At 66.8% G+C, this 55,117-nt stretch carries 55 protein-coding genes and 1 pseudogene; 31 read left to right on the top strand and 25 right to left on the bottom strand.

From position 1 onward, the window contains the following. Positions 1-383 precede the first annotated feature (383 nt). On the bottom strand, positions 384-1,538 hold the full coding sequence (locus ACXJLU_RS14485; protein WP_457332003.1) for a Tle-like phospholipase domain-containing protein: 1,155 nt from the start codon (positions 1,536-1,538) through the stop codon (positions 384-386). Positions 1,539-2,241: 703 nt separating this feature from the next. Further along, a complete protein-coding gene (locus tag ACXJLU_RS14480) occupies positions 2,242-2,763 on the bottom strand; it encodes an AlpA family phage regulatory protein (protein ID WP_457332001.1) in 522 nt (173 codons plus the stop codon). 171 nt (positions 2,764-2,934) lie between these two features. On the opposite strand from ACXJLU_RS14480, the gene ACXJLU_RS14475 reads away from it, so the two are divergent. Genes ACXJLU_RS14475 through ACXJLU_RS14455 form a run of 5 tightly spaced genes read left to right on the top strand, consistent with a single transcriptional unit; the run spans position 2,935 to position 7,068 of the window. Further along, on the top strand, positions 2,935-3,093 hold the full coding sequence (locus ACXJLU_RS14475) for a periplasmic nitrate reductase, NapE protein (RefSeq protein WP_457331999.1): 159 nt from the start codon (positions 2,935-2,937) through the stop codon (positions 3,091-3,093). Positions 3,094-3,095: 2 nt separating this feature from the next. Next, complete coding sequence (locus tag ACXJLU_RS14470; protein WP_457331997.1) at positions 3,096-3,434, top strand: chaperone NapD; 339 nt, start codon at positions 3,096-3,098, stop codon at positions 3,432-3,434. Then, entirely contained in the window at positions 3,406-5,892 is a 2,487-nt protein-coding gene (gene napA / locus ACXJLU_RS14465) for a periplasmic nitrate reductase subunit alpha (RefSeq protein ID WP_457331995.1), read from the top strand. The genes ACXJLU_RS14470 and napA overlap by 29 nt, the downstream gene beginning before the upstream one ends. Before the next feature lie 17 nt (positions 5,893-5,909). Beyond that, on the top strand, positions 5,910-6,377 hold the full coding sequence (locus ACXJLU_RS14460; protein ID WP_457331993.1) for a nitrate reductase cytochrome c-type subunit: 468 nt from the start codon (positions 5,910-5,912) through the stop codon (positions 6,375-6,377). A 13-nt stretch (positions 6,378-6,390) separates the two neighbouring features. Continuing rightward, entirely contained in the window at positions 6,391-7,068 is a 678-nt protein-coding gene (locus ACXJLU_RS14455) for a cytochrome c3 family protein (protein ID WP_457331991.1), read from the top strand. Between the two features lie 17 nt (positions 7,069-7,085). On the opposite strand, the gene ACXJLU_RS14450 is transcribed toward ACXJLU_RS14455, so the two are convergent. From ACXJLU_RS14450 to nirK, 3 genes are read right to left on the bottom strand one after another with little or no spacing between them, the layout of a single operon-like run. After that, positions 7,086-7,658, bottom strand: coding sequence for an SCO family protein (locus tag ACXJLU_RS14450; RefSeq protein ID WP_457331989.1), 573 nt, complete (start codon positions 7,656-7,658; stop codon positions 7,086-7,088). Continuing rightward, positions 7,658-8,470 (bottom strand): formylglycine-generating enzyme family protein, encoded by an 813-nt coding sequence (locus ACXJLU_RS14445; protein WP_457331987.1) that lies wholly within the window; start codon positions 8,468-8,470, stop codon positions 7,658-7,660. The genes ACXJLU_RS14450 and ACXJLU_RS14445 overlap by 1 nt, the downstream gene beginning before the upstream one ends. Before the next feature lies 1 nt (position 8,471). Then, positions 8,472-9,974 (bottom strand): copper-containing nitrite reductase, encoded by a 1,503-nt coding sequence (gene nirK, locus ACXJLU_RS14440; RefSeq protein ID WP_457331985.1) that lies wholly within the window; start codon positions 9,972-9,974, stop codon positions 8,472-8,474. A 260-nt stretch (positions 9,975-10,234) separates the two neighbouring features. Here nirK and ACXJLU_RS14435 point away from each other — a divergent pair, with 260 nt between their 5' ends. From ACXJLU_RS14435 to ACXJLU_RS14400, 8 genes are all read left to right on the top strand, one after another. Then, positions 10,235-10,531 (top strand): DUF2249 domain-containing protein, encoded by a 297-nt coding sequence (locus tag ACXJLU_RS14435; RefSeq protein WP_457331983.1) that lies wholly within the window; start codon positions 10,235-10,237, stop codon positions 10,529-10,531. Between the two features lie 30 nt (positions 10,532-10,561). Continuing rightward, a complete protein-coding gene (locus tag ACXJLU_RS14430; RefSeq protein ID WP_457331981.1) occupies positions 10,562-12,835 on the top strand; it encodes a nitric-oxide reductase large subunit in 2,274 nt (757 codons plus the stop codon). Then, positions 12,832-13,164: a metal-sulfur cluster assembly factor gene (locus ACXJLU_RS14425; protein WP_457331979.1), complete on the top strand. Its 333-nt coding sequence runs from the start codon at positions 12,832-12,834 to the stop codon at positions 13,162-13,164. Before ACXJLU_RS14430 ends, ACXJLU_RS14425 begins: the two co-directional genes overlap by 4 nt. Before the next feature lie 5 nt (positions 13,165-13,169). Beyond that, a complete protein-coding gene (locus ACXJLU_RS14420) occupies positions 13,170-14,255 on the top strand; it encodes a DUF8744 domain-containing protein (protein WP_457331977.1) in 1,086 nt (361 codons plus the stop codon). Positions 14,256-14,260: 5 nt separating this feature from the next. Next, complete coding sequence (locus ACXJLU_RS14415) at positions 14,261-14,653, top strand: SirB2 family protein (protein WP_457331975.1); 393 nt, start codon at positions 14,261-14,263, stop codon at positions 14,651-14,653. Next, positions 14,654-15,154: an NnrS family protein gene (locus ACXJLU_RS14410; RefSeq protein ID WP_457331973.1), complete on the top strand. Its 501-nt coding sequence runs from the start codon at positions 14,654-14,656 to the stop codon at positions 15,152-15,154. Then, entirely contained in the window at positions 15,040-15,429 is a 390-nt protein-coding gene (locus ACXJLU_RS14405) for an NnrS family protein (protein ID WP_457331971.1), read from the top strand. The genes ACXJLU_RS14410 and ACXJLU_RS14405 overlap by 115 nt, the downstream gene beginning before the upstream one ends. Positions 15,430-15,536: 107 nt before the next feature. Then, entirely contained in the window at positions 15,537-18,434 is a 2,898-nt protein-coding gene (locus ACXJLU_RS14400; RefSeq protein ID WP_457332025.1) for an adenosylcobalamin-dependent ribonucleoside-diphosphate reductase, read from the top strand. A gap of 31 nt (positions 18,435-18,465) precedes the next feature. Here ACXJLU_RS14400 and ACXJLU_RS14395 read toward each other — a convergent pair whose 3' ends face one another. Then, on the bottom strand, positions 18,466-18,762 hold the full coding sequence (locus ACXJLU_RS14395) for a hypothetical protein (protein WP_457331969.1): 297 nt from the start codon (positions 18,760-18,762) through the stop codon (positions 18,466-18,468). A gap of 452 nt (positions 18,763-19,214) precedes the next feature. On the opposite strand from ACXJLU_RS14395, the gene ACXJLU_RS14390 reads away from it, so the two are divergent. From ACXJLU_RS14390 to ACXJLU_RS14375, 4 genes are all read left to right on the top strand, one after another. Beyond that, positions 19,215-20,075, top strand: coding sequence for a c-type cytochrome (locus tag ACXJLU_RS14390; RefSeq protein WP_457331967.1), 861 nt, complete (start codon positions 19,215-19,217; stop codon positions 20,073-20,075). A 65-nt stretch (positions 20,076-20,140) separates the two neighbouring features. Then, entirely contained in the window at positions 20,141-21,511 is a 1,371-nt protein-coding gene (locus ACXJLU_RS14385; RefSeq protein ID WP_457331965.1) for a cbb3-type cytochrome c oxidase subunit I, read from the top strand. Between the two features lie 12 nt (positions 21,512-21,523). Then, a complete protein-coding gene (locus tag ACXJLU_RS14380; RefSeq protein WP_457331963.1) occupies positions 21,524-22,312 on the top strand; it encodes a CbbQ/NirQ/NorQ/GpvN family protein in 789 nt (262 codons plus the stop codon). Positions 22,313-22,539: 227 nt separating this feature from the next. Continuing rightward, positions 22,540-24,366 (top strand): nitric oxide reductase activation protein NorD, encoded by a 1,827-nt coding sequence (locus tag ACXJLU_RS14375; RefSeq protein WP_457331961.1) that lies wholly within the window; start codon positions 22,540-22,542, stop codon positions 24,364-24,366. A gap of 102 nt (positions 24,367-24,468) precedes the next feature. Here ACXJLU_RS14375 and ACXJLU_RS14370 read toward each other — a convergent pair whose 3' ends face one another. Beyond that, the gene (locus ACXJLU_RS14370) at positions 24,469-24,675 is read right to left on the bottom strand and encodes a DUF3079 domain-containing protein (protein ID WP_457331959.1); all 207 of its coding nucleotides are present in this window, start codon (positions 24,673-24,675) and stop codon (positions 24,469-24,471) included. 962 nt (positions 24,676-25,637) lie between these two features. Between ACXJLU_RS14370 and ACXJLU_RS14365 the strand changes: the two genes are divergently transcribed. Both ACXJLU_RS14365 and ACXJLU_RS14360 read left to right on the top strand, forming a co-directional pair. Continuing rightward, positions 25,638-26,927 (top strand): ATP-binding protein, encoded by a 1,290-nt coding sequence (locus tag ACXJLU_RS14365; RefSeq protein WP_457331957.1) that lies wholly within the window; start codon positions 25,638-25,640, stop codon positions 26,925-26,927. Further along, positions 26,924-28,354, top strand: a complete 1,431-nt coding sequence (locus ACXJLU_RS14360; RefSeq protein ID WP_457331955.1) for an ATP-binding protein — start codon at positions 26,924-26,926, stop codon at positions 28,352-28,354. Before ACXJLU_RS14365 ends, ACXJLU_RS14360 begins: the two co-directional genes overlap by 4 nt. Before the next feature lie 37 nt (positions 28,355-28,391). Here the strand turns inward: ACXJLU_RS14360 and ACXJLU_RS14355 are convergent, their stop codons facing one another. Together ACXJLU_RS14355 and ACXJLU_RS14350 are read right to left on the bottom strand one after the other, a co-directional pair. Next, on the bottom strand, positions 28,392-29,519 hold the full coding sequence (locus tag ACXJLU_RS14355) for an Ig-like domain-containing protein (protein ID WP_457331953.1): 1,128 nt from the start codon (positions 29,517-29,519) through the stop codon (positions 28,392-28,394). 20 nt (positions 29,520-29,539) lie between these two features. Next, positions 29,540-29,941, bottom strand: a complete 402-nt coding sequence (locus tag ACXJLU_RS14350) for a hypothetical protein (RefSeq protein WP_457331951.1) — start codon at positions 29,939-29,941, stop codon at positions 29,540-29,542. 265 nt (positions 29,942-30,206) lie between these two features. On the opposite strand from ACXJLU_RS14350, the gene ACXJLU_RS14345 reads away from it, so the two are divergent. The 3 genes from ACXJLU_RS14345 to ACXJLU_RS14335 all read left to right on the top strand — a co-directional run bounded on the left by ACXJLU_RS14345 (position 30,207) and on the right by ACXJLU_RS14335 (position 32,400). Then, positions 30,207-31,133, top strand: coding sequence for a LysR family transcriptional regulator (locus ACXJLU_RS14345; protein ID WP_457331949.1), 927 nt, complete (start codon positions 30,207-30,209; stop codon positions 31,131-31,133). A 33-nt stretch (positions 31,134-31,166) separates the two neighbouring features. Then, positions 31,167-31,694, top strand: a complete 528-nt coding sequence (locus ACXJLU_RS14340) for an alpha/beta hydrolase family protein (RefSeq protein WP_457331947.1) — start codon at positions 31,167-31,169, stop codon at positions 31,692-31,694. Between the two features lie 76 nt (positions 31,695-31,770). Beyond that, positions 31,771-32,400, top strand: a complete 630-nt coding sequence (locus ACXJLU_RS14335; RefSeq protein ID WP_457331945.1) for an NAD(P)-dependent oxidoreductase — start codon at positions 31,771-31,773, stop codon at positions 32,398-32,400. A 114-nt stretch (positions 32,401-32,514) separates the two neighbouring features. On the opposite strand, the gene ACXJLU_RS14330 is transcribed toward ACXJLU_RS14335, so the two are convergent. Then, a complete protein-coding gene (locus ACXJLU_RS14330) occupies positions 32,515-33,471 on the bottom strand; it encodes a LysR family transcriptional regulator (RefSeq protein WP_457331943.1) in 957 nt (318 codons plus the stop codon). Between the two features lie 55 nt (positions 33,472-33,526). Between ACXJLU_RS14330 and ACXJLU_RS14325 the strand changes: the two genes are divergently transcribed. The 6 genes from ACXJLU_RS14325 (at position 33,527) to ACXJLU_RS14300 (ending at position 38,797) form a co-directional block, all read left to right on the top strand. Further along, positions 33,527-34,753 (top strand): MFS transporter, encoded by a 1,227-nt coding sequence (locus tag ACXJLU_RS14325; protein ID WP_457331941.1) that lies wholly within the window; start codon positions 33,527-33,529, stop codon positions 34,751-34,753. A 262-nt stretch (positions 34,754-35,015) separates the two neighbouring features. Then, positions 35,016-35,354, top strand: coding sequence for a hypothetical protein (locus ACXJLU_RS14320; RefSeq protein WP_457331939.1), 339 nt, complete (start codon positions 35,016-35,018; stop codon positions 35,352-35,354). A gap of 5 nt (positions 35,355-35,359) precedes the next feature. Further along, positions 35,360-35,980 (top strand): hypothetical protein, encoded by a 621-nt coding sequence (locus ACXJLU_RS14315; protein WP_457331937.1) that lies wholly within the window; start codon positions 35,360-35,362, stop codon positions 35,978-35,980. Positions 35,981-36,327: 347 nt separating this feature from the next. Further along, positions 36,328-36,816 carry a hypothetical protein gene (locus ACXJLU_RS14310; protein WP_457331935.1) on the top strand — a complete coding sequence of 163 codons (489 nt, stop codon included), beginning with the start codon at positions 36,328-36,330 and terminating at the stop codon, positions 36,814-36,816. 144 nt (positions 36,817-36,960) lie between these two features. After that, positions 36,961-37,479 (top strand): DUF4304 domain-containing protein, encoded by a 519-nt coding sequence (locus ACXJLU_RS14305; protein ID WP_457331933.1) that lies wholly within the window; start codon positions 36,961-36,963, stop codon positions 37,477-37,479. A 319-nt stretch (positions 37,480-37,798) separates the two neighbouring features. Next, entirely contained in the window at positions 37,799-38,797 is a 999-nt protein-coding gene (locus ACXJLU_RS14300) for a PIN-like domain-containing protein (protein WP_457331931.1), read from the top strand. 923 nt (positions 38,798-39,720) lie between these two features. Here the strand turns inward: ACXJLU_RS14300 and ACXJLU_RS14295 are convergent. The 5 genes from ACXJLU_RS14295 to ACXJLU_RS14275 are packed head-to-tail and all read right to left on the bottom strand — an operon-like array spanning position 39,721 to position 45,112. Next, on the bottom strand, positions 39,721-40,473 hold the full coding sequence (locus ACXJLU_RS14295; protein WP_457331929.1) for a (5-formylfuran-3-yl)methyl phosphate synthase: 753 nt from the start codon (positions 40,471-40,473) through the stop codon (positions 39,721-39,723). Then, positions 40,473-41,051 carry a DUF447 domain-containing protein gene (locus ACXJLU_RS14290; protein WP_457331927.1) on the bottom strand — a complete coding sequence of 193 codons (579 nt, stop codon included), beginning with the start codon at positions 41,049-41,051 and terminating at the stop codon, positions 40,473-40,475. The genes ACXJLU_RS14295 and ACXJLU_RS14290 overlap by 1 nt, the downstream gene beginning before the upstream one ends. Then, positions 41,048-42,466, bottom strand: a complete 1,419-nt coding sequence (locus tag ACXJLU_RS14285; RefSeq protein ID WP_457331925.1) for a DUF6513 domain-containing protein — start codon at positions 42,464-42,466, stop codon at positions 41,048-41,050. The genes ACXJLU_RS14290 and ACXJLU_RS14285 overlap by 4 nt, the downstream gene beginning before the upstream one ends. Beyond that, positions 42,451-43,116, bottom strand: a complete 666-nt coding sequence (locus ACXJLU_RS14280) for a flavoprotein (protein ID WP_457331923.1) — start codon at positions 43,114-43,116, stop codon at positions 42,451-42,453. The genes ACXJLU_RS14285 and ACXJLU_RS14280 overlap by 16 nt, the downstream gene beginning before the upstream one ends. Further along, on the bottom strand, positions 43,049-45,112 hold the full coding sequence (locus tag ACXJLU_RS14275) for a sigma-54-dependent Fis family transcriptional regulator (protein ID WP_457331921.1): 2,064 nt from the start codon (positions 45,110-45,112) through the stop codon (positions 43,049-43,051). Before ACXJLU_RS14275 ends, ACXJLU_RS14280 begins: the two co-directional genes overlap by 68 nt. A 141-nt stretch (positions 45,113-45,253) precedes the next feature. On the opposite strand from ACXJLU_RS14275, the gene ACXJLU_RS14270 reads away from it, so the two are divergent. Further along, positions 45,254-45,742 (top strand): dihydroneopterin aldolase, encoded by a 489-nt coding sequence (locus ACXJLU_RS14270; protein WP_457331919.1) that lies wholly within the window; start codon positions 45,254-45,256, stop codon positions 45,740-45,742. Positions 45,743-45,755: 13 nt separating this feature from the next. Here ACXJLU_RS14270 and fae read toward each other — a convergent pair whose 3' ends face one another. From fae to ACXJLU_RS14230, 8 genes are all read right to left on the bottom strand, one after another. Then, on the bottom strand, positions 45,756-46,265 hold the full coding sequence (fae, locus tag ACXJLU_RS14265; protein ID WP_073467530.1) for a formaldehyde-activating enzyme: 510 nt from the start codon (positions 46,263-46,265) through the stop codon (positions 45,756-45,758). An 88-nt stretch (positions 46,266-46,353) separates the two neighbouring features. After that, positions 46,354-47,220 carry a triphosphoribosyl-dephospho-CoA synthase gene (locus ACXJLU_RS14260; protein ID WP_457332023.1) on the bottom strand — a complete coding sequence of 289 codons (867 nt, stop codon included), beginning with the start codon at positions 47,218-47,220 and terminating at the stop codon, positions 46,354-46,356. A gap of 20 nt (positions 47,221-47,240) precedes the next feature. Next, positions 47,241-48,176, bottom strand: a complete 936-nt coding sequence (locus tag ACXJLU_RS14255; protein WP_457331917.1) for an ATP-grasp domain-containing protein — start codon at positions 48,174-48,176, stop codon at positions 47,241-47,243. Continuing rightward, positions 48,176-49,153, bottom strand: coding sequence for a methenyltetrahydromethanopterin cyclohydrolase (gene mch / locus ACXJLU_RS14250; protein WP_457331915.1), 978 nt, complete (start codon positions 49,151-49,153; stop codon positions 48,176-48,178). The genes ACXJLU_RS14255 and mch overlap by 1 nt, the downstream gene beginning before the upstream one ends. After that, complete coding sequence (locus ACXJLU_RS14245; protein ID WP_457331913.1) at positions 49,150-50,295, bottom strand: ATP-grasp domain-containing protein; 1,146 nt, start codon at positions 50,293-50,295, stop codon at positions 49,150-49,152. The genes mch and ACXJLU_RS14245 overlap by 4 nt, the downstream gene beginning before the upstream one ends. Continuing rightward, on the bottom strand, positions 50,292-51,215 hold the full coding sequence (locus ACXJLU_RS14240; RefSeq protein WP_457331911.1) for an NAD(P)-dependent methylenetetrahydromethanopterin dehydrogenase: 924 nt from the start codon (positions 51,213-51,215) through the stop codon (positions 50,292-50,294). The genes ACXJLU_RS14245 and ACXJLU_RS14240 overlap by 4 nt, the downstream gene beginning before the upstream one ends. A gap of 23 nt (positions 51,216-51,238) precedes the next feature. Next, positions 51,239-52,237 carry a beta-ribofuranosylaminobenzene 5'-phosphate synthase family protein gene (locus ACXJLU_RS14235; RefSeq protein WP_457331909.1) on the bottom strand — a complete coding sequence of 333 codons (999 nt, stop codon included), beginning with the start codon at positions 52,235-52,237 and terminating at the stop codon, positions 51,239-51,241. A gap of 117 nt (positions 52,238-52,354) precedes the next feature. Beyond that, entirely contained in the window at positions 52,355-52,744 is a 390-nt protein-coding gene (locus ACXJLU_RS14230) for a 4a-hydroxytetrahydrobiopterin dehydratase (protein ID WP_457331907.1), read from the bottom strand. 81 nt (positions 52,745-52,825) lie between these two features. Here ACXJLU_RS14230 and ACXJLU_RS14225 point away from each other — a divergent pair, with 81 nt between their 5' ends. Beyond that, the gene (locus ACXJLU_RS14225) at positions 52,826-53,599 is read left to right on the top strand and encodes a pentapeptide repeat-containing protein (RefSeq protein WP_457331905.1); all 774 of its coding nucleotides are present in this window, start codon (positions 52,826-52,828) and stop codon (positions 53,597-53,599) included. Between the two features lie 288 nt (positions 53,600-53,887). Here ACXJLU_RS14225 and ACXJLU_RS14220 read toward each other — a convergent pair whose 3' ends face one another. Continuing rightward, positions 53,888-54,193 carry a hypothetical protein gene (locus tag ACXJLU_RS14220; RefSeq protein ID WP_457331903.1) on the bottom strand — a complete coding sequence of 102 codons (306 nt, stop codon included), beginning with the start codon at positions 54,191-54,193 and terminating at the stop codon, positions 53,888-53,890. Positions 54,194-54,299: 106 nt separating this feature from the next. Here ACXJLU_RS14220 and ACXJLU_RS14215 point away from each other — a divergent pair, with 106 nt between their 5' ends. After that, on the top strand, positions 54,300-54,854 hold the full coding sequence (locus ACXJLU_RS14215) for a flavodoxin family protein (protein WP_457331901.1): 555 nt from the start codon (positions 54,300-54,302) through the stop codon (positions 54,852-54,854). On the opposite strand, the pseudogene ACXJLU_RS14210 reads toward ACXJLU_RS14215, so the two are convergent. Beyond that, positions 54,800-55,117: pseudogene (locus tag ACXJLU_RS14210) on the bottom strand (hypothetical protein); the annotation flags it as partial. The gene ACXJLU_RS14215 and the pseudogene ACXJLU_RS14210 sit on opposite strands and share 55 nt — an antisense overlap.

The raw sequence follows: 55,117 nt of genomic DNA, 5'->3' as shown, positions 1-55,117 counted from the left end.
AGAGTTGCCCTCCATGGCGGAGGCCCTGCTGTCCGCAGAATGCTGAATCGTTTCAGGGCGGCAGTCGGCCGAGGCAATGCGCGGTCGGGGCCGAGCCTCGCGTGTTGCTACCCCTGCCGCAGCAACCATCGAACTTGATCGCGGGCCGCACGCGCCTCGCCATCGGCTGTTCGACAGCGACGCACCCGGACCCGGCGACGAGGCGGCGTTCTTCGACAGCCTGCCGGACGACGTACCGATGACGCTCGCGGGGTACCACTGCTGAGTGGATCCAGCCGCGCGCGGCAGGCAATAGTGTTCCAGATCACCGCGATTCGGGCCTCGCGTCGAGACACTCCTCGCGTGACGAGCTGCTCGCAGATCGGTGGACCGAGCTGGCTCGATCAGGCGGCGCCCTGGGCGGCCTGCTCCTGGACGAGGCCTTGCCGCTGATGGCTTTCTAGCTGCGGCAGGAACAGGTCGTGCAGGAACATCGGCCACACACGGTCCACGGGGTCGGAGATCTCCAGGTGGGGATCGGGTTCGAAGACGTGAGCAGTGCCCACCGAGCGCGGGTGCGGCAAGCCCAGCATCTTGAGGGCCTTGTTGGAGAGCTTGTCCGGGTCGCCCAGTTCCGGCACCGGATCGCCCTTGACGGAAAAGGATTCCACCAGGTCCGGCAGGCGCTTGACGTTTTCTTCCCGGGCCTTGTCCAACAGCCCGTCGCTGAGCGGAGCCGGTGAGAAGACGGTGGCCTTGACGGGTTTTTCCATCATGATGGCCGCGTACGACGCTTCCCCGCCTCCTTTGGAGTGGCCCGTGAGCGAGAGATCGTAGTCATGGTATTTCGCGCCCGAGTGGCCGTTCGTCATGGCCAATTGCAACTCCTGAGCCAGTGTCGCGGCCTGCTTGTAGCTCTCGGGCTCGACGCCCAGGCCGGCTTCCCCGTTGGCCAGCCACTGGGGCCCGCCCATGCTGGCGTCGCCTACCACGCGTTGCGAGGCGCCGCCAGGCACCTCGCCCGCCGTCGTGCCCCCGAACGCGAGGACGACGCGCTTGGCCGTGTGGTCCACCAGGATGCTCGCCACGAGGCCGGACTTCGGATCGGCCACGGTGCCGGCCATCTTCTTGTCAGGCGACAACTGGTTGCCCGTCGGCAAGTTCAGCTCGGTCGCGAGGAGGGACATCAGGTCCTCCGCCGGCTTGAAGTCGCCTGGCAGCTTTTCCGGGTCGCGGAAGTAGACGAAGTTCGCCATCTTGGCCATGCCCACCACGCCGTCGAGCTTGGACGCCGGCGGCATCTCGGCCCGGTGGAGAACGTCGGGGTAGCGGGCTTCCCGCCCACGTTGGTCGAGGCGGGCCTGGACGCCTGCAATATTTTGCCGCGGTCCCAGCGCCTTCAATGGCGCGGCGCGGCGCAGGTGGCCGGGGCCGATCGGCGCGCCTTCGCGCACCTGGGCCCGGCTGACGATGGAGGGCAGGCCGCCCGTCGTGCCTTCGGCTTGCGGGGTTACGCTCTTGGAGCGGACCTGCTGCGGTCGGGAAATGGGGATGCGCATGGGATGACGTTGGGTGCCTGGAGGGGGGAAACGTTGCCTTCGATCTCAGCCTGTCGCCTCGCATCCTGGCAGCGTGGCTGCAGTGGCCAAAGGTAAGCGCGGGCGCGATCCGGAGCAGCCTAGCTCGCGAACATGCGAGCGGAAATGCGATGCAGGATTTCCAGCCGCACTTGTCCAGGGATCGAGCCGACGATGCGACGAGATGCGCCAGCACGTGCTCGACCCCGGCGTCCCCATCGAGCGGTCGGGATCGAGCCTTGAGTTTTCCGACACGCCCCACAAAGGCGGGGCAGCGCATCCTGTGCGACCAACCGGGTGCGTGCTCGCGCCGGTTCTTCGTGCGAGGCCTCCCGGAAGGGGGGGCATATGGTGCGCTGTCCTTCCGATACGGAGGCGCGGCAGTTGCTCTCGCGCGCCAGGCGCCTTGTTGAGCGCGGTCAGTCACCATCGCGCGCCAAGGTCGAGAAGCGGGCCGAGGCTGCTGGCGCGCCCACTTTCGGCGGATGGGCTGACAAGTACTTTGAGTTCAAGGCTGACCCGAAGAGCGGCGGCCTTCAGCTTGCGGCCAGCACGCTGGCGGCAGGTCTGCCGACGAGATCAGGATCCAAGGCCGGCGTGCAGCGCTCGACGCTGAGTTGGAGATGGCCTGACAGGCCGTACCAAGGAAATCGGGGAGGTGCATTCCCATGCACCTCCCCGCTACTCACCGATTCTTGCCGCGGCCCGGCGTGGATCGCCGCAGTTCGACGTTCGGCAACGGAGCATATGCCGCAGGCGAGGCCAGGCGCTCGAGCAACCACTGGTCCACTTCGCTCCCAATCCAAACTGCGCAGCGCGGGGTGAGGAGTCGATGCTGAGGAAACCTGCCGGCGACTTCGAGGTTGTGGAGCGTCGCGCGGCTGAGCCCCGTCTTGCTTATGACCTCGCGCAGCCGGATGGCACGCAGTGGTTGGGGCGCGGCCCGTTGCCTCTGCGTGACAGCCCGAAATCGATTCCGGATGGCGACGAGATTGCCGAAGTCGTCCATCACGGCGTCGAGGTAGATCTCGCGTCCACAGACGGTGATGGCCACGCGCCAGATTTCTGCGCAGCAGGACCACTCGTGCGCGCGCATGCGAAACGTCGGGCGCAGAACTCGTTGAGCGATTCGTGCGCCGGACTTCCTTGCAAGCAGCATCCCTCCTTTCCGATACGAACGGGGCCGATAGGGCGGAATCAGGTGCATCGCAAAGTCGATTCGAGAGGTTGCCACTATTGCACGCCACTTTGATTCTGATCAATCTCCCTATCTGCGCGCCGCCCTACGCTCGCACTCATGCCATTGACATACTTCCGTTCGAGCGATGCACCCCGAGTCCATAGGCAAGCCGTCCGAGCGGCGGGTAAGGAGACGGCGATGCCTCAACGCGCTGACGAGCCGAGCAAGGCGCAGGAGCGCGCTGTCGTGGTCCTCTCCTTGGCCTTCATCGCGCCGGTGCTGGCCGTGTGCGTCGTCGGTGGCTACGGCTTCGTGGTCTGGATGCTGCAGATGTTGGCCGGCCCGCCGGGCAGCTGACCATGCGCCGCACCATGTTGCCGGTCGCCGCCGCGCCTTCGAGCGGCCCCGCTGAACTCCACATCGCGAGCCTGGTCGTCCATTCTTCACCGAGCCGGGCGCCTGCCCTTGCCGTCACGCTGGCCGAACTGCCGGGGGCGGTGATCCACGCCGTCACCGACCGGGGAAAGCTCGTGATCACGCTGGAGGCGTCGAGTGCGGGCGACATGATCGGCCTAGTGCAGACCATCCAGCGCACCGACGGTGTGCTGTCGGCCGCGCTCGTCTACCAGCACGCGGACACCCTGGAATCCATGAACGAGGAACTACCCGATGCCGATCGCCCGCAGGGACTTCATTAGGCAAACAGCGGCCGCCACGGCCGCCGCGGTGGCAGGCGTGCCTTTGCCCGGCATGGCCGACGTCAGTGCCGATGCCAAGGACCTGAAGTGGTCCAAGGCGCCCTGCCGCTTCTGCGGCACCGGCTGCGGCGTCAGCGTTGCCGTCAAGGACAACCGCGTCGTCGCGACGCACGGCGACCCCCTGGCCGAGGTCAACCGCGGCCTGAACTGCGTCAAGGGCTACTTCCTGTCGAAGATCATGTACGGCGAGGACCGTCTGACGCGCCCGCTGATGCGCATGAAGGACGGCCGCTACGCCAAGGACGGCGAGTTCCAGCACGTCTCGTGGGACCAGGCCTTCGACGAGATGGCGTCCCAGTTCAAGCGGGTGCTCAAGGAGAAGGGCCCCACCGCCGTCGGCATGTTCGGCTCCGGCCAGTGGACGGTGTGGGAAGGCTATGCCGCGCTGAAGCTGATGAAGGCGGGCTTTCGCACCAACAACCTCGACCCGAACGCCCGCCACTGCATGGCGTCGGCCGCATCGGGTTTCATGCGCACCTTCGGAGCGGATGAGCCGATGGGCTGCTACGACGACATCGAGGCCGCCGACGCGTTCGTGCTGTGGGGCTCGAACATGGCCGAGATGCACCCGATCCTGTGGACGCGAGTGACCGACCGGCGGCTGAGCGGAAAGGACGTCAAGGTCGCCGTGCTGTCGACGTTCGAGCACCGCTCGTACGAACTCGCCGACCTGGACCTGACGTTCACGCCGCAGACCGATCTGGCGATCCTCAACTTCATCGCACACCACATCATCTCGACCGGGCGGGTCAATCGCCCGTTCGTCGAGAAGCACACCACCTTCAGGCTCGGCAACCCCGACATCGGCTACGGCCTGCGGCCCGAGCACCCGCTGCAGAAGGCCGCGAAGAATGCCAACGCCGTGGGCGGCTCGAAGCCGATGAGCTTCGACGAGTTCGCGAAGTTCGTCGCGACCTACGACCTGGACTACACCGCGAAACTCAGCGGCGTGCCGAAGAACCGCCTGCTCGCACTGGCCGAGCTGTACGCGGATCCGAAGGTGAAGGTGATGTCGTTCTGGACGATGGGGTTCAACCAGCACACGCGCGGCGTCTGGGCGAACAACATGATCTACAACATCCACCTGCTGACCGGCAAGATCGCGACGCCGGGCAACAGCCCGTTCTCGCTGACCGGCCAGCCCTCGGCCTGCGGCACCGCGCGCGAGGTGGGCACTTTCGCCAACCGGTTGCCGGCCGACATGGTCGTCACCAACCCGAAGCACCGGGCCCATGCCGAAGAGATCTGGAAGCTGCCCGACGGCACCATCCCCGATGTGCCGGGCTACCACGCCGTGTTGCAGAACCGCATGCTGAAGGACGGCAAGCTCAACGCCTACTGGGTGATGGTCAACAACAACATGCAGGCCGGCGCCAACCTCACGCAGGAGGGCTACCCCGGTTATCGCAACCCCGACAACTTCGTCGTGGTGTCCGATGCCTACCCGACCGTCACTTGCCTTGCGGCCGACCTGATCCTGCCGGCGGCGATGTGGGTCGAGAAAGAGGGTGCGTACGGCAATGCCGAACGCCGGACCCACTTCTGGCACCAGCTCGTCAGGGCCCCCGGCGAAGCACGATCGGATCTCTGGCAGCTGATGGAGTTCTCGAAGCGCTTCAAGGTCGAGGAGGTGTGGCCGGCGGAGCTGATCGCGAAGCAGCCCGAGGTCCGCGGCAAGACGCTGTTCCAGGTGCTGTTCGAGAACGGGCAGGTCAACCGCTTCCCGGCCTCGCAGGTCGAGGCGGGCTACGAGAACGACGAGGCGAAGGCTTTCGGCTTCTACCCGCAGAAGGGCTTGTTCGAGGAGTACGCGAGTTTCGGCCGGGGTCATGGCCACGACTTGGCGCCCTTCGACACCTACCACCAGGTGCGGGGCTTGCGCTGGCCGGTGGTCGACGGCAAGGAGACGCGCTGGCGCTACAAGGAGGGTTCCGACCCCTACGTGAAGCCCGGCACCGGCTGGCAGTTCTACGGCAACCCCGACGGCAAGGCGGTGATCTTTGCGCTGCCGTACGAGCCGCCGCCGGAGGTGCCGGACAAGGAGTACCCGTTCTGGCTGTCGACCGGCCGCGTGCTGGAGCACTGGCATTCGGGCTCGATGACGCGCCGCGTGCCCGAACTGCACCGGGCGGTGCCGAACGCCGTCTGCTACATGCACCCCGATGACGCGAAGGCGCTGGGCGTGCGGCGCGGCGTCGAGATCGAGGTCGCCTCGCGGCGCGGCAGCATGCGCACCCGCGTCGAGACGCGCGGTCGCAACAAGCCGCCGCGGGGGCTGGTGTTCGTGCCCTGGTTCGATGCCAGCCAGCTGATCAACAAGGTCACGCTGGATGCGACCGATCCGATCTCGTTCCAGACCGACTTCAAGAAGTGCGCCGTGCGCATCACCAAGGTGTGAGGCCGACAGGAGTGCCCATGATCCGACCCCGCCTGCTTGTGTTGTCGCTCGTGCTGGCCGCCGCCGCCGCATCCGCCGCCCCGCCGCTGGTCCAGGATGCGCTGCGCGGCGCGACGCCGATCCCCGAGGAGTCGCGCCCGCCGCTGCTCACCAACGCGGTGAACGACGACCAGCGCCGCACGCGCAACTACGACATGCAGCCGCCGATCATCCCGCACCGGGTCGACGGCTACCAGGTCGACCGCAACTTCAACAAGTGCCTGGACTGCCATGCCCGCGCCAGGACGGAGTTCAGCCAGGCGGTGCCGGTCAGCGTGACGCACTACATCGACCGCGACGGCAAGGTGCTCGCGCAGGTCTCGACGCGGCGCTACTTCTGCCAGCAATGCCATGTCGCGCAGGAGCCGGTGAAGCCGCTGGTGGGGAACACGTTCGAAGATGTCGACACGGTGCTGCGCCGCGCAGCCGTGCCCGCCAAACGATAGCTGGAGACTTGCCGTGCGGAAACTGCTCAGTCGGTATTGGAGGATCCTGTCGCGCCCCAGCGTGCACTTCAGCCTGGGCGTGCTGATCCTCGTCGGCTTCATCGCCGGCGTCGTGTTCTGGGGCGGCTTCAACACCGCGATGGAGGCGACCAACACCGAGGCCTTCTGCACCAGCTGCCACGAGATGCGCGACAACGTGTTCGCCGAACTCAAGTCGACGATCCACTACACCAACCGCTCCGGGGTGCGGGCGGTGTGCTCGAACTGCCACGTGCCGCACAACTGGACCGACAAGATCGCCCGCAAGATGCAGGCGTCGAAGGAGGTCTGGGGCAAGGTGTTCGGCACCATCGACACGCCGGAGAAGTTCCAGGCCAAGCGCCTGGAGCTGGCGCAGCACGAATGGCGGCGCTTCAAGGCGAACGATTCGCTCGAATGCCGCAACTGCCACAACTACGACTCGATGGACTTCACCCGCCAGAGCGTGCGTGCGCAGGCGATGCATACGACCCACCTGGCCAGCAAGGACAAGACCTGCATCGATTGCCACAAGGGCATCGCCCACCGCCTGCCGCACATTCCGCCGGGCGAGGCGCCGACCGACACGCCGGGGCAGGTGGTGCCGAAGGAGGTCGTGGCGCAGGCACCTGAAACGGGCGCCGGCGCGGCAGCCTCGGCGGCATCGCGCTGAAGCTGCCGCCGGCCGCGTCAGTGCGGTTCGCCGCGCAATGCATCCTGCGCGAGCCGGACGAACACCGGGTCGGCCTGGCCGAGCGTCGAGGTGCGACCGAGGATGCGCCCTTGCCCGTCGAGCAGGATCAGTGCGCTCGTGTGGTTGAAGTCGCCATCGGCCAGCTGCCGGTAGCGGATGCCCAGCAAGGCGGCCAGCTTGCGCGTGCCGGCGCTGTCGGTGCGCGCCAGGGTCCATTGCGGGTGCTCCAGATGGCGCTGCTCGAAGGTGCGCCTGAGCACGTCCGGCGTGTCGCGTGCGGGATCGAAGCTCACCATCAGCACGTCCACCCGCCCGCGGTCCGGCACGGGCAATGCCGCCAGCGTGTCGCGCAAGGCGTCGATCAGCATCGGGCAGACGTACTGGCAGGAGGTGTAGAACATCGTCGCGATCACCAGGCGGCCCTGGCTGCGTGCGAGCGGGAACGCGGTGCCGTCCTGGTCGTTCAGGCGAAGCGGCAGCTGGTAGACCGAGTCGCCCGGCAGGGCCGGCGCGGCTCCCACCGAAGCGCAGAACGCCAGCGCGGCGGCCAGCAGGGTGCGGCGAAGCATCATGGAGTCTCCTTGAGGGGGTGGGGAAGAATGGGAGGAAGAGGGCGCACGCAGCGCAGCCCAAGGCTGCTCGTGCTCTGCGCCGCCTCGAGCGACGACAGCAAGGCCACGCGCATCAGCACTGCATAGTTCTCGCGGTCCTGCAGGTCGATCGCGCCGGCACCGCAGAACTGCAGCTTGTCGGGATCCTCGGCGGAGCGGCTGTCGGGGTTGATGAGCAGCGCATTGAAGTCGTCGACCCATTCCCAGACCAGGCCGTGCAGGTCGCGCACGCGGTAGACGTTCGGCTGACCGCCGACGTCCGGCAGCGCGTGGGCGGCGGGGCGGCCGTACCAGGCCAGGATGCGCGAGCGCCAGGCCGGATCGGCCCGCGCGTCGCGCCGGCCCGCATCGGCTGCGGCGACGTACTCCCACTCGGGCCAGGTCGGAAGGCGTGCGCCCTCGGTCTCGCAGTAGGCTTGTGCAGCGAACCAGCTGACCGCGGTGATCGGCTGCGATGCGCGAGCGCCCGGCGGCGGGTCGACCTCGGTGCGCCAGTCCTTCAGGTAGCCCTCGTCGGCGAACGCGCGCGCCACGCGGCCGCGCTGCCATTCGGGGTGCCCGGTCACGAAGCTCTGCCAGTCCGACACGGTCACCGGCGTCTCGCGCATCTCGAAGGCCGCGATCCGCGACGGGCCGATGTCGGCGTTGCGCGCGAGGACGCTGGAGAGCGTCCCTCCGGGGATCGGGATGTACACCGGCGACTGCGCGGCGCACGGCGTGGCCGCCACGGCCGCGGCCCCCAGCAGCACGGCGCAGGCGAGTCGCCTCACGTCAATGCTCTGTCGCGGCGACGGAGCCGGGCTTGGCCTCGCGTGCCTTCTTCACCTGGCTTGTCGAGATGCGACCGCCGGCATTCCCCCAGCTGTTGAGGACGTAGCTGAGGATGTTCGCGACCTCGTCGTCGTTGAGCTGGTTCATCGGCGGCATCAGCGAGTTGTAGTCGGTGCCGTTCACGGTGACCTTGCCGGAGAGTCCGCGCAGCACCACGTCGATGGCCCGTGCGGGGTCGGCGGCGAGGAAGTCGGACTTCGCGAGGGGCGGGAACACGCCCGGCAGCCCTTCGCCGTTCGCCTGGTGGCACACCGAGCAGGTCCCTGCGAACAGCGAGCGTCCGGCCTGCACCTGGTCCTGCACGGTCAGCGTTCCCGCCGCGGCCGCCTTCGTCGCGACGGCGACGGTCTGCATGTCGGGTTGTGCCCGGTCACCGAGGTAGACCGAGTCGAGCTCCTTGCCCGAGTAGATGCTCTTGTCCTCGGGGCCACTGACCTTCATGATCGCGAGCGCACCCTTGTTGAACGCGCGGAAGATCGAATGGTCCACCAGCACGTAGCTGCCGGGCACCTTGGTCGTGAACTTGACGACCGCCGCGCCGCCTGCCGGGATCAGCGTCGTCTGCACGTTCTTCTGAACGTTGCTGCCCCCCTCGTAGCGGACCTCGTCGAAGATCGCCCCGATCACGTGGAAGCTCGACACCAGGTTCGGACCGCCGTTGCCGACATACAGCCGCACCGTCTCGCCGGTCTTCGCCGCGATGGCCTTGTCACCGGTCAGCGCGCCTTCCGCGCCGTTGAACAGCACGTAGGTAGGCCGCTCGTCGATGGCCTTCTCCATGTCGAAGGCCTGCAGGCCCTTCTCGCGGTACTTGCCCGCGGTGTAGAAATCGCCCTGCATCACGTAGTACTCGTGGTCGACCTTCGGCAGGCCCTGGGGCGGCTCGACCAGGATCAGGCCGTACATGCCGTTGGCCACGTGCATGCCGACCGGCGCTGTCGCGCAGTGGTAGACGTAGATGCCTTCGTTCAGCGCCTTGAACGTGAACTGCGATGCATGGCCGGGTGCGGTGAAGCTGGAGGCGGCGCCGCCGCCCGGGCCGGTCACGCCGTGCAGGTCGATGTTGTGCGGCATCTTGCTGCCCGGGTGGTTCTTCAGGTGGAATTCCACCGTGTCGCCCTGGCGCACGCGGATGAAGCTGCCGGGCACGGTGCCGCCGAAGGTCCAGAACGTGTACGACACGCCTTCGGAGATCTGCATCTCCTTCTCGACGACTTCGAGCTCGACGATGACCTTGGCAGGAACCTTGCGGTTCGTCGGCGGCGGCACGTTCGGCGGGCTGGTCAGGATGGCGTGGATCGGGGTGCCCTGGGGCGGCCCGAAATCGCCGGTCTTTGTTGCGGGGGCAGGGGCAGAGCCCGCGGCGGCGAGTACCGCGCTGCCGCAGCCCGCGGCGAGTGCCGCCAGCGTTGCGACGATCGCCTTCTTCATCCATGTGCTCATGTTCATATCCGGTATGGGTAGTGCATCTATTGGCAGCGCAACGGTACGGGTGTGAGAACGGCGGCGCCTTGCGTTGGATCAACGGTGATGCGGTTGCATCGGGGGCCCGGCAGGGCGGCGGTTGATTCCGCGCAAATCGGACTGCGTTGCGCCGCGGCGGCAGGCCACCGCGCTTGATCGGGGTCAATGCACGCGCGACGTGGCGCTTCTAATATAGATGCACAAAATATGCATCTTTAAATGAGCAAGGAGCCATTCGCATGCCAACGTCCGTTCATTCCAGCATCGATGTTCGCCAGGTCTCGCCGCGCGAACGCCATCCACTGATCTTCGCGACCTTCCGCAACCTGGCGACGGGAAGCGCGATGCGACTGGTCAACGACCACGATCCGTTGCCGCTGTACCACCAGTTCGAGGCCGAGGCCCCGGGTGCCTTCAGCTGGGACTATGAGCAGGCCGGCCCCGACCTCTGGCAGGTCCGGATCACGAAGCAGAAGGCCGACCGCCCGCACGCCGATGGCGCGTGCTGCGGCGGAGGCTGCGGCGGGGCGGGATGAATCGTCTGGCGAACCTTCAGGAGCACATCCATGACCAACAATCTCAGGCTCTGGCGCTGGCTGGGCCTCATCTTCGTCCTCTCGTTCGGGGCGCTCGGCTTCATCGGCTACCAGATCTACCTGGCGGCACCTCCGATCCCGACCTCGGTCGTCACCGCTGACGGCGAGGTCCTTTTCACCGGCGAACAGATCCAGGCGGGTCAGCAGGTGTGGCTCTCGTCCGGCGGGCAGCAGCTGGGCACGGTCTGGGGCCATGGGGCCTACGTCGCGCCGGACTGGTCGGCCGACTGGCTGCACCGCGAGGCACTGGCGCTGCAGGGGATTCTCCTGAACGCACACCAGCAAGCCCAGCCGACCCTGAGCACGACGGACCGCGCGGCGATCGACGTGACGCTTCGGCAGGAAATGCGGGCCAACGGCTACGACGACGGCACCGGTGTGCTGAAGGTGTCGAACGAACGGGGCCAGGCCGTGCGCGCTGTCGCCGGCCACTATGGCGCGCTGTTCGGCAACGATACGGCGCTGACCGGGCTTCGCGAGCAGTACGCGATGCGGGCCGACACGGTGCCCGCCGCCGAAGACCGCCGTGCCTTGACGGCCTTCTTCTTCTGGACTGCCTGGGCGGCCGCGACAGACCGCCCCGGCGAGGCAGGCCTCTCGTACACGAGCAACTGGCCGCACGAGCCGCTGGTGGGCAACACGATGACAGGCTCCGCGGCGATGTGGTCGATGGCGAGCATCGTGCTGCTGATCGCCGGCATTGCCGCGATGGTGTGGTTCCATGGCGGACGGCCTCACGAGGACGAGCTGAAGCCGCCCGCGGCCGATCCGTTCCTGAAGGTGGTCGCCACGCCGTCGATGAAGGCGACGCGCAAGTACTTCTTCGCGGTCATCGGCCTGCTTCTGCTGCAGATCGGCATGGGCGCGATCACCGCGCACTACGCGGTCGAGGGCGAAGCCTTCTTCGGCATTCCGCTGGCACAGGTGCTGCCGTACGTGGTGAGCCGGACGGTGCACACGCAGGTCGGCATCTTCTGGATCGCGACCGCCTGGCTTGCGACCGGCCTCTACATCGCGCCGTTGCTGTCCGGTGTCGAGCCGCGCTTCCAGAAGCTGGGCGTCGATGTGCTGTTCTGGGCGCTGATCGCCATCGTCGTGGGCTCGACCGCCACCGGCTGGCTCGGCACCTTGCAGCACCGCGGCGTGGACTTCAGCTTCTGGATCGGCAACCAGGGGCTCGAGTACACCAGCATGGGCCGGGTGTGGCAGTTGCTGCTGTTCGTCGGCCTGCTGTTCTGGCTGCTGCTGCTCGGGCGTGCGCTGTGGCCTGCGCTGATGAAGCCTTCCGAAACCCGTGGCCTGATCGCGATGGTGTTCCTGTCGGCGGCCTGCATCGGCGGCTTCTATTCCAGTTCGCTGATGTGGGGCCAGCACACCCACTACTCGATGATCGAATACTGGCGCTGGTGGCTGGTCCACCTGTGGGTCGAGGGCTTCTTCGAGGTGTTCGCGACCGCCGTGGTGGCGCTGATCTTCACCCGGCTCGGGCTGGTGCGCGCGGCGAGCGCGAACCGCGCGATCGTCGCCGAGACCATCGTGTTCCTGTTCGGCGGGATCCTCGGCACCCTTCACCACCTCTATTTCACGGGGACGCCCACGTCCGTGATCGCGGTGGGTGCCGTGTTCTCCGCGCTTGAGGTCGTTCCGCTGGCCATGATCGGGCTTGAGGCCTTGCAGACTTGGCGGCGTTCGAAGGGCGCGGAGTGGCTCGGCGCCTACCGCTGGCCGATCCTGTGCTTCGTGGCCGTCGGCTTCTGGAACACGCTCGGTGCCGGCGTGCTCGGGTTCGCGATCAACCCGCCTGCCGCGCTGTACTACGTGCAGGGCCTGAACATGACGGCGGCGCACGGGCACGCGGCGCTGTTCGGCGTCTACGGCATGTTGGGGATCGGCCTGATGCTGTTCTGCCTGCGCGGGCTGTACGCGCGCAGCCTGCATGCCGATCGCCTGCTGGCGTGGTCGTTCTGGGGCCTGAACATCGGGCTCGGGATGATGGTCTTCATGTCGCTGCTGCCGGCGGGCATCTACCAGGCCTGGGCCAGCATCGACCAGGGCATGTGGTTCGCGAGGTCGCCGGCGATCGTGCACTCGCGCATCATGGAAACGCTGGTGTGGCTGCGGGTCCCGGGCGACATCGTGTTCGCGGGCGGGGCCGTGATCCTGGCGTGGTACGCGCTTCGCCTGCTTCGCCATCCCGCGGGCCGGGAGGCGCGTGCTCCCGACGCCGCGGCGATGCAGCCATGACATCGCTGCCGTTTTCCTGGGACGGGCCGCCCGCGCTGCAGGGGCCGATGCTGGCAGCCCTGTCGCGTGTCGTCGATCCGGAGCTGTCGCTCTCGATCGTCGACGTGGGGCTGGTGTACGGCGTGTCGGTCGCCGACGGCGAAGTTCGGGTGCGCGTCACGATGACGTCGGCCGCATGTCCGGTGATCGACGTGATCGTCGAGGACATCGAACTCGAGCTCGACCGGCTGCTGCCCGCTGGCACGGGCATCGTGGTGGCGCTGTGCTGGGAGCCACCGTGGACCCCGCAGATGATGAGCGAGCGCGCGCGGCGCTTCATGCAGGGATGACGAGCGTGTGGAGACCGACCGGTGAAGGGGTCGCACGGCCGGTGCTGGCTGCACTGATCGGCCTGGTGCTGCTTGCCGCGGTGGCCGGAGGGCTGCAGCGCGCCGGCATGTCGCTCGGAAGCAGCTCGACGGCCGGTGCCGCGCTGGCGCAGCATGCCGCACTGATGCTGTCCGGCCTGCTCGGCACGGTGATCGCGATCGAGCGTGCCGTGGCCGTGAAGCGACGCTGGGCGTTCGCCGCGCCCTGGGCCGGCGCGCTCGGAAGTGCCGCGCTGCTGGTCGGGCTGCCGGTTGCAGGCGCCTGGGCAGGCGCGCTCGCTGCGGCCGTCTTCGTCGGTGCCAGCGTGGTCGTGCTGTCCCGCCAGGTCGCGTTGCATTCTGTCGTGCTGCTGGCGGGCGCCGTCGCCTGGCTGGTCGGAAACCTGCTCTTCGCGCTGGGTGCGCACGCGCCAGTGATCCTTCCCTGGTGGTTTGCATTCATCGTGCTGACCATCGCGGCCGAGCGGCTGGAGATGGCGCGGCTGATGCGCCATCACCCGGCGGTGCAGGTGGCGCTGATGGCCATCCTGTTCGCCGTGTTGGCAGGAGCCGCCGGCACAGGTCGGTGGCCCACCCTCGCCGGGGCGCTCTTCGGCGGCGGTCTCTCGGCGCTGGCGCTCTGGCTGTTGGCCTTCGACGTGGCGCGCCGCACCGTGCGCAGCCATGGCCTGAGCCGCTACATGGCGATCAGCCTCCTGGCAGGATACGTCTGGCTCGCCGTGGCCGGGCTGGCCTGGGTCGGCACGGCCTTCGGGTGCCCCGGGCGCGACTGGGCCTTGCATGCCCTCGGCCTGGGGTTCATCTTCAGCATGGTGATGGGGCACGCGCCGGTGATCCTGCCGGCCGTCGCGCGGACGCGGCTGGTGTTCGGCATCTGGTTCTATGCACCGTTGCTGCTGCTGCACGCGTCCTTGCTGGTACGACTTCCCGGCAGCCTCATCGACCCGTCGTGGCGCGCGCTGGGAGCGATGCTGAACGCCGCGGCGATGGGGCTGTTCGTGCTGACCCTGCTGGCGTCCGTGCTGGCACGTCGTGACGCAAAGCGGGGGTGACTTTCATGGACTACGCCGTCGTCAAGGCCGTTCACCAATCTGCCGTGGCACTGTCCTTCGCGGGGTTCTTCCTGCGCGGAGCGGCCTCTCTCGCGGGCGCGAGCTGGGTGCGCAGGCGAGCCGCCAGGTCGATACCGCACCTGGTCGACACCGTGTTGCTGGTTTCGGCGCTGACCCTGGCGTGGATGCTTCACATCCACCCCGGCACCGCCCCGTGGCTGCTCGCCAAGGTCATCGCCCTGGTCGTCTATGTCGGACTGGGCGTCATCGCATTGCGGCCGGGCCGATCGAGAGGGGTTCGCGCGACGGCCTGGTTGGCAGCGTTGCTCACCTTCGGCTACATCGTCTCGGTCGCGATCACGAAGAGCGCCTGGGGAGTCTTCGTGCTCGGCATGTGAATGGGCGGCCCCGCTGATCGTCCCAGCCAGAAGTGGCTGCTGATCGCCCCCCACCGGCTCTGCTTCTTCGTGGCCGGTATCGCGATGGCGTGCATCGCCCTGTGGTGGCTGCTGGTGCTGGTGGACCTGCACGCCGGGGCCCGGTTGCCCTGGACCCTCACGCCGGCGCTCGCTCACGGGCTGGTGATGAGCGATGGGTTCATGCCGCTGTTCATCGCCGGATTCCTGTTCACCGCGGGAATCCGCTGGATGGGTGTCGCGGCGGTCGATGCGCGGCGCTTGCAGTGGCCCGTCGGGTTGATCGCCGCGGGCATCGCGATCACGCTGGCGGGCTTCCGTTCTTCGACCACGCGAACGGCCATCGGCTGGCCGTCGGGACGCGGATCATGCCGATGCTGTTCACCGGCTTCGGCTGGTTGTGCGTGGCGCTGCTGCTGGGGGCCGTCTCTCATCGCGGCGGCGCTTCCCGGGCTTGCGCGATGGCCGCGCTCCACGCGATGACGCTCGGCTTCTGCGGCAGCACGCTGTTGGTGATGGCCACGCGCATCGCCGCGACTCGCAGCGGCCGGACCCAGGCGATGGACGCCATCGCCGTCTTGCTGTTCGCGCTGGTGCAGCTCGCCACAGTGTTCCGCGTGGCGGCCGGGTTGTGGCCGCAAGGCCCGGAACTTCCGCTCGGCATCGCCGCAGCGGCATGGTCTGCCGCGTCGGCGGCTTGGGCGATGCGCAGCGGCCGCTGGTTCCTGCAACCCAGGCGGGACGGGCGGGCGGGGTGATCCGATGGCGCGCTGCGGCGACGCTCGTGCAGCGGGGTCTGTGCGAAATCAAGGACACGGCGGTGCGAAGTGCCTACCGTGCTCCGTCAAACACAAGGACGCCACGCATGCAGCACATCGACACCACGGATCGATCCACCCTCGGAACACAACCCATCAGCGAGGAGGTGCTGCTGGAGAAGTACGCGAAGGAGGGCGAGCGGGGCGTCGAGGATGTGAACCGGCGCGTCGCCCGGGCGCTGGCGCAGATCGAGGCGCCGGCGGAGCGGACCGGCTGGGAGACCCGCTTCCATGAGGCCCTGCGGTCGGGCTTCATTCCGGCGGGGCGCATCCAGTCGGCGGCCGGCACGGGGCTGCAGGCCACCTTGATCAATTGCTTCGTGCAGCCTGTCGGCGATTCGATCTCGGACGACGAAGACGGGTTTCCCGGCATCTACACCGCACTCACCGAGGCCGCCGAGACGATGCGCCGCGGCGGTGGCGTGGGCTACGACTTCTCCCGCATCCGGCCGCGGGGGGCATGGGTGGGCAGCACGCGCAGCTCGGCATCGGGGCCGGTCAGCTACATGCGGGTCTTCGACCGGTCTTGCGAGACGGTCGAATCGGCGGGGGCGCGTCGGGGCGCGCAGATGGGCGTGCTGCGCTGCGACCATCCCGACATCGAGGAGTTCATCCACGCGAAGGACAAGGGCGATCTGAAGAATTTCAATCTCTCGGTGGGCGTGACCGATGCCTTCATGGCGGCGGTCGCGTCGGGCGCTGAGGTGGAGTTCGTCCACCGCGCCGAACCCGGTGCCGCGCAGAAGGCGGACGGCGCCTGGCGCCGCAGCCAGGGTGACGGACTGTGGGTCTATCGCAAGCGGCCCGCACGCGAACTGTGGGACCAGATCATGCGTTCCACCTACGACCATGCGGAGCCGGGCGTGCTCTTCCTCGATCACATCAATCGCGACAACAACCTCGCGTACTGCGAAGACATCGCCACCACGAACCCGTGCGGCGAGCAGCCGCTGCCGCCGTACGGCTGCTGTTGCCTCGGGTCGATCGACCTGACCCGCTTCGTGGTCGAGCCGTTCGGGGGCGGCGCTCGTTTCGACGAGGAGGGCTTCGTCGCACTGGTGCGAGTGGCCGTGCGCATGCTCGACAACGTGCTCGACGCCACGGTGTGGCCCCTGCCGCAACAGCGCGCGGAGGCGGGCAACAAGCGCCGCATCGGGCTGGGCTTCACCGGCCTGGGCGACGCACTGGTGATGCTGAACCTGCACTACGACAGCGACGCCGCACGAGGCATGGCGCGGCATGTGGCCGAGCGCATGCGGGACGCCGCCTACGAAGCCTCGTGCGACCTCGCGGGCGAGCGGGGTGCGTTCCCGCTCTTCAATCCGGACCTCTACCTGAGCGGCAGCACGTTCGTCTCGCGACTGCCCGCGGCCTTGTGCGAGCGCATCCGCACGCGCGGCCTGCGCAATTCGCATCTGCTGTCGATCGCGCCGACCGGCACCATCAGCCTGGCCTTCGCCGACAACGCGAGCAACGGCATCGAGCCCGCGTTCAGCTGGACCTACACGCGCAAGAAGCGCATGCCCGACGGCAGCTTCAAGGAGTACGCCGTCGAGGACCATGCCTGGCGGCTTTTCCGACACCTGCATGGCGAGACGGCACCGCTCCCGCCTTCGTTCGTCAGCGCGCTGGAGCTGAGCGCGCAGGCGCACGAGGCGATGGTCGCCGCCGTCGCGCCCTTCATCGACACGGCGATCTCCAAGACGGTGAACGTTCCCGCCGACTATCCGTACGTTGATTTCCAGGATCTGTACGTGCGAGCGTGGGAGTCGCGCTTGAAGGGTCTGGCGACGTACCGGCCGAACGCGGTGCTCGGCTCGGTGCTCAGCATCATGCCGACGCAGACCGTCCCGCAGCCGTTGGCGATCGACGACTCACGCCGGGCGAATCAGCGGCTGATGCTCAACCGCCTGCCGGCGCCGGTGATGTCGTCGCTGCGGTGGCCCGGCCGGCCGGAGCTGCCGGCGGGCAATGCGGCATGGACCTTCATGGTGCGCCACCCGTTCGGCGAGTTCGCGCTTTTCGTCGGGGATATTCCCGGGTCCGACGGTGCCTCTGCTCGTCCGTTCGAAGTGTGGGTCAACGGGGCCGAGCAGCCGCGTGGTCTCGGTGCGTTGGCCAAGACCTTGTCGATGGACCTTCGGGCCAACGATTCGGCATGGCTGAGGTTGAAGCTCGATGCATTGGCCACAGTGGCCGAGGAGCGCAGCTTCGAGATGCCGTTCCCGCCGGACGGGCAGCGGCGGCTCTTCCCGGGGGTCGTGGCCGCGACGGCGGCGGTGATCCGCTGGCGATGCGAGCAACTCGGCTCCTTGTCGAGTGGGGGCCAGGACGGCAGCACGCCGGTGATGGACGCGATGTTCAGCATCAGCGAGCCGCATACGGGGCCCTCGGGAACCCTCGCATGGGCCGTGGACGTCGACAACCCGGCCACTGGCGAGCAGTTCATGCTGACCCTCAAGGAAGTGACCATTCCGGGGGCGGACGGCAGCACGCAGACGCGTCCCTGCTCGGTGGGATTCTCGGGGAACTATCCACGGGCCCTGGATGGGCTGGCGCGGCTGCTCTCGCTGGACATGCGCGTCGTCGACCCGGCGTGGATCGGCATGAAGCTGCGCAAGTTGCTCAACTACGCCGAACCGCTGGGGCACTTCATGGCGTTCGTGCCAAGCCTGCAGGACGGCGAGCGCCGGCAGCAGACCTGGCCGTCGACGGTGGCCTACATGGCGAGGCTCATCATCCATCGCTACGCAATGCTCGGCGTGTTGAACGAAGCGGGCCACCCGGTGCGAGACATGGGCGTGCTGGAGGCTTCGCGCGATGGCAAGGAGCATGCAGCGGTCATGGCGGGCAAGCCGTGCGCGGAATGCGGCAACGCCACCGTGATCCACAAGGATGGATGCGACTTCTGTACGGCTTGCGGTAGCACGGGCCAGTGCGGCTAGGTCACCTCACCGGAATGTGCCGGATGCATCGTCATTCATGGGCCGCACTTCGCAGCGCCGCGAGCAGGTCGTCGTCAGCCAGCACCATACCGACGGCAACCAGCGGTGGCAACAGGCTGAGCGACTCGCACAGTACCGATGCCAGCCGACCGGCTTGAACCGAGGTGCAATGTTCGCGCGCGGTATATATCCGCGCGAAGTCGACGCACCACTCCTCTTTCACGACGACGCTGTCGATCACGACACGTTTGTTCGACGAGGTTGTGGTGGCTTGCAGCATGTCGGCCTGCATCGTGGACTCCGGACACGACCCGTTGACGTAGGCCATCGAAGCACTGTAGGCCGCCCGCTGGATGCCCTCTGTGCGACAGCGCACACAGGCCAGAGGAGCGGAAGCACTGCTCCACACGCAGTCCGAAAGAGAGGGCTCCCTTGGCGTCGCCCCAGGGGCAGAGATCGCCCGAGTTTTTGCTGCCGTCCCAGCTTGGATACCGGGGATAGAAAGGTCAGGATGGTGTCCACCTTCGGACTTCTATGTGCGTCAGCACACGGACCGCGCCGCCCGGTCGGGACTAGCCTCTGCCAGATTGCAAATCGCTGGCCGGCGCCCCTAGCAGAAGGTGCGGACCTGTCCGAACCTGAGAGTACGCCGTGCACAAATACTTGAGGCTGTTCAGCTACGTCGTTCTGGCCCTGATGGGTTCTGGCATCGTCTACGCGAGCTACATCGGCCTCACCTACTGGACCGGAATCGGCGTCTGACGCGAGAGGGACGACCCAGTGAACAAGCGGCAAGCTCGACTTTTTGCCATCGGCTCGACGCTGGTTGCTGCACTGGCTTTTCTGGGTCTGACGATCGACAGCCATCGCCAATTCCCGAAGTTGACGAATGCGCAGAACATCACGCCAGCGGTGGCCCATGGCAAGGATGCCTGGCACAAGAACAACTGCATCAACTGCCATACGCTGTTTGGCGAAGGGGCCTACTACGCACCAGACCTGACCAAGATCGCGCAGCAGCGTGGCGCCGCATACCTGCAGGCCTATCTGCGCGACCCGTCGAAGTTCTATGACGAGCAGCGCCATCGCCGCCTGATGCCCAAGCAGGACTTGAGTGAGGCGGAGATCACCGATCTCGTGGCTTTCCTGGATTGGGTCAGCAAGGTCGACAACAACAACTGGCCCCCTAGACCCTTGTTGGTGACGGGCACAACCATCAGCCCTGCGGCAATGTTGCCGCCGGCACAGGCGGCTGCGGTGGTCCGCAGCGCGATACCTCCAGGCGGCGCCGCTGGACCGACCGCGAAGGATCCGATCGCGCTCGGCGAGATCGTCTTCAAGACCGCGTCACCGGCATGCAATGCGTGCCACTCGCTTTCTGCGGGCGTCAACATGGCCGGTCCGTCGTTGGCCGGGGTCGCGACGCGGGCGCAGCAGACTCTGGCATCGAACACTTACGCGGGCAAGGCGAAGGACATCGACGGCTACCTGCGCGAGTCCATCACCCTGCCCAGCGCGCACATCGTTGCGGGCGGCATGTATTCGAGCAACGGGGTCTCGTTCATGCCGAGCACGTTCGGCAAGGACCTGACGCCAGAGCAGGTGACGCAATTGGTCGCATACCTGACGACCTTCAAATAGTGAAGGACCGACGGCCGCGCCACAGCCGACAGGGCTGCCGCCTGAAACATCGAAGGGAAGTCGTGATGCGCTACAGGTCTCAATCGGTTGCCTACTGGTACTTTGCCGTCGCGATGGTGCTGTTTGGACTGCAACTGGTGTTCGGCCTGCTGTCCGCGGCCAAGTACCTCGGGCCGGACCCGCTGCTGTACATCCTGCCGTTCGATGTCACCAAGGTCATCCACACCAATCTGCTCATCGTGTGGGTCTTGACGGGGTTCATGGGCGCGACTTACTGGATGGTGCCCGACGAGTCGCGCACAGAGCTCTACAGCGTGAAGATTGCGTACGTGCAGTTGGGGCTGTGGTCGTTGATGGGCGTGACCGCCGTGGTCGGCTACCTGTTCCGCTACGGCACCGGCAACAAACTGCTCGAACAGCCGCTGCCGCACAAGATCGTGATCGTTGTCTGCATGCTGATGTTCCTCTACAACGTCGGCATGACGATCTGGAAGTCCAAGCGATTCACGACAACCGAAGGCGTGCTGGTGCTGGGGCTCGGACTGGCGGCGGTGTTGTACTTGCCGGCGCTGCTGGAGTTCGAGAACTACACCGTGGCGATCTTCTACCGATGGTGGACGATCCACCTGTGGGTGGAAGGCGTGTGGGAGATGATCCAGGGTGGTTTCCTCGCATACCTGCTGATCCGGCTGTCCGGAGCCGACCGCGAGGTGATGGAGAAGTGGCTCTACGTCATCGTCGGCCTCGTCTTCATCGCCGGCATCCTGGGCACGGCGCATCACTATTACTGGGTTGGCGTGCCGTCGTACTGGCTGCCGATCGGCGGGCTCTTCAGCGCCATGGAGCCCCTTGCCCTGATCGGCATGGCGGTGTATGCCTACTCGGCGATGCGCCGTTCGGGCCTGGCGCACCCGAACACGCTGGCGCTGCACTGGACCATCGGCAGCGCCGTGTTCACGCTGTTCGGCGCCGGCCTGCTGGGCCTGGCGCATACCTTTCCCGATGTGAACAAGTGGACCCACGGCACGCTGATCACTGCGATGCACGGCCACGCGGCGTTCTACGGTGCCTACGCGATGATCGTGCTGGCAATGATCACGTTTGCGCTGCCGTCGATGGCGCCAGGGCATTCGGAGCGCGGCAGCAGCGTCGGCTACTGGTCCTTCTGGCTGCAGCTGAGCGGCATGTTCGGCATGACGCTCTCGTTCGCGACCGCCGGCATCGGGCAGGTCTACCTGGAGCGCATTCTTGGCATGGGCTACCTGGATGCGCAACTAAAGATCCAGGTCCACTTCCTGATGCTGCTGGCCACTGCGTCGCTCTTCACAGTCGGGGTGGGTCTGTTCATCTTCGACTTCTTCCGGCATGCGCCGCGCTTCGATATCGAGACCGACGCCAAACCACTCACGGCGCGAGGCGTCGCTGCCGCGGCCTAGCCGGTGCCGGTCATGACTGGCACCGGGCCGGAGCCGTTCTACCTCGCTTCGGGCGACGAGGTCTCGTTGTTCGAACGTTGCCATGTGCGCCGGCTCGCCGTGATGCTCAAGGGTCCGACCGGATGCGGCAAGACTCGGTTCGTCGAGCATATGGCGTGGCGGCTGGACCGCGCGCTGATCACGATCTCGTGCCACGACGACCTGACCGCGAATGACTTGGTCGGCCGCTTTCTGATCCGCCACGACGGCACGGCGTGGCAGGACGGGCCGCTGACCCGGGCTATCCGCGAAGGCGCCATCTGCTACCTCGACGAGGTGGTCGAGGCGCGGCAGGACACGGTCGTGGTGCTGCACTCTTTGACCGACCACCGCCGCATCCTGCCGATCGACAAGACCGGTGAGACCGTTCATGCGCACGACGGCTTCCAGCTCGTCGTGTCGTACAACCCGGGCTATCAGCGCATGCTGAAGGATCTGAAGCCGAGTACGCGGCAACGCTTCGTGGCGCTGGACTTCGACTTTCCTCCGGTCGACCGCGAGTCTGCGATCGTCGCGCGTGAAGGCGGCGTCGACCGCGCGACCGCGCACGCTCTGGCCACTCTGGGCGGGCGCCTGCGCGCGCTGCGGGACCGCGGTCTCGCGGAGGTGCCGAGCACACGCCTGCTCGTGGCGGCGGCCAACCTGATCGCCAGCGGTGTGGGGGTGCGGCAGGCGTGCTATTGCGCCATCGTGTCGCCCTTGTCCGACGAGGAATCTCTGGTCGGTGCGATGCGTGACCTTGTCGACGCGAGCTTCGTCTAGCGTCGAACCGAAACGAAAGGGCAGCAATGGCTGAAGCAGAGGACGTGATCGTCGATGCGGCACGCCACGCCACGTCATATGCTCAGACCCTTTGGCGACGACACCGACCGAAGCCCCCCGGGCCGGCGACCGTTCGACTCGCCGATGTTGCGCCGCGCATCGACTTGCTGATCCGAAGCTTGTTCGGATGCAGCTATCGAATCCGCGTTGCGCAGCCGCGAGCGCCGATGACCCTCCTGTCCCGGGCGTTTCTTCGCCGTGACGATCCACGAACGACGAGCGCGGTTCCGAGTACCGACGGGACCAGCATCTGGCTGCCCGCGGACTCCGGACTCATGAATGTGGCGGCGGGCACGGAACGCCTCCGCTTGGTCGGACTTCAACAGGCGATGCGCGCCAGCCGAGGCAGCGCGAATTTCGTCGCTCGGTTGAGCGCGCCACTGCTTTGCGACATCTACCTGCTCCTGGAAGCCCAGGCCGCGGATGAGGAACTCGTGCGTCGATTGCCCGGCCTGATCGGTCCCTTGAACACGCTGCGACAGGGTGCGCTGACGGATCGTCCCGACATCCGAAGTTTTTCCAAAGCGCGACAGGCGCTGGAACGCCATGCCCGCGCCTTGCTTGAACGGCCTCTCGTGCGTGTCCAGCAGGGCGCTGCGACGACGCCATCGCCGCAGGCGTCGTTCGATCTGGCCCTCGGTATCGCTACCCACTTCATCTCAGACGCCGACAGCACCGATGCAATGGGTGCACAGCCGCTTTTCAGGGACGCGTGGACGGGCCACTTGACGGTGCCTGAACCACGCGGATCGACGGGCAGCACGGAGGCATCGACGGACAACCTGTCCGTGCCAAGGGTGCGCAGTGCGCGGCTGAGTCGCCGACCCGATATCCGCCCAGCCAGCGAAGATGAGGACGATGCCCGTCAGGGCGCCTGGATGATTCAGGCGTCACAACCCCATGAGCACGCCGAGGACCCGTTCGGCATGCAGCGGCCGACGGATCGCGATGAAGAAGGGGCCGCCGAGGAGTACGCCGAGTCGTTGGCGGATCTCGAACAGGCTCGATTGGTGTCGACTCCCGGACAGGCCAAGGAGATGTTCCTTTCGGACGATCCGCCCGATGCAAGGAAGCGTCTCGAAGGAGAAAGGCTCGCCGATGGAAAAGGGATGACCTATCCCGAGTGGGACTACCGTGTGCTTGCGTATCGAGCTCCTGGTGCGACGGTTCACGAGAGGATGGCCCCGCCGGGTCCGCAGGCATGGGTCGAGACGACTTTCGACGCGCATCGGTCAATGCTCGACACCTTGCGCAGGCGCTTCGAGATGCTGCGCACCCGGCGCACGACACTGCGCAGGCAATTCGACGGCGACGAGTTCGACCTCGAAGCCTTCATCGAGGCGCAAGCCGACTTTCGAGCGGGCCTGCCGATGAGCGCTGCTCTGTACCAATCACATCGTCGCAACCAGCGCGACTTGGCGATCTTGCTGTTGATCGATATCAGTGGTTCCACCGACGGCTGGATCGCGGCCCACCGTCGGGTCATCGATGTCGAACGAGAGGCACTGCTCCTCGTTTGCATCGCACTGGCTGAACTGCGCGAGCCATACGCTGTACAGGCCTTCTCCGGTCATGGACCGCAGGCCGTGACCGTCGATATTGTCAAAGGCTTCGACGAAGCCTATGGCCACGACATAGCGCTGCGCATCGCCGGACTGGAACCCGACCAGTACACGCGGGTGGGGGCGGCCATACGGCACGCCAGCGCTGAACTGATGCGACGACCCGCCTCGCACCGACTCCTGCTGTTGCTGTCGGATGGCAAACCGAACGACATCGACCTGTACGACGGGCGCTACGGAGTTGAGGACACACGCCAGGCGGTCATTGAGGCAAAACTGCAAGGCATCTCTCCCTTTTGCCTCACAGTGGATCGCAACGGCAGCAGCTACCTTCCCGCGGTGTTCGGCACGCAGCACTACGCGCTGCTGAGTCGACCCGAACTACTCCCTGCGGTATTGCTCGACTGGATGCGCCGATTGGTCAGCGCTTGACGCCGCGGGCTGCCCTGAATGTGACTCAGTGATGCATCAGGCGCGTGCACAGACATCGGCGCGGCGCTGCTCTCTTCTGCCCGATACGCCCGACTTTGTCGTTCAGGTCGGTGCCTCAGACGCAGCGGTTTCGCCCGCGTCCAGGCCCCAAGTCATCCAGTCCTCGCCGAACAGCTCGAAGGGATGAAGCGTCGCGACGCTGCCGTTGCCGCACATCAACGAGTCCGCGGGGCAGTACTTGTCACAGCCCCAGCAGATGCGCTCAGGATGCGCGGGATGGATCGGAAACTTCTTGACCGCCGCTGTCATTTTGGCCTTCGGTTCGTTGTTCCCGGCAAGCGCTGGCGATGACATACAGGCCGGGAGCAAAATGATTCGCAGAGCGGAACGTGCACATTCGAGAGGGGTGCCGGCGAACTGGCCCGACTGCGCGCATGCAGCACTTTCACCGCGTCTGCTGAGGCAACCCTTTTCGCAAATCGGTCGGCCGTCGGATATGAGGTGTACCGAGGGCCCGGCGTGTCGAACTTGCGCAGTAACTCTTCCGTGAGGATCGCTCGTACGTCGACTGACTGACGGGTGACGGTAGACATGGCGAATGGTGAACTTGGCGACGGCATTCGAGCTTGATTCCAGTCAAATGCGCGGCTGGACAAGGCTGCCCAGCGCTCTCTGAAGTCGATCACGATGGCGCCGGGCTCAGGCTGGCGGTCCTGGCCTCCGACGCCGGGCACCATCGCGTTGCTCGATCTGCGCAAGCAGGGGGCATTCCACTGAAATGGTTGACCGTTTCGCTCGACGCAATGGGTGATCAAACGTGACGGTGCCTACGACGGCATTCTCTGTGATAGCAGTCTACAGATCAGCTCTGTACAGAGGCAGGCATCGCGCCGATTGATCATCGAGTGGGAGTGATTCGGGGCGGATCGGAGCGGTCTTTGATCGTCCTGGTCCGGGAGAGCTGCGCACGTTTTCAATGCGCTTGATGCCACGGCGACCACACCGACGTCAGCTACGGACCGGGCGCGTTCACGGTGGCGGAATTGGCGCGGCTTCGCCGCGTTCTTCGTGTGAATGGAGCGGCCGCGTCCGGTAGAACATGTCGCCACAGAAGGCACGTGCAGTGCCAGGGAGCCATTGATGTTCTGCGCCAGCCATTCCACTCCCTACGAAGATTGTCCGCATTGTCGGAAGACTGTGTCGGCGATGCGTACGACGGTGTTGGACCACCTGCGTGCTCTTGCGCTTCGTGACATCGCAGGGGTTCATCCGTGACGGCAGCGCCCGAGCAGTTCCCGGCGGGCGTCGATGAGCGCGACCTGCTGCGGGCCCTGTTGGACAACTCACCGGATCACATCTATTTCAAGGACAGGCAGTCCCGCTTCATCAAATCGAGTGCGGCACAGGCACTCCAGTTCGGGATGGCGACACCAGACGGGTTGGTCGGCAAATCGGATTTCGACGTCTTTTCCGACGCGCACGCACGGCCGGCCTTCGAGGACGAGCAGGAGATCATCCGCACCGGCCTGCCGATGGTCGGCAAGGTCGAGCGCGAGACCTGGATGGACGGGCGGCCCGACACCTGGGCATTGACCACGAAGATGCCGCTGCGCAACCGCGATGGCGAGATCATCGGTACCTTCGGCATCACCAAGGACATCTCCGACCTGAAGGAAGCCGAGCGCCGCATCGGCGAGGTGCACCGGCAGCTGGTCGAAGCTTCGCGCCTGGCCGGCATGGCTGAGATTGCCACGAACGTGCTGCACAACGTCGGCAACGTGCTCAACAGCGTCAACATCTCCGCCGGCCTGATCGTTGATCGGCTTCGCGCCTCCAAGCTCAAGGGACTGGCGCGTGCGGTCGGCCTGATGGACGAGCATGCCGGCGACCTGGGCGACTTCCTCATGCGCGACACCCGCGGCAAGCTGCTGCCCGGCTATCTGCGCGAACTGGCGCAGGCTCTGGAGGCCGAGCAAACGGCCATCGCCGAAGAGCTCGGCCTGCTCGCCAGGAGCGTCGATCACATCAAGGAGGTCGTGGCGACCCAGCAGTCGTATGCGGGCGCATCGCGCGTCGTCGAGTCCCTGAAGGTTGACGAACTGCTGGACGATGCGTTGCGCATGAACGTCAGCGCCCTGACCCGTCACAAGGTCGAGGTCGTGAAGCAGGTTCCCGACCTGCCTGCCTTGACCCTGGACCGGCACCGCTTGCTGCAGATTCTGGTGAACCTGATCAGCAATGCCAAGCACGCGATGCGCGGAGCGCCCCCTGACCACAGCGCGTGCATCACGTTGGGCGCCGCGCTGCTGGATGGCGCTGGAGGGCGAGTGCTGCGCATCACGGTGGCCGACAACGGCGAAGGGATTGCACCCGAGAACCTGGTGCGCGTCTTCGTCCATGGCTTCACCACGCGCAGCAACGGCCACGGCTTCGGCCTGCACAGCTGTGCCTTGGCGGCCCGGGAGATGGGCGGGACGCTGAGCGCGCACAGCGAGGGTGCGGGGCAAGGCGCCATGTTCGTGCTGGACGTCCCGATCGACCCGCAGGAGGGCGATCGATGACACGCGAGCAGAACCGGCGGATCCTGTTGGTCGACGACATGCCGGCGATCCACGAGGACTTTCGCAAGATCCTCATGCCGCCAGCGGTGCACGCGGGACTCGATGCCGCCGAGACGGCGCTGTTCGGAGACGAACCGCCGGCGGTGGTGAGCGTGTTCGAGCTCGATTCGGCCTACCAGGGGCAGGAGGCGGTGGGCCAGGTGGAGGCGTCGCTGGCCGCGGGCCGACCCTATGCACTGGCTTTCGTGGACATGCGCATGCCGCCAGGTTGGGACGGCGTGCAGACGATCGAGCGCCTGTGGCAGATCGATCCGCGGCTTCAGGTTGTCATCTGCACCGCTTACGCCGACACCTCGTGGGACGAGGTGCTGGCGACACTCGACGTGCGGGACCGGCTGTTGATCCTCAAGAAGCCCTTCGACGCGATCGAGGTGCGCCAACTGGCGAACATGCTGACCGCCAAGTGGCAGATGACGCAGGACGCAGCGGCGCAGCTCACGCGGCTGGAAGACGCCGTGGCGGAACGTACGCGCGAGATCACGAGCAGCAATGAGGCGCTGCAGGCGGAGGTGGCCGAGCGCAAGCATTTGCAGGGGCAGCTGGTGCAATCGGAGAAGCTCGCCTCGATCGGCCAGCTGGCGGCAGGCGTAGCGCACGAGATCAACAACCCGATCGGCTACATCTTCTCCAATTTCGGCACGTTGGAAGACTACCTCGGCAAGTTGTTCGAGATGCTGGCAGCCTACGAGGCCGCCGAAGGCCATATCGGCCCTTCCGACGTCGCTGCGAGGCTGCGCAAGCTGCGCGATGCGGTCGAGCTGGAATTCCTGAAGGAAGACATCCCGGTGCTGATGCGCGAGTCCCGGCAAGGCATCGTACGGGTGCGCCAGATCGTGCAGGACCTCAAGGATTTCTCGCGCGTGGACTCCACGCAGGATTTCCAGTTGGCGGATCTGCACCAGGGCATCGATTCGACGCTGAACGTGGTCGCCAACGAAGTCAAGTACAAGGCGGACCTGATCAAGGAATACGGCGTGATTCCAGACATCGAGTGTCTGCCGTCGCAAATCAACCAGGTCGTGATGAACCTGGTGGTCAACGCGGCCCAGGCGATGGGCGAGGAGCGCGGCCGCATCATGATCCGCACCGGGGTCGAGGCCGATGCCGGGCACGTCTGGCTGGAGGTCGCCGACACCGGCTCGGGCATTCCGCCGGACACGCTCAAGCGCATCTTCGAGCCCTTCTTCACCACCAAACCGGTCGGCAAGGGAACGGGGCTCGGGCTCTCGCTGTCGTACGGGATCGTGCAGAAGCATCACGGACGCATCGACGTCGAAAGCGTGCTGAACCAAGGCACCACGTTTCGGGTGACGCTGCCGGTGCGCCGACCGGCGACACCGGTTGAGATGAGGGCGGTGAGCGCCTGAGGCGCTGCCAATACCGAGGCCCGGCGCCGGACACGGCTCAGGGACGGCTCAGCAGCAGCAGGTATTTGCTGTCGACGTCATCCAGCTGCGCCGGGGGCGCCGTGACGCGGATGTAGATCTCCTGCGGGCTGTCGCCACCGGTGTAGGTCACGGACTTGACCGCAGCCGGGGTGGAGCTGGCCAAGCTGTTGCCGGCCGCATCCGTCAGCGACAGGCCGATGAACTGGTAGCCGTTGGTGCGCATGTCCACCCGAAGGCTGGTCTGAGCTGGCAGGTTGACCCTGTAGTAGTCGCTGTGCGGGAGGGGGAAGGTCCCGCTGGCCGACTCGCTGACTTCGGTCTGGCCCACGATCTGCCGCACCTTGTCGGCTACCGCCGTGGCCAGACCCGGTTCGTCGTTGGATTCGACTTCGCCGATGCCAGCGCCCGAGTCCACGTCGAAGGCCACCGGAGCCGAGTCGACGTTCACGTCAAACCCATTGGCGTCGCGGGTGCGCACCCGGGCCACCACGCTGTGGCGGCCGTCGGCCAGCCCGCGCACGTCGAAGGCCAGGAACTGCACGTCACCGTCAGTGCCCCGAGAGAGGCCCACGGATTGGCCATCCACGAAGAAATCCACGCGGTGGACGTTGACGATGTTCTTGACGGCGGAGAACCGGACCAGCCCGAAATTGCCGTCCACGCTGGCGGTGACGGTGGGCGGCTCCGGGGGAGTGCTGCTGCGCTGGACCACGAAGCTGACCGCGCTGGAATCCTTGCTGTTGCCGGCCGCGTCGCGGGCTCGCGCAACCACGCTGTGCGTGCCGTCGGCGATCAAGTTGATCGAGATCGGCAGCGAGAACGTGCTCTCGTTGGGCTTGGTGGAGATGGTGCCTTCCAGCGCATCGCCATCCATCAGAAACACGACCTCGGTCACGCCCACGTTGTCGGAAGCCGTGGCGGTGAAGGTGACGGTGTCGCTGCCCACGTTCACGCTGGCGGACACCGTGGGTGCCGCGGTGTCCGGCACCGGAGCGGGGGCCGGGGCCGGTGCGCCCAGGCCCGGTGGGGGCGGGGCCGCATCGCCACCGCCTCCCCCGCCACATGCGCTCAGCAGCACGCACAGAACGCCGGACCAGAGTTGTTGCTGGCGGGATTTCAGAAGAGGATGACGGATGGTTGGCATGGTGTGATCTCTGCGTCCACTCAGTCAACGTTGAGCCATCGGGCCGCGGCATCGGCGGTGTCCGGTGGGGAGGTGTTGAAGGCGATGGATGCCTGGGGTGCTGTCTTGTGCACGGAGTTGACGAGTCGCTCGAAAAGCAGCAGGCTTTTGGGGGGGATGCGGAGGCCTCCGCCGATCACGACGCAGTCGTAGGAGACGGTGGAGAGTTGCTGCTCCAGCACAGTTGTCGCGGACTCGTCGGGGCGCACGAGACAGAGGTCGGCATACCAGCCTCGGTCTGCCATCTGCTTCATGCCGAGGGCGATGCCGGCATTGATCTTGGCGGCGTCGAAACCGGGCGGCAATGCCGGATCCGAGAAGTCGACCGTCTCAGGTTGCTGGCCCACGAACAGTACCTTCTTCGCCTCTTGGGATTTGCTCATCTTCATCTCCTGGTTGTTGATCGGGTCGCAGGGTTGGCCATGGCCACGATGTGCCGTCCGGTCCTTCGTTCGCGCGTGCCGCCAAGGTGATATGACAAACTCATTGAAGCGCGATCAGCCCGGGCAGTCTGCCAGACGGCGCACATGGCAGCGGGAACACGGTGTTCCCGTGGCGGGACGGTCGCTTGTTTACGATTGAGGCTCCCCGCAGAGGTATCCGGCCCTCAAGCGGCCCTCGCTGTTCACTTTGAGCCAATCCTTCGACATGCTGGACCTGAACGACTTGCGCTTGTTTGAGAAAGTCGCGACGCTGCGAAGTTTCTCAGCGGCCGGGCGGGTGCTGAATGTCCCCAAATCGAGCGTGAGTCGGGGGGTTGCTCATCTCGAGGCGGCGTTGGGAATCCGCCTCGTCCAGCGTACGAATCGCGACGTGCAATTGACGGAAGCCGGCGTCGCATTGCATGAGCGGTGCGTGAATCTGCTCGCGCGTATCAATGAAACGATCGATGTTGTCAGCGGAATGGGCGGCAACCCGCGCGGTCAGCTGCGGATCAGTGTTGGCATCGGCTTCGGGTACAACGTGCTGTCCGATCTGCTGCCGGAGTTCCTGGAGCGCTACCCCGATGTCAACGTGGCGCTGGAGCTGACCAGTCGAACCGTTGACCTGATCGCTGAGAGCGTCGACGTCACGGTGCGCATAGGACCGATGACCGACTCGCAACTCATCGCAGTCGGGCTCGGTACGATACGGCGCTACCTTTGCGCCGCCCCCGCATACCTCGCACGGCGCGGCTCGCCCCAAGCGCTTGACGAGATCCAGACGCACCACGCCATCGAGATGCCGGGTCTCGACGGGAGGCCGCGGCCCTGGATTTTCAAAGGACCCGGCAGCGAGGAGAAGAGGTTCGAACTCAAGCCGCGTCTGAGCATCAACGATCCTCTGTTGATTCACCGCCAAGTGGTTGCCGGCGTCGGCCTGGGGTGCCTGTCGGGCTACCTGTGTGCGCCCGATATCAAGGCCGGACGACTTGTTCACTTGTTTCCGGAATGGACTCTTCCGCCGGTGGAGGTCAGCGTGGTCTTCCCGAGCAGTCGAGAGTTGTCGCCGACCGTGAGGGCTTTTGTGGAGTTCCTGAGAAGCGCTTCGGCGCCAGGCAAGTCTTGGCAGGACGATTCGATGGTGACTCTGTAGGCCCAGCGGCAAAATCACTGAAGGAGCATTGTCTTGACGACGATTCATTACGCGATCCATCCCGAGGACCGCGAGGTCATGGTCGGGATGCGCGAGCAGGTAGCGCCCATGAAGGGGAGCATCACCGGGCCCGAGGCAAGACCGCTCTTTGATTCGATGATGCTGCACGTCGCGGCAGCCCCGGGCGTGACGTACGAGACCGCCACGGTGGGAGGGGTCGATGGCTCGTGGTGCAGGCCCGTCGACGCGGCAGACGCGTCGGCCGCCATCCTCTACTTTCACGGCGGCGCCTACGTGATCGGGTCCGCACAGGCGTATCGAAATTTTGTGGGGCAAGTCGTGGCGCGGACCAAGACTGCCGCGTTCGTGCCGCAGACCGGCAACTCCTCACCCATTTGCGCTGCCGCCATGTCCCCATGGACCGATCTTGCGCTTGCTGGCGAGACCATGCGTTCCCGTGCGGAGGCGGATCCGCGCCGGCAAGGAGTCGCTGAAAGCCATCACCGAGTTCCTCGAACATCAGCTTCGGGGCTCAGCCGTCACACCTCCCGCCTAGACTGATCACTTTGGCCGTGGCGACTCGCGAGTCGACCCGGAATGAGACCGGCAAGATTCACACGGAGCAAAAGGTTTCCACATGAAGGTACTACTCTTGGGTGCGACCGGCGGCACGGGTCGCGAGATCGTCAAGCGAGCCACCGCGAAGGGGCATTCGGTCGTGGCGGTGGTTCGATCGATTGCCAAGGCGGGCGATCTGGGCGGCGCGACACTCGTTCAAGGAGATGCCCGCGACGAGGCGCTGCTCGCTCGGGCACTTGAAGGCTGCACGGGCGTCATCAGTTCGATCGGTACCTCGGTGAGCCCTTTCAAGGAAGTCACGCTTCTGTCGACCGTCACCAGAAGCCTTGTCCAGGAGATGACCCGGAAAGGCGTTCGACGCCTGGTTTGCATCACCGGCCTGGGCGCCGGCGACAGCCGGGGGCACGGCGGATTCGTTTTCGACAACATCATCATGCCGCTGCTCTTGCGCAAGGTGTACGACGACAAGAACAGGCAAGAGGACTTGGTTCGGGCCAGTGGGCTGGACTGGGTACTCGTTCGCCCGGTGGTTCTCAACGACAAAGCTGGCACGGGCAAGGTGCGAGCAGATACTGACCTGTCGGGCGTCCACGGAGGATCGATTGCGCGGGCCGATGTGGCGCAGTTTGTGGTGGACCAGCTGACCGAAGACCGTTGGCTTCACCACGCTCCCCTGATCAGGGAATAGTGCGCTCGATTGCGTGCGCAGAGCTCATGTGCGTGACGACTGATGAAGTGACGTGGTCCAATCCACGGCGCCGAACCGGGCATGGCGATGGTCAGCCGTCGGCCTGCTGGCACATCAAGGGCCATGCGCTGACGCAGCAAATTCGATCAGCCGGTCATGCAGCCAGCGAATCCCCGGATCGACGTGGTTGCGCGCATGCCAGGCCATGTGCAAGGTGAAACCCTGCGCCTTGAAGGGCAGCTCGAAGGTGTCGAGGTGATCTGAGAAGCGCGCCGCCAGCCGGCTCGGCACGGTGCACACCAAATCGGTATGGCGCAGCAGTTCCGGCACGAGCGTGAACTGCTGAACCGACAATGCCACCGTGCGCTGACGGCCCAGCTTCGCCAGGTGCTCGTCCATGAACCCGTGAAAGCTGCCTCCCGAGGTCGAGACCAGCACATGGCTCAGCCGGCAGTAGCCGTCCAGGTCCAGTGCCCCGGTGCCCCGCGGATGCCCCTTTCGCTGCGCGAACACGAAGCGCTCGGCCAGCAGTTCGCGGGCTTTCATCGTCGGCGGCACCATGCGTTCAGAGCCGATCAGGAGGTCGATCGCGCCGGACTCCATCTGCTGCGCGATGCTCGCGGCCTCGGGCGCATGAAACGCGATCCGCACGCCCGGCCCCGCGGACTGCCAGACCGCTTCGACCAGTGGCAGCCCCAGCGCCACGATCGCGTTGTCGCTGGCCGCGATGTGGAACGCCCGCTCGTCGGCCGCCGGATCGAAGACCGGTGCGCCGCGCACCAGCGCCTCGATGTCCTTCAGCAAGCCACCCAGCGCCGGCGCCAGCGCCAACGCGCGGGCCGTGGCCACCATCCCGCGGCCTGAATCGGCCGGGATCAGCAACGGGTCGCCGAACCCGGCGCGCAGCCGCGCGAGCTGCGCCGACATCGTCGATTGCGACAGGTGCAGGCGCTGGGCCGCATGCGTCACGTTACGGGTCTCGATCAGCACCGCCAGCGATCTGAGCAGGTTCAGATCCACCCCATTCAAATCGACCACGTCGATGTCTCGTATTGATTGAATCGACTTCAAAGATATCAGGGTCCTGTCTAGAGTGCCAGCCATCCACTCACGCAAGAGCCCCGACATGCAAGCCTCTGTTTCCCCCAGCAGCCACCCCGGCCGTGCGCTCGCGGCGCTGAGCGCGGCCTACTTCATCCTGGGCACCGGGTCCCTCGCCGTGATCGGCCTGATCGAGCCGATTGCGGCGCAGTGGCAGGTCAGCCACGCCGCCGTGGCGCAGCTGGTCACGGTCTTCGCGCTGGCCTTCGCCGTGCTGGCGCCAGCGGTTCAGGTCGCTGCGGCCCGGCTGCCCCGCCGCACGCTGATCGTCGCCGGCCTGTTGACGATGGCCATTGGCCTCCTCGGCACCGCGCTGGCCTCCAACCTGGCCGCAGCGATCGTGTTGCGCGTGCTCACCGCTGGCGGTGCCGCGGCCGTGGGGCCGGTGGCCTCGTCGCTGGCCAGCAGCCTGGTGCCAGCCGACCGGCAGGCGAAGGCCCTGTCCACCGTGTTTGCCGGCATGACCATCGCGACGGTCGTCGGCGTGCCGCTGTCGGCTTGGCTCGGGCAGTTGGTCTCGTGGCCTTGGGTGTTCGTGATTCTGGCCGGCGCAGCAGCGCTTTGCGCAGTCGCCGTTCGCTACGGGGTTGCCGATACCTCGGCGGGCGCCGCCGTGCGGCCGCATGACCTGCTGGCCGTCGTGCTGCGTCCGGCCAGCGGCTGGGCCTTCGGTGCCACCTTGGGGCAGATGGCGGCGCAATTCGCGACCTACACCTTGATCGCGGTCGTCTTGCGCGGGCGCTTCAACGCCTCGCCGGCCCAGGTGTCCGCCGCACTGATGGTGTTCGGCGTCGGTGGCGTCGCAGCCAATGTGCTGATCGGCCGCATCGGCGACAAGCTATCGACCGAGACGCTGATCCGCGGCTCGCTGGCGGCACTGGCCGCAGTGTTTGCAGCGCTGCGGATCGCACCGACCCAGATGCTTGTTGCGTTCGTGTTGTTGACAGCGTGGTCCCTGGTGGCCACGCTGTTCATGGTGCCGCAGCAGAAGCGCCTGATCGCGCTCGCCCCGGACCAGCGCGGGCTGCTGCTGGCGGTCAATGCCTCGGCGCTGTACCTCGGCATGTCACTCGGCACCCTCATCGGCTCGGCAGCGCACGAGTGGCTGGGCGTGCGCACCTTGCCCCTGGCGTCACTCGCCCTGGTCGGCCTGGCGGCACTGAGCCACCTGCTGTCCGTGCGGGCTGCACGGCACGCGTCATCGGCAACCGGTGCCCCCGCGACTTCGATCCCCGCGGCGCGCTGCCCTTGAGCGCAGCGCCGTCATCTGCCGCCGGCATTCATCCGAAGTCCCATGGGCGGCTGCGCACGCTCCCGCCTGGCTCGGCAAGCGGTCGTCCAAGCAGCATCACCACGCCGGCGAACGGCCGCTCACGGACGATGCGGCGAACATACACTGTCGGCTACAAGCTGTCCTTCGCCAGTGACCGCTCTCAGGCCACCTTCCCACCGCCGATGCTCTTTGCATCAGACAGAATGGTTTGGCGGCACCATACAGGGCGCACAAGAACTGCATGGAGAGCGCACAGATGGAGGATCGGTTTACGTGGTCACGTGGCGTCACCTGCTGGCTCGGCGGCATCGCCGTTCTCGGGTTGATAGCAGTCGTTGCCGAGGGCCGAGATGGACTGATGCCGGGCGGTTGGCTTCTCTTTCTCGGGGCTGGCATGGTTTGGATGGGTGGAGTCATTGGCAGCGCACGGACGGGAAGTTGGTTCACGTGGCAAGAGAAAGTCACTCCGACCCATTTCGAGGCGGTCATGGGTCTGACGGGGGCAGTTCTCGCTTCATGCCCGTTGGTCGTTCTTGCCATCCGCCTCATGTTGCTCTACTTCAACCAGAAAGGTGCCTGAACAACATGTCTCGCAACGGCCGCGATCGAATTCCAGCGTACGTCGAACGCTTCCAGCCACCGCTCATGTCAAACGTTGCGCGACTCACGCAAAGCCTTGTGGTCGCGCTGGCAACAACTTTGGTTTCCGCGTGCAGCGGGCCGTATGCAGACCTTGAAGGTTCGTTCAAAGCATCCCAGCCTGCATCGGCGCCAGCAGTCTCCGTTGAGCAGGTCGTCTTGGTCAGCACGCACGAAGTCGGCGCGCATCGATACGATGACGTGCTCGCCGTCAAGCTCCTGCCCACTGCCATTGCCATTGAGCCCTCATTTCCATGGAGCATCGGTATGAGCCCTGTGTCCATAGCGGTCGATGAGGTTGCTGGTTGCAGCAGGTCGTGCTTCGGCGACGGAGTGTGGGATGCAGAGCTCCTCGTCGCCCGCACTGGCACGCAGATCAGTCTTCGAAATTCGAAGGAACTGATCGAATGGTGCTGGAGCAACAGGATCCCAATGATCTCCGGGAACGATCGAAGGCAATGGCTGTACAAGGGTGCCAGCCTGCCCGACCGCAGCGAGTTCTCAGAGCAACTTGCATCGCGAAAAAACTACGACGCCCAGGCGAAGCAGAGCTGCCTCGGCTACTAGCACAGCCATGCGTTGGCCAACGGCGCCGAACGCTCCACTAAGCGGACTGGTCTACGGCCGGGCGCGCGCGTCAAACGTCAAGCGACCGCTTCGGCGCTGACCGGCAACAGTCGGCCAGTTGCGGACGTTCGCGACCGTCAGGTATCGGGCTGGCTACGGCTTCGGAACAGGGCCTGGATCGCATGAATGCCTGACAGCATCTTTTCCTTGGCGGAAGAAGTATGGGTGGAGATCTGTGGGCGTCGCAGTGGAGCGCAGATTATGGGCGGGGGATTCCGGTCGCGCCTGCACCCGCAGCCGGCCAGGCGCGGTCGGTCACGAGAGACTCCTTTCGGTAAAGTGAATCGATGAACAAGCTACGGGTGACGAAGCCGCTTCCGCGTTCGCCGATCGCCACTTACTACACGGGCATATGGCGCAAGGCGCGCACTTACAGGGTGAATATGGCGCGGAAGGGATGGTGCGACCTCTGGCACCAGCACTTCGACTGGGATGGCGCAGGGAATGCCAGTTGGCGAGACCGCCGTCGTCACCTCGCGGTCTTGCTGCACGCCTTCAGGCGGGCGCARGCGGAGTTGGCGAGCTTCCACGGCGAGCACCAAGTTTTCGCCATCGTGACGCCAAGCGATTCGGCAAGTGACGCGGTGTACGTTCATACGCCCAACCCCAACGGCACGCCGTTTCCAGTCGAGCCGTTCGGCGAGCGAGTTTGGAGCCTTCCCCCACTGCTGGCGGGGCGGCTCGACATGCGCAGGTATGAGGTGTTTGGTGCCGGAGCGGGCGCCTCACGGACATACACCATCATGCGCAAAGGTGGAATTCACGGCGAGAAATGAACGCCGAATTTCGGGCGTTGGACTCGGCGCGGTCCGTGACCGCTTTGGATCGTTTCGAGGCCACCAGCAGCTTGAGCCCGCGCGTCTTCAGCCGGCCACAAGCTGTCGGCCACCAACGCCGGCTTTCGGGTAGGCTGAGACGCTATGACTGCAGCCGAACTTAAGCGCCCGATCCTCACTGCGCTGCAGACGGTGCTGCAGCCACGCGGCTTTCGAAAGATGTCGTCGCTCTTCCAACTCGATCGCGGAAAGGTCGTACACCTCATCGAGGTGCAGGGATCGAACGACAACAATGCGAACGAAGCGAAGTTCACCGTCAACGTCGGTGTCTTCGCGCCTGAGTTGGTCTACCCGGACGTGCGCGATATCACCAAGCCGTCCATCGCGCTGGCGCATTGGCGAACGAGGTTGGGCTCGCTATCGCCGGAAAGCAAGGATCTCTGGTGGCACGTTGCTTCCTCCGGTGAGGCCGCGGCAGCAGCCGCCGACATCGCCAACCGGACGCAGAAATTCGCGCTTCCTGTCCTAGCCCAGCTGGCGGATTTGTCGGCTCTTGCAGTGCTGTGGAAATCCGGCCGAAGTCCTGGCCTGACTGAGTTTCAACGCGTTGAGGTTTTGAGCCGACTGCAGGAGAACTTGTCGCGGCCCAGCAGCAACGCGTAGCGCCCACAAGGCAAGATCGGCTGCGTTCAGCCACACCGGTGAGTGCGTCGACTGATCGCTCCGGATTGCCTGCGCGCTGGTGGGCGCCATCATCGACCGGCGACAATCGGCCACGAGCGGTCCCAAAAGAACGACTGCTTCAGCGGAGCTCAATGCGCGGCGGACCGTACCGGCTGCAGTGAAAGGAGAGACCGGTACTGTCTGTTGCACAGTGCGACATGAGCCCGATGGAGGCTGGCCGCAGCGTAAAGTTGCGGCGGAGCGTCCTAACACCAAGTTTGACGCACCGCCTCTCTCGTTGACACTTCAATAGGTCCCCATGAAATCAACATTTCGCGGTTACTACCGTCCGTCAGAGGAAGAGTTCACCGAGCTTTGGAAGACGTGCGTCTTTGTGCTAGATGCCAATGTCTTGCTGAACATGTACGGTTACTCCGGCGAAACCCGAATTCAGCTATTGGCTTTGCTCAGATCAATTGAACAGCGGCTCTGGGTGCCGCATCAATTCGCGCGCGAGTATCAGCGCAATCGTGCGAAATCTATTTCAGAACAGGTCACAAGTTATTCGACCGCGCACACCGAGTTATTGACACTTCTAGACCAGAGACTCCGCGTCAAACATAGGCACCCCTTCGTCCCGCGGCGATCCCTATCGGACCTTAAACGCATCTGTGCAGAGCTTGAGGCGGGACGAAAAGAGCATGAGCTATTATTCTCTAACGATCCGATCTTCGGTGTCGTATCCCAGATGCTTGCGGGCCGGGTGGGGGCGGCGCCGACAGCCGAGGAATACTCAGTACGATGTACAGAGGCGCGAAATAGATACCCTCTCAAGATACCGCCTGGGTATTCCGATTCGAAGAAGCCGGAGCCGGATGCTTTTGGTGATTACTTTGGCTGGAAGGAAATACTCGCATACGGACGCGCGAAAAATACCCCAGCGATTCTTATAACGGATGATCACAAAGAGGATTGGTGGCACATCTTCAATCGTGACCGTCGACTCGGTCCGCGGCCGGAGCTGCTGGCCGAATACTGGGATGCCTGCCAACAGCCCTTCTACATGTACACTCTGGAAGAATTCATGAGGTACGCAGAGCAGCATCTTCAACAGCGGGTGACGCCAGAAGCGCTCGAAGAAGTTCGAGAAAGAAGCGAGTCTCAGACTGAATCAGATGTGGGCGACAAGCCGAAGACTGAATACGTCGACTCAGAAAAAGCGCTTGGTTCTAACACGTCATTCTCGAACTATTCAAGCCGCGACGAACTAAAGTCCTCGGAATCTCCAGAAAAGCCGGTGACCACACCAAAAGGTTGAAATTCAATGGCTATTATTGTCACGAGCGGAGACCCCAGAAAACTACTCGCCAATATTAAAGAGGCGATAGATCGAGGTTCGGTAGAAACATGGAAATACGATAGCGATGGCGACTTTACGCATTCGCCTGCGCAATGGAATCGTCAAGCGTGGTTTCGACCTCTGGTGGAGTCGGATGGGCTAGTCTTTGTAATACTTGCACCTCGAAACACGACTATGTCCAAGACGATATATGGCGTTTATCACGGTCGTTTTATTGAGATGCTCTTGACGCACTTCGATCTTGGTTTTTCTCGAGTGCTGGCAACAGCGCTTCCCGAACGGGGGGACATTGTCAAGTCAAGCTAGTGGCACGAAGGTGTTCGTGCTGTCTGGACCTTTGGAATGGAGCCCACTCATTCCTGTAAGCGGACGCGACTGCGGCACGCCGCGCAGGTGAACAACGAGAGGCCGCTTTCGGCCTCACGATCCAATAGCGTGACGGCCCCCTTTGGGTCGATAGTGCCAGTTCGCGCAGGCGCACAGCGGACGTTCAACGCACCCGATGCGCTGGCCGCACGGCGCGTGACGAGCGTCCGTGGGTGCCGCGTCGTTGGGCCGATCGTTCGGCTACCTCCGGAGTGCTGCAGCGTCCGCGTTGAGGCAGCAAGCTGACGGTCGATAGCTTGAAGCGACCGACCGCAACCGCTGCATTGCGGTCCTTCGAGCGCCCAAGGCGAACGACGGCAGCGGATCGTGGCTGTGCGAAAGCATTCAGCCACGAACGTAGCCGTCGAAGAAGTCATTGCGCCATAGAGCGGACGTCCGGCAGCACAGAATTCGCAGGGCGAATGCTCAAGCGCATCGCTCGACGGCGTACGGAGTGGGGCGGCTCACCAAACGGACTCTGAAATCTACTCTGAAGTCGGAGTGGCGATGGCGCTTCAGAGTAGCTGCTGCAGGGCCGGGATGTCCGAAAAATGTAGTGATGCTTCGGACAACTGAGCTGTGGCCGGGACGTTGCCGATGGCCAGTTGCTCAACCAGCCCTCGCACCCGTTGAAGGTCAAGCGCCGAAGCTCGATCACCACCACACACCGCGCTGCGAAACCCGGCGAAGTCGGGCGAGAGCTCCCCCAGCGTTGGCAGGTCCGGCAGGCGCAGTGCGCCAGCCAGTCCGACCAACTTGCCGGCCTGCCGTACGGTCGCGACGAACCGCTGCAACTCCGGCATCGCCACGCACGCGAAGAGGCTGCCCGCGCGCTTGTCGGCGGTGTCGGCCATCACGGCCGGAAAGCCGAGCCGGCAGGCCTGCGCGACCAGCTCGAAATCGAGCCCGGCGTCGGCGACGAACACCGGCACCACCGCGTGGCGACTGCCACCCAGCATGTCGAGCACCCCCGCGGCATGTGGCGAACGCTCGATGCCGACCTTCACGTAGTCGACCCCGCACGCGCCCACGGCCTCCACACGCGCAGCGATGAGAGCCGCCTGATGCATCCCCACATCGCCGATCGTCGCGCTGATCGGCAGCCCGATGCCGCGTTCGCGCAGCACCTGCACGATCGCGCGGATCGTCGCCACCGGCAGCCCGCCCAGCGCTCCGTCGCGCGGCTCTTTCAGGTCAATGAAATCCGCTCCGCCCTCCGCCGCCAGCAAGGCCTCGTCCACGCTCCTCACACTGACCAGCAGCCGCATCACCCCACCTCCTTCAAGCCCGCGCGATGCCGCGCCACCGCCTCGCGCAACCACCCCCAAGCCTCCCGCTCCTCCTCCCCCGCCGTCTTGTCGATCGCAATCTGCAGATACCCCATCTCCGCATCGATCTTCTCCGCCGCCAGCATGTGCAGCCGGCTGACCAGCACCGCCCCTTCGATCACCGCCGCCTGCGCGCGGTTGAATCCAATGAACGGCGCATGCGTCACCTCGTGCACCCGCGCCATCAGCAGCACCGGCCGCTGCACGTCATCGCGCCGCTCGGCCAGCCTCAACTCCACATGCCCGAGCGCGCTCGCCAGCCGCTGGCCGGGGATCGTGTCGGCAGCCACCAGCGGCCACACCTTGCGCCCCGTCACGCATCCAGCAAACACCCGCGTGTCCGTCAGCAGGTTCAACACCGCATGCCCGGTGGCGACGATGTTGTCGTGCGTCGCCGAAGGCTTGAACGGCATCAGCACCACCTGCCCACCCTGATACCGCACGCCCATCGGCGCCACATGCGGCACGCCCTCGGCCGACACCGTCGTCACCACCGTCTCGTAGATCACGTCGTTCATCGGTCGCTTCCGTTGCGGGCCTTGCCGGTGGCCATCGTCGTGCCCGGCGCGCACCATCCGCTCAGGTCCTGCGGGCCCGTCTCAACCGCCGCGCCCCAGTCGAGCGGCTGGTCCTGCACGTAGCGCTTGCCCAGCTTCCACGCAATCTCGGCGTGCGCCAGCTCCACGCCCATGTAGAACGCATGCGCCGCGTCGTCCTCCAGCTTCAGCTGCGGCCACAGCTCGAACGCGCCTTGCCCCAGCCGCAGCCCGTCGCGGTTGTACACGTGCAGCCCCAGCGGCGACACCTGCACGCGGAAGTTCGGGTCGCGCACCTGCGCCGCCGTCTCGGCGATCTCCTGCGGCGTGTCGGGAAACGGGTGCTTCGCATGCACCGTCATCAGCGCATCGCTGATGCCCTTCGGCAGGCTGCCGTGGCTGGCCGCGGCGTGCATGATGCGGCGCGCCCAGTCGGCCTCGCGCACCGCGCGGCGCGCATGCTGGCTCACCTGCGTGGTCAGCACCGCGGCCACGTTCAGCTCGGCGGCAATGCCGAACAGCAGCGCGTTGATGCCGCTGGTGTCGGCCTCGGTCAGCTCGGTCACGTTGCCGATGCCCATCATGATCGGCGCGTCCGGAAAGCGCTCGCGCAGCCGGTGGTAGCGCACGATCGAGGCCGTCAGCCCGAACGGGATCGGGTCGAGGATCGAATCGGCGAAGTACGGCTTGCCGCTCGCCTGCATCCGCTCCACCGCCTCGTGCAGCGAAGCCTCGTCGGCCGGCGTGCGCGGGATCAGCACCGGCACCGAATCCACCTCGTCGGCCACCCACAGCGTGTCAATCGTCAGGCTCAGCAAATAGTCGGCCCCGGCGCGTCCGCCGCGCAGCAACTCTTGCGCATCGTTCGAGTCGACGCTCACCGAGAAACCTTCGGCCTTCAGCGCCTGCACGCTGTCGGCCAGGTGGTCGAAGCGCGTCGCCGGCAGGCTGCCGAGGTCGATCACGTCGGCGCCATCGGCCTTGAGCTGCCGCGCGCGCGCGACGATGCCGTCGACCGACAACTTCGGCGCATCGACGATCTCGGCAAAGATCGCGACCTCGTACTCGCTCAGGTCCATCGGCTTCGCGGCGCGGTTGAAGAAGCGCGGCAGGTCCTTCAGCTCCTCGGGCCCGCGCTGCACCGGTATGCCGTAGTGCTGCGTCAGCGCGTCGAGGTCGCCGCGGCAGCGCCCCGGCACCAGGATACGGTTGGCCTGCACCGGCCCGGGCACGCGGCGTGCGATCATCTCGGCCGTCATCAGCGCCGCCACCTGCAGCCCGAGGTCGCGCACCTCCCACGTGAAGGGAGCAGCGTCGATGCCGCCCAGCACCCGCTCCAGCGCCGGCCGGGCCAGGTGGCCGGTCAGGAAGACGATGTGTTCTACGGGCTGGTCCATGCGAGGGCGAGCTCCTTCAGGCGCGCGTCGAGCGCGGCCTCCAGTTCGGCGGGGGAGCACACCACATGGCAGAAGTCGATGGCACGAAGGCGGTCCACGTTGTCGAGTTCGATGCGCCGCGGCCGCAGCGTCACCCAGTCGTGCGGCGATTTCGTCACCACCACCGGTTCGGTGTCGCATGCAAACACGATGCCCGGGATGCCGAGCTTGCCGGCCTGCGCGAACATGTTGGTCGGCAGCGTGTCGCTGAAGCCGAACGCGCACTTGGCCACCGTGTTGCTGGTGGCCGGCGCGAGCACCACCGTGTGATAGACGTCGTCGTACAGCATGCCCACCGGCACGCCGCTCGCGGTCTTGTCGCGGAAGATCCGAAAACGCTGCTTCAGCTCGTCGAGCGGCATCTTGTAGATCGACAACACCTCTTCGCCGGCGGCCGACAGGAACAGGTCGCAGGCCGGCAGCCGCGCGGCCAGCGCGATCGATTCGTCCAGCCCGTGGCCCGAGCCGGTGATGCACCACGCAAAGCGCGAGCGCGGCGCCGCATCGACGGGCGCCGCGTCGTCATCGCCCTGCGGCGCCGCATCACTCGGGATGCGAGATCTCGATGTGGAGCTTGTGGAGCTTGCGGTAAAGGGTGTTTCGGCTGACATCGAGCGCCTTGGCGACATTGCTCACGTTCCAGCGGTGCTGCTCCAGCATCTGCAGCAGCACCTGCCGTTCGTTCGCCTGGATCGGGTTCAGTTTGTAGGGCACCGCCGGGTGCTCGGCGCCCGACTGTGCTGCCGATCCTGCGGCCGATCCCGCCGGTGGCAACGCCGCGATCGTCGTCACCGGTGTGGGCAACGCGAGCGGCGCGGTGCTGGCGGCCGCATGCGCCGGTGGCGCCGCCGCGGCACTGTCCTGCAAGGCCGGCAGGTGCGCGCAGACGATGGTGTCGCCGTCGGCCAGCGCCGCCGCGGTGCGCAGCACATGGCGCAACTGGCGGATGTTGCCGGGCCAGGCGTAGTCCATCAGCATGCGCTCGGCCTCGGCGCTCAGCGTGGTGCCGCGGCCGCCTTCGGCTTCGAGCACGCTGCGGATCAGCTCGCGCCGGTCGCTGCGTTCGCGCAGCGCCGGCAGCACCAGCTCGATCCCGGAGAGCCGGTAGTACAGGTCTTCGCGGAAGCGCCCCTCGCGCACCAGCTCGGGCAGGTGCTGGTGGCTGGCGCTGATCAGCTGGAAGTCCACCGCGTGCGTTTCCTCGGTGCCCAGCGGCGTGACCTGGCGCTCGTCGAGCACGCGCAGCAGGCGGGCCTGCAGGTCGATCGGCATGTCGGCGATCTCGTCGAGGAACAGCGTGCCGCCGTCGGCCTGCAAAATCTTGCCGCGCCGGCCGGTGCGCTGCGCGCCAGTGAAGGCGCCGGCGCGGTAGCCGAACAGCTCGGATTCGATCAGCGTCTCCGGCAGGCTCGCGCAGTTGATCGCGACGAACGTGCCGCCCGCATGCGGGCTGGCCTCGTGCACCGCGCGGGCGAACACCTCCTTGCCGGAACCGGTCTCGCCGCACAGCAGCACCGGCGTCTGGCGCGCGATCACGCGGCGCGCCGTCTCGAAGTGGGCGGCCAGCCGCGCGTCCTTGAAGGTCGGTGGCTGCGCCGCCGGGCGCGGCAGCGCGCTGCGGGGCGCGAGGCGAGGCACGGTCGTCGTGGCCAGCGCCTGCGACGGCAGGTCCGATTCGGTGGCCGGCCGCCGCGCGACCGCGAAGAAGCGCAGCGCCGCATTCGCGCGGAAGGTCACGATCGGGTGGAACGACGACTGCGTGCTGCGCCGCAGCATGTCTTCGAGCGAGTTCTGGAACAGGTCCTCGATGTGGCGCGAGCGGATCTCGTCGACCGACTGCAGCCCGAGCTGGAACAGCGCGCTGCGGTTGGCCGCGAGGATGCGGCCATCGTCGCCGACCGCGAGCTTGCCCTCGTGCAGCGTGTAGACGAACTCCGGCCGGCTGTGGAAGTGCAGCGGGTGCGCGTTGCGGAAGCGCCGGTCGATCAGCCGGTTCTCGATCATCCGCGCCGTCATGCCCAGCAGCACCAGCAGGTGCTGCTGCATCATGCTGGAGCGGCTGCTGACGTCGAGCACCGCGGTGATGTGGCCCGACGGATCGAACACCGGCACGGCCGAGCAGGTGAGCTGGGTGAAGTGCGTGAAGAAGTGGTCCTCGCGCCGCACCGAGATCGGTGCCGCGGACGCCAGGCAGGTGCCCATGCCGTTGGTGCCGGCCTCGGTCTCGCTCCACATGCCGCCGGGGCGCAGGCCCAGCGGGCCCATCTCGGCGGCGAACTCGGTCGAGCTCACCATGTGCACGATCACGCCGTCGATGTCGGTCAGCACCACCGCCGAATCGGCATCGGCGAGCTGCTGGTACAGCGTGGTCATCTCGTAGCGCGCGCAGTCGATCACGTCGGCCTGGCGCTCGCGCCGTTCCTCGAGCGCGGCGCGGCTGATCACCGCCGGCTCGCGCGCCTTGTCCGGGTGCAGCCGGTACTCGTTGAGGCAGCGGCTCCACGACTGCGTCACCACGTCGTTCGCCGAATCGTGGATGCCGCTTCGCACCACGTCCATCACGTGTTCGGCGTGGCGATCGTCGCCTGTTCGCAAGACCAGCGTCATGTGGGCTCCCTGGTAACGCAGGACCCCGATTCTGGTGCGATCCCGGGCCCTGCATACCGGGTGAAACGATGAGTCGATTGCGTGGCCTGGTTTTTGCGGCGGGCTGGTGTGATCGACCTATCCCACAACACCGGAGACCCGATGACCCACCCCAGCCGCACCCCGAGCACCGCCCCGGACGCGCCGCTTCCGCTCGACCTGATCTTCATTGAAGGCCTCACCGGCGAAACGGTCATCGGCATCCACGAGTCGGAGTTCCACCACCCGCAGCCGCTGGTGATCGACGTGCATGCCGGCGTGCCGCGGGCGCGCGCCTGCGACACCGACCGCATCAGCGACACCATCGACTACAGCGTCGTGCGCGAACGCCTGCTGCGCCTGCTGGCCGAGCACCAGCTGAAGCTGCTGGAGGCGCTGGCCGAGGCGATCGCCGACATCCTGCTGGGCGAGTTCGGCGCCAGCTGGGTCCGCGTGAAGGTCGTCAAGCCGCGCAAGTTCGCCGACGTGGCGTCGGTCGGCGTGCAGATCGAACGCGTGGCGAGCCCGGTGCCGATGATCGGCCGCTCGGCGACCGTCGTCCAGCTGCTCGGTTCGGGGATGGTGCCGGACACCACCCCCCGCTCACGCTGAGCTTGTCGAAGGGTCAGGCCGCAGCGAACGGGTGCGCGCTCGACCCCTTCTTCGCGACCACTTCCTCGGCCGTCGGCGAGCCGGCCACCGCGCGCTTGATCGACTCCTTGACGGCGCGGTAGTTGTAGTCCTGGATCTTCTTGTCGTCTTCGGCCAGCCAGTGGATGAAGACGCCGACGCAGATGAACAAGTTGTCGGCTTCCGCCATCGGGATGGTGCCGTCCTCGACGCAGTCGGCCACCGCCATCGCGACGCCGCGCTGGGCCGGGCCGAACATCTGCACCGCCTGCTTGGCGCCCTTGATGGTGACCTTGTTGAACATCACGGTCGCGGGCTTGGTCAACAGGTTCGGCGCCACCACTGCGAGCAGCGACGTGAAGCCGTCCTTGTTGTTGGTCAGTGCGTTGGCGAATGCGCTCTCGGCAGGGCTGCCGCGCGGCCCGATGAGCAGGTCGATGTGGGCAACTTCATTGCCGTCTCCGACGAGCGACTCCCCGACCATCATGCGATCGATCTTGGCCATGGCTGTGTCATCTCCTGTTTGCGTTTCTGGGGGACGTGACTGGGGACGTTCCCGACACTGGCGAGGCGCCAATGCTTCACGGCTGTTATCACGTTCCGTGCCACCGCGCCGCAAGGCCGGCGATCATCAGCGTGACCACCGTCAAATCGGCGCTGGTACCGGGGTTGATGCCCCGTGCCTTCAGCGATTCGTCCCAGGCCGCCCAGGCCGGCTCGCCGTCCATCGCGGCGGCGCCGCGCCAGCCGTGCGCCGCGGTCATGACAGTCTGTGCCACCGCCTCGCCGTGTTTGCGGACAATGTGTGAATCGAAAAAGCTGCCGAGCAGCGCGATGTAAAGCCGCTGCACGGCGGCCGTCGTGCTTGCATCGGGCGACACGCAACCGGCCCCCTGCGGGCATGCAAAGCCCGGACCCAGCGCGGGCAGCGCGACGCCGAACACATCGGCATAGCCGTCGCGGTACTGCCGCGCGATCAGGTCGTGCCCGGCCGACAAGGCCATCCCGGCACGCAGATCGATGCTCGGCGCGGCGCGCACGTCTTCGGCCGGTGCCTCGCCGAGGCCGCCGGGGTTGGCGCGGGCGATCGCGCGGTAGGCGTGTGCGGCATCGGCCAGGCTCAGGCCGGCCAGCACCTCGCCGATGGCGTCTTGCAAGGCCGCCGGCGCCACCGCATCGGGCCACCGCTCCACCGCCACCGCGACCGGGGCGCACAGCAGCAGGATGCCGAGGTTGGTGTTGCAGTGCGCCACCGACCAGCTGGCCTCGACCGCGGCCTCGATGCGCTCGCCGACGCCCGCGCCGCGCCTGAACAGCGGCCCGGCGGCGGCGGTGGCGCTGTCGATGAACATCGACGCCTGCATGCGGTGGCCGCCGGACTGCAGGCTGACGTTGCCCGGCTTGCGCACCGCCACATCGAGCGTGCAGGCGCACAGGAAGGCGGCCTTCGCCGCGTCCATCGCGCGCTGCACCTGCAGGTTCACGCCGCGTCGCCGAGCGCGCGCTGCGCCGCGTGCTGTACCGCGTACTTGCGGTCGAGCAGGTCGTCGACGATCGCCCGCGCGATGCTGAACCCGGTCACCCGCTGCAGGCCCTGCCAGGCCGCGACGCCGTTGACCTCGATCACCTGCGTGCCCTGCGCCGACGGGATCAGGTCGACACCGGCGTAGTCCATGTCCAGCGCCGCCGCGGCCTGCTCGGCAAGTTGCGCGAGGCCGGGCGTCAGCTCGGCCGGTTCGCAGCGCGCGCCTTGCGCGACGTTGTGGATCCAGTGCGAACTGACGCGGCGCATCGCGGCGATCGCGTTGCCGCCCACCACCAGCACGCGCCAGTCGAAGCCGGGCGAGGTGGTCGCCGGCACGAAGCGCTGCAGGTAGGCGAGCGAACCGAAGCCCTTGTCGAGCGGCGGCAGCGCGTGGTGCACGCCGTCGACCTCGCCGACCAGCTGCAGCCCCTTGCCCTGCGAGCCGAACAGCGGCTTCAGCACCAGCGCATGGCCGGCCGCGCCTTCGCGCATCGCGATGCGTTGGGCCTGCGCCTGCGATTCGGTGGCCCAGGTGGGGGGCGTCGGCACGCCGGCCGCATGCAGCAGCAGGCTGGTCATCGACTTGTCGACGCTGCGCTCGATGGCCCGCGCGTCGTTGTAGACCGGCACGCCGAGCTCGCGCAGCGCATGCAGCACGCCGAGCCGCTTGGTGACCTGCTCGAAGCTGCCGCCCGCCAGGCCGCGCACCAGCACCGCATCGGGCAGCGCGCGGCCGAAGCCGGGCAGCGAGAGGCCGTGCCACGCGAGCGTGGTGTCGATGTGGCAATCGGCGAGGTCGATGCAGCGCCCGACCGCACCGCGCGCACGCAAGGCGCTCTGCAGTTGCCGGGTGTGCCAGCCGACCTCGTCGGTCATGATCGCGATGCGCATCACGCCTCCTGCAACCACAGCTGCCGCAGCAGCGCCATGTTCAGCGCACCGCCGTGCCAGGTGTTGCCGCTGTCGAGGTTGCTGACCCACACCTCGGCCGGCGCGAACAGGCCGGGGTCGATCTTGTAGAAGTCGTAGCCGGCCTCCTTGAAGATGTCGGCGAACGAGCGRCCGTGGTCGCGCGAGTTGGTGGACGGCAGCGTCAGCGCCAGCGCGCGCGCCGCCGCATCGTCGCCGCGCACCGCCAGGTGCACCTGGCCGCCGTACAGGATGGCGTCGTTCGTGCGGCCCATCGCCTGCGCGCCGTCGGGTGTCGGCGACGGCAGCGGTGCAGTCGCCACGCCCTCGACGACGTGCGCCAGCGCAAAGCCCAGCGTGTGCGCCTTGTGCAAGGCCGTCTCCAGCACGCGCGCGACGATCTGCGTGGTGCCGGCGAGGCTGGTGGTCGGCGTCAGCACGATCGTCAGTCCGTCGGCCTTCAGTGCGCAGTCGTGCAGCAGCTTGTCGACGATCACCGTCGGCGGCGGCCGGTCGACCTCCATCACCAGCACGCCGCAGTCGGCATGGTCGCGGTAGCCGAGTTCGTTGAACAGGTCTTCCTTGCCGGCCAGCGCGCGCGCCGGGCCCGAGCCCAGCGAGAAGAACTTCTTGCCGCCGGTTTCTTCCTTCGTGGCCGCGAGGCTCCAGCCGGCGTACTGGCTGCCCAGGCAGGCCAGCACCGGTTGCGAGCTGCGCACCTCGATCCAGGTCGGCCAGCCGTGCCGCTCGCCGGCCTGCAGCCCGACCTGGCCCAGCCCGCCCATGCAGATCTCGCCGACCAGCAGGCCGGCGGCGATGCTGCCGCGCACGCCGATGCCGGCATCGACGATGCACACGCCGCGTTCGTCGCGGCGCACTGCCACCTGCAGCGCGTCGGCGTCGGCGATGAGGCGCTCGACCAGCGGACGCGCCCGCGTGTTGACGCTGAGTTCGGTCATGACGGTGTCTCCAGGGTGTCCAGCAAGGCCTCGCGGGCCTGGTGCAGGGCCGCGCGCACCGCATCGGCATCGGGGCCGCTGGCGCTCAGGCTGCACAGCGGGTCGCCGGCCGCGAAACGCGTGCCGGCGTGAGGGTGGTCGTGCGTGTCGGGCCGGCTGGCGAGGCGCTGCGCCAGCGCCGCATCGACCTGCCCGCCGTGGCGCGCGAACACGATCTCCAGGCCCTCGACCCGCGTCGGCGTCGGGGGAGGCGGCAGCACGCCGTGCAGGCAGGCCTGCACATGGGCCGCCATCGCGCCGGCGCCGTACAAGGCCAGGCTGGCAGGTGGGCGCGGGTTGACCTCGAGCACCGCGATCTCGTCGCCATCGCGCATGAAATCGAGGCTGCACAGGCCGCGCAGCTCGAAGCCGGTGGTCAGCGCGCGCACGGCGGCCTGCACGCGCGAGGCGGCGAGGGTGCCCAGCGCAACCGGTCCGACGACACCGCAGAACACGAACGGCCGCGTGCCGAAGCGGCGCACCGTCAGCTCGTTGAAGCCGAGGACGATGGCCTGGCGCCCGTTCGCGACGAAGGTGGCCGACATCGGCACGCCGGGCGCTTCCTGCTGCAGGTAGTGCTGCGCCGGCAGCTCGGCCACTTGCCCCGGCGTCGCGACGCGCACCTGCCAGCCGCCGCTGCCGAGGGCGTCCTTCACCAGCCAGCGCGCGCCGTCATCGGGCAGCGAACGCGCCAGGGCGCCGAGACGCACCGGCGGATGCCGGATGCCGTGCGACGCGAGCAGGTCGAAGAACAGCGCCGGGTCGCGCACGCGGCACACGGCAGACACCGGCGTGCCGATCAGCGGCAGCAGCTGCGCGCCTTCGGCCAGCAGGCGCGGCCGGCCTTCGAAGCCGCTGCCGGCGATCCAGCCGCTGACGTCGCCGCGGCGCGCCAGTTCGCGCAAGGCCGACAGCGTCAGCGCGTCGTCGATCTCGAGCGACGCCGGTTCGCCGAGGCTGATCCACTGCGACGCGGCGGCGCGCGTGTCGGCATCGCCGAACAGGTCGAGCGCGACCACGTCGAAGCCGTCGCGCACCGCGGCTTCGGCCATCATGCGGGCGGACAGCGCGGCCACGGCGATCGTGTCCTGCACGCCCTTCACGTGGCGTCGCCGGCCGCACGCTCCGCGAGGAACGCGCGCGCGGTCGCGAACGCCTCCGGAAAACCGAGCACCAGCGCCTTCTTGTCGGACTCGCGCATCTGCACCAGCAGGCGGTGCTGCGTCTGGTACTTGACGTTGCCGACCGCGAGCGCGCCGATGCCGACCGCCGTGCTGCCGGCCAGCGCCTTGCCGTCGTCCATCACGCCGACGCCGGCGATGCCCTCCGGCGGCACGGCGTTGACGTCGGCCGCCACCTTCAGCCGGCCGGCCTGCTTCAGGTCATCGGCCGAGACCACCTGCACGCCGGCCGCGGCGCAGGCCAGCACCACGTCGGCGTCGGCGAGCGATGCGCGCACGGCCGCAGGGTCGGCCCCCGACACGCCATGCAGCGTGACGCCGAAGCGCGTGGCGGTTTCATGCGCGGCGGCTTCGGCCGCGGCCGCACCGCTGCGGCTGGACAACGAGACCAGCGCTCCGGCCTGTGCGGCGATCACGCCCGCGATGCGGCCCACCGGGCCCAGCCCGCCGAGCACGACCACACGCAGGCCGGTCAGGCCGAACCCATGCTGCTTCTGCAGCGCGGCCTCGGTGCAGGCGACCATCGCCGCGGCCGTGGTGTAGGCGCCGCTCGGGTCGGCCATCACCGACACGACGAAGGGCTTGACCATCGCGGCGCGGGCGCGCTCGAGCATGTCGGTCGCGAGCATCGCGTTGCGCCCACCGATGAAGAGGCCGGTGCGCGCGACGCCCTTCGGGCCGCGCGAGAAGATCGCGTCCTGCGTCAGCGCGGCGATGCCGTCGAGATCGACCTCGCAGTAGGGCGCGATCACCTGGTAGCCGGCGTCGGCGGCCATGTTGACGTCGAACGGGCTGGCCTGCCGGCCCGGGGTGAACAGGTGGAGGATGTAGGGGCGTTCCATCGCGAGCTCCGGGGTCGATGCGATCAATGCGGTTCGCAGGCGTGCTCGCTGAGCAGCGCGCCGCGGTTGAGGCCGGCGACGATGCTCAGCGTGAGGCCGGGTTCGAGCGCGCGCGTGGCGCGCAGCGCCTGCACCGCCACCTCGGCGGCCGCCTGCGACGGCAGGATCGCGAACCCGGTCGGTCCCCACGAACTCTGGCCGATGGCCGCGCCATCGATCGCCTGCACGATGCGGCCCACCGCCGCGCTGGTGTACGCGCCGCCCTGGGCCGGCGCGAAGTGCTCGCCGAGCAGCAGCTGCACGCGGTTGATGCCGGCCGCGAACAGCGCGAACTCGCCGCTCGCGGCACCGGGCAGCACGCGCATTAGCACCTGGTGGCAGATGTCGGCCGACAGCGCCTGCGGCAAGGGCGGCAGCGTCGCGATGGCCTGCTTCTCCTGCGGACCCGACAGGCCGCGGTGGCGATCGTCCTGGACCACGATGACGCGCCAGGCGGCCGGGAAGGCGATGCGCGACAGCAGCGGTGCCGGCAGGCCGTCGGGGCCGGGGCCGCCGTCGAGCAGCAGGCCGCCCTGGTCGAAACCGGCGATACCGATGCCCGAGCGCAGCCCGCGCGCGAGCCAGTGCGCGAGCGTCGCGCTGCCGAGTGCCAGGCCGTGCCAGTGCGCGAACACCCGGCCGATGGCGAGCGCGAGCTGCGTGCCCGAGCCGAAACCCGCATGCGGCGGCAGCACGCGCGTGAGCTGCAGGCGCAGCGGCGCACGCAGGCCGGTGTGTTCGCGCAGCAACTGCAGGAAGCGGGTGGCGCGTTCGAGCTCGGCCTGCGCTGCGGGCTCCACGGTCACCACCTCGTCGAGTGGTGCGCTGCTCAGCGCGACCTCGGTCGCGAGGCCATCGATCACCAGCCCCAGGCTGCCGAAGCGGCGGCCCAGCGTGCCGGCCGGATCGAGGAACCCGAGGTGCAATCGGCCCGGCGCGCGAAGCGTCAGCAGGCGGTGGGGGTCGGCGGCGGTGACAGGCATTGGAGCCTGGGTAAGCAAGCGCCGTTCCGCTGGGGTTTACCCCGGAAAAGCGGGGGCGGAAGGCGCGCGGCAACCCGCGCCTGTCCCGGCCGGGGGACACAGTGTCCTGCGGCGGCTTCAGTCGTACTTGATGTACTTGAAGCGCGGATCGTCGGGCGTGCCTTCCAGCGCCGAGCCTTCGTCCGCGCCGGGCCGCCACATCACCACCTCTTCGATCTTCGCGGCGAGCGCGAAGTCCTTGTCGGTGATGCCCTTGGCCGCGTGGTTCATCAGCTTCACGGTGACGAAGGCGAACGAGACCGTGAGGTCCGGGTGGTGCCAGGCCGCTTCGGCGAGGTGGCCGACGGTGTTCACCACCATCAGCGTGCCCTTCCAGCCGCCGGTCTTGTACTTGCGGCGGATCCAGCCGTCCTCGAGGTGCCAGCTCGGCAGCTCGGCCTTCAGGCGGGCCTCGACCTCGTCGGTCGAGTAGGTTTCGTCAGGGGTCTTCTTGCGCCATTGCGACATGTCGGTCTCCTCGGCAGGGTTGACGGCCTTGATCTTTTGCGCGGCACCGCACAGCATCATCGCTCCGCGGGAGCCAACACCATGCGCAGAAGGGTCTGGAACATCGGCATCGCGTCCGCGCTGCTCGGCATCGGCAGCCGAGGCGCGCAGGCCGCGCCCCTCACCGTCGAGCAGGTGCGCGAGCGGCTGGCGGCCGGCACGGCGCAGCAGCCGGCCGACCTGTCGGGCCACGACCTGTCCGACCTCGACTTGAGCCGCGTCGATTTCCGCCAGGCGCGGCTCGCCGGGGCCAGCCTGTTTGCGTCGAAGCTGGTGCTGAGCCGCTTCAACGGTTGCGACCTGACGCGCGTCAACCTGAACGGCGCGTGGCTGATGGGCACCGACTTCAGCGGGGCCACGCTGGTGGGCAGCAGCCTGCTCAGCGTGGTGGTGCTGGGCGGCGAGGTGAAGAAGCCGCCGACGTTCGCGGGTGCCGACCTGAGCGGGGCACGCGTCATCGCGGATTTTCCGGGGGTCGATCTGCGGCGCGCGAAGCTGGTCGGGGCCAACCTCGGCGTCAACATCAAGAACCAGGGCATGGGGCAGATGCGCACCGACCTGTCGGGCGCCGACCTGAGCGAGGCCGACCTCGAAGGGGCGGACTTGAACCGCTCGCTGATGTCGTTCGCGAAGCTGGTCAACGCCAACCTGCGCGGCGTGAATTTCTTCAACGCGAAGATGGCCGGCGCCGATCTGCGCGGGGCTGATGTCACCGGGGCCGATTTCACCGATGCGGTGCTGGATGACATCGTGCTGACCGATGCGAAGGGCTTGGACAGCGCGAAGGGCTTGGGCCGAAAAACCCGTTCGCCCTGAGCCCAAGAGGTCCCTGGAGAGACCAGGCCGTTGCAAAGAAACCCCGTTCGCCCTGAGCCTGTCGAAGGGTCTGTGTGCATCGAGCCGGGGCTTCGACAGGCTCAGCCCGAACGGACGGGGGCAAACCGTTCGCCCTGAGCTTGTCGAAGGGTCTGTGTGCATCGAGGCGGGGCTTCGACAGGCTCAGCCCGAACGGAGGGGGGAAAACCGTTCGCCCTGAGCTTGTCGAAGGGTCTGTGTGCATCGAGCCGGGGCTTCGACAGGCTCAGCCCAACGGGGCTGTGCGTGTCAGCTCTTGCGCTTCACCGACACAGGCTTCGATCCGGTCGCGAGCCGCGTCGCTTCTTCATCCGCCGGCAGCAGCGAGGTCAGCGTTCCAGGCGGCAGCTGGCGCAGTTGCGCGGCATCGAGCTTGCCGATGAACTTCCAGCCGGTCGGCAGCTTGATGAACGCGAAGGCGGTCGGCGGATCGACGAAGACGTCGTACTCGTTGACGGTGACCGCCTCGACGGTCTGGGCTTGGGCCGGCGATCCGATCAGGGCACCCAGCACGAGCGCGAAGCAGGACAGGGGATGGGCAACGTAGCGGGGCATCGAGAACTCCAGTTTCATGTCGGTAGGGGGGAAGTATCGGTGCGGCGTGCTTCAAGCCGACTTCATGGAACACTGCGTGCGTTTCATTCGTTGCCGCGACCCGACCATGCCCCACTTCCTCTTCATCGTCGCCTCCACCCGCGAGCCCGGCCACGTCGGCAACACCGAATGGCTCGCCCGGCGCGCCGCCGAGAGCCTGCCTGCCGACGCCACGCAAACCTGGCTGCACCTCGCGCACATGCCGGTCCCATCCTTCACCGACCAGCGCCACACCGTCGGCACCTACCCCTGGCCCGACGACGGCCACCTGCGCTCGCTGCTCGACGCGACGATGGGCTGCACCGATCTCGTCCTGGTGTCGCCCGTCTACTGGTACAGCTTTCCGAGCTCGCTGAAGACCTACCTCGACCACTGGAGCGCGTGGTTGCGCATCGAGGGCCTGCCGTTCAAGGCCGAGATGGCTCGCAAGCGCATGCACCTCGTGACGACCAGCGGTGACCGCGCGAAGGCGCAGCCGATGATCGACTCCGCCCAGCTGTGCGCCGGCTTCCTGTCGATGCCGTTCGCCGGCGCGCTGTGGGGCAAGGGCGGCCCGCCCGGCACGGTTCAGTCCGATGCCGCCGCACTCGCCGCGGCCGATGGCTTCTTCCGCAGCGCCTGACGCATCCGCTGCGCCGCCGGCCACGCGCTGCGCAGCAACAACAACACGAACGCCAGCGCCGCCAGCGCGACCCGCCCGTCGGCCCGCGCCACCACCGGCTTCGCGAGCGCCGGGTCGGTCAGCGCCTCCGACAAGCCCTGCGCCGTCTGCAGCCGAAGGAAGCGCAAGCCGCGTTCGCTCCCGAGCAGCCGCAGGTAGCCCTCGCGCAAGGCCGACAGGTGCTCGGTGCCCGGCGTCGCCCCCAGCCCCGCGGCCGCCGGGCC

It is taken from the genome of Rhizobacter sp. P5_C2 (genome assembly GCF_054049715.1).
This window is presented reverse-complemented; position numbering and strand designations above follow the sequence as displayed.

What these genes read in the sequence shown, in the direction of transcription:
- ACXJLU_RS14485 (WP_457332003.1), bottom strand. Translation starts at nt 1,538, where the DNA reads ATGCGCATCCCCATTTCCCGACCGCAGCAGGTCCGCTCCAAGAGCGTA.
- ACXJLU_RS14480 (WP_457332001.1), bottom strand. Translation starts at nt 2,763, where the DNA reads ATGCACCTGATTCCGCCCTATCGGCCCCGTTCGTATCGGAAAGGAGGG.
- ACXJLU_RS14475 (WP_457331999.1), top strand. Translation starts at nt 2,935, where the DNA reads ATGCCTCAACGCGCTGACGAGCCGAGCAAGGCGCAGGAGCGCGCTGTC.
- ACXJLU_RS14470 (WP_457331997.1), top strand. Translation starts at nt 3,096, where the DNA reads ATGCGCCGCACCATGTTGCCGGTCGCCGCCGCGCCTTCGAGCGGCCCC.
- napA (WP_457331995.1), top strand. Translation starts at nt 3,406, where the DNA reads ATGCCGATCGCCCGCAGGGACTTCATTAGGCAAACAGCGGCCGCCACG.
- ACXJLU_RS14460 (WP_457331993.1), top strand. Translation starts at nt 5,910, where the DNA reads ATGATCCGACCCCGCCTGCTTGTGTTGTCGCTCGTGCTGGCCGCCGCC.
- ACXJLU_RS14450 (WP_457331989.1), bottom strand. Translation starts at nt 7,658, where the DNA reads ATGCTTCGCCGCACCCTGCTGGCCGCCGCGCTGGCGTTCTGCGCTTCG.
- nirK (WP_457331985.1), bottom strand. Translation starts at nt 9,974, where the DNA reads ATGAGCACATGGATGAAGAAGGCGATCGTCGCAACGCTGGCGGCACTC.
- ACXJLU_RS14435 (WP_457331983.1), top strand. Translation starts at nt 10,235, where the DNA reads ATGCCAACGTCCGTTCATTCCAGCATCGATGTTCGCCAGGTCTCGCCG.
- ACXJLU_RS14430 (WP_457331981.1), top strand. Translation starts at nt 10,562, where the DNA reads ATGACCAACAATCTCAGGCTCTGGCGCTGGCTGGGCCTCATCTTCGTC.
- ACXJLU_RS14425 (WP_457331979.1), top strand. Translation starts at nt 12,832, where the DNA reads ATGACATCGCTGCCGTTTTCCTGGGACGGGCCGCCCGCGCTGCAGGGG.
- ACXJLU_RS14415 (WP_457331975.1), top strand. Translation starts at nt 14,261, where the DNA reads ATGGACTACGCCGTCGTCAAGGCCGTTCACCAATCTGCCGTGGCACTG.
- ACXJLU_RS14410 (WP_457331973.1), top strand. Translation starts at nt 14,654, where the DNA reads ATGGGCGGCCCCGCTGATCGTCCCAGCCAGAAGTGGCTGCTGATCGCC.
- ACXJLU_RS14405 (WP_457331971.1), top strand. Translation starts at nt 15,040, where the DNA reads ATGCCGATGCTGTTCACCGGCTTCGGCTGGTTGTGCGTGGCGCTGCTG.
- ACXJLU_RS14400 (WP_457332025.1), top strand. Translation starts at nt 15,537, where the DNA reads ATGCAGCACATCGACACCACGGATCGATCCACCCTCGGAACACAACCC.
- ACXJLU_RS14395 (WP_457331969.1), bottom strand. Translation starts at nt 18,762, where the DNA reads ATGGCCTACGTCAACGGGTCGTGTCCGGAGTCCACGATGCAGGCCGAC.
- ACXJLU_RS14385 (WP_457331965.1), top strand. Translation starts at nt 20,141, where the DNA reads ATGCGCTACAGGTCTCAATCGGTTGCCTACTGGTACTTTGCCGTCGCG.
- ACXJLU_RS14380 (WP_457331963.1), top strand. Translation starts at nt 21,524, where the DNA reads ATGACTGGCACCGGGCCGGAGCCGTTCTACCTCGCTTCGGGCGACGAG.
- ACXJLU_RS14375 (WP_457331961.1), top strand. Translation starts at nt 22,540, where the DNA reads ATGACCCTCCTGTCCCGGGCGTTTCTTCGCCGTGACGATCCACGAACG.
- ACXJLU_RS14370 (WP_457331959.1), bottom strand. Translation starts at nt 24,675, where the DNA reads ATGACAGCGGCGGTCAAGAAGTTTCCGATCCATCCCGCGCATCCTGAG.
- ACXJLU_RS14360 (WP_457331955.1), top strand. Translation starts at nt 26,924, where the DNA reads ATGACACGCGAGCAGAACCGGCGGATCCTGTTGGTCGACGACATGCCG.
- ACXJLU_RS14355 (WP_457331953.1), bottom strand. Translation starts at nt 29,519, where the DNA reads ATGCCAACCATCCGTCATCCTCTTCTGAAATCCCGCCAGCAACAACTC.
- ACXJLU_RS14350 (WP_457331951.1), bottom strand. Translation starts at nt 29,941, where the DNA reads ATGAGCAAATCCCAAGAGGCGAAGAAGGTACTGTTCGTGGGCCAGCAA.
- ACXJLU_RS14345 (WP_457331949.1), top strand. Translation starts at nt 30,207, where the DNA reads ATGCTGGACCTGAACGACTTGCGCTTGTTTGAGAAAGTCGCGACGCTG.
- ACXJLU_RS14335 (WP_457331945.1), top strand. Translation starts at nt 31,771, where the DNA reads ATGAAGGTACTACTCTTGGGTGCGACCGGCGGCACGGGTCGCGAGATC.
- ACXJLU_RS14325 (WP_457331941.1), top strand. Translation starts at nt 33,527, where the DNA reads ATGCAAGCCTCTGTTTCCCCCAGCAGCCACCCCGGCCGTGCGCTCGCG.
- ACXJLU_RS14320 (WP_457331939.1), top strand. Translation starts at nt 35,016, where the DNA reads ATGGAGAGCGCACAGATGGAGGATCGGTTTACGTGGTCACGTGGCGTC.
- ACXJLU_RS14315 (WP_457331937.1), top strand. Translation starts at nt 35,360, where the DNA reads ATGTCTCGCAACGGCCGCGATCGAATTCCAGCGTACGTCGAACGCTTC.
- ACXJLU_RS14305 (WP_457331933.1), top strand. Translation starts at nt 36,961, where the DNA reads ATGACTGCAGCCGAACTTAAGCGCCCGATCCTCACTGCGCTGCAGACG.
- ACXJLU_RS14300 (WP_457331931.1), top strand. Translation starts at nt 37,799, where the DNA reads ATGAAATCAACATTTCGCGGTTACTACCGTCCGTCAGAGGAAGAGTTC.
- ACXJLU_RS14295 (WP_457331929.1), bottom strand. Translation starts at nt 40,473, where the DNA reads ATGCGGCTGCTGGTCAGTGTGAGGAGCGTGGACGAGGCCTTGCTGGCG.
- ACXJLU_RS14290 (WP_457331927.1), bottom strand. Translation starts at nt 41,051, where the DNA reads ATGAACGACGTGATCTACGAGACGGTGGTGACGACGGTGTCGGCCGAG.
- ACXJLU_RS14285 (WP_457331925.1), bottom strand. Translation starts at nt 42,466, where the DNA reads ATGGACCAGCCCGTAGAACACATCGTCTTCCTGACCGGCCACCTGGCC.
- ACXJLU_RS14280 (WP_457331923.1), bottom strand. Translation starts at nt 43,116, where the DNA reads ATGTCAGCCGAAACACCCTTTACCGCAAGCTCCACAAGCTCCACATCG.
- ACXJLU_RS14275 (WP_457331921.1), bottom strand. Translation starts at nt 45,112, where the DNA reads ATGACGCTGGTCTTGCGAACAGGCGACGATCGCCACGCCGAACACGTG.
- ACXJLU_RS14270 (WP_457331919.1), top strand. Translation starts at nt 45,254, where the DNA reads ATGACCCACCCCAGCCGCACCCCGAGCACCGCCCCGGACGCGCCGCTT.
- fae (WP_073467530.1), bottom strand. Translation starts at nt 46,265, where the DNA reads ATGGCCAAGATCGATCGCATGATGGTCGGGGAGTCGCTCGTCGGAGAC.
- ACXJLU_RS14260 (WP_457332023.1), bottom strand. Translation starts at nt 47,220, where the DNA reads ATGGACGCGGCGAAGGCCGCCTTCCTGTGCGCCTGCACGCTCGATGTG.
- ACXJLU_RS14255 (WP_457331917.1), bottom strand. Translation starts at nt 48,176, where the DNA reads ATGCGCATCGCGATCATGACCGACGAGGTCGGCTGGCACACCCGGCAA.
- ACXJLU_RS14240 (WP_457331911.1), bottom strand. Translation starts at nt 51,215, where the DNA reads ATGGAACGCCCCTACATCCTCCACCTGTTCACCCCGGGCCGGCAGGCC.
- ACXJLU_RS14235 (WP_457331909.1), bottom strand. Translation starts at nt 52,237, where the DNA reads ATGCCTGTCACCGCCGCCGACCCCCACCGCCTGCTGACGCTTCGCGCG.
- ACXJLU_RS14230 (WP_457331907.1), bottom strand. Translation starts at nt 52,744, where the DNA reads ATGTCGCAATGGCGCAAGAAGACCCCTGACGAAACCTACTCGACCGAC.
- ACXJLU_RS14225 (WP_457331905.1), top strand. Translation starts at nt 52,826, where the DNA reads ATGCGCAGAAGGGTCTGGAACATCGGCATCGCGTCCGCGCTGCTCGGC.
- ACXJLU_RS14220 (WP_457331903.1), bottom strand. Translation starts at nt 54,193, where the DNA reads ATGCCCCGCTACGTTGCCCATCCCCTGTCCTGCTTCGCGCTCGTGCTG.
- ACXJLU_RS14215 (WP_457331901.1), top strand. Translation starts at nt 54,300, where the DNA reads ATGCCCCACTTCCTCTTCATCGTCGCCTCCACCCGCGAGCCCGGCCAC.